The sequence below is a fragment of the Mesorhizobium sp. BR115XR7A genome, assembly GCF_020165315.1.
GTDB lineage: Bacteria > Pseudomonadota > Alphaproteobacteria > Rhizobiales > Rhizobiaceae > Mesorhizobium > Mesorhizobium australicum.
Genome location: NZ_JAIUHW010000017.1, coordinates 1 through 57,671, shown reverse-complemented (window position 1 = coordinate 57,671; position 57,671 = coordinate 1). Strand labels below are relative to the sequence as shown.

Below are 57,671 nucleotides of genomic sequence, written 5' to 3'. Positions count from 1 at the left end.
TCGACCAGCTCGCCCTCGACGATCGCCTCGCAAGGCTCGCAATATTCGTTGATGACGCCGTCGGTGCTCCAGGTCAGATTGTAGTTCAGCGCGTTGGACGGGTATTGCGGCAGCGCGCCGACGCGCATGCGCACGCTTTCCAGCGTGTCGAAGCGGCTGGCGAGATCATTGGCGACGATCGAGATGAAGCCGGGCGCCAACCCGCATTGCGGGATGAAGGCGCTCTTGGCGGTACGGGCCAGCTCCTTGACCCGCCTGGTCGAGACGACGTCCTCGGTGAGATCGAGATAATGCACGCCGGCGCTGGCCGCCGCCTCGGCGATGCGCGTGGTGAGGTGGAAGGGGGCGGCGCTTAGCACCGCGAGCTTGCCGGCGAGCGCGGCTTCAAGCGCACCGGGCGCCGCGATGTCGAGTTCCAGCGTCTCGACGCCGGCGGGGACTTCCGCCGCGGCGAGCTGCGCCGCCGAGCGGTCGAGGAGAGTGACCTGATAGTCGCCCGTCGCGGCAAGCATTTCGGCGATGGTCGAGCCGATCTTGCCGGCCCCGACGATAATGATTTTGTTCATGTTCAAATTCCCCTGCGATCTGCGTTTCCCAAAAACCATCGCAGCTTGCCTGTCGAAAGGAAGCGTGGAATTCTGCAAAGTGAACCCTATCTTTTACCGATCTGCCGAAGGGCTTCGTCGAAATGCTCAGTGATGCCGAACAAGTCCTGCTCTCGCTGCTGCGCGCCAACGCGCGCGCCTCGACGGCCGAACTGGCGCGGCGGCTCGGCGTGTCGCGCACGACGGTGCAAAGCCGGATCGAGCGGCTGGAGCAGCGCGGCATCATCACCGGCTATGGCGTCCGGCTGGCGCCGGACTATGAGCAGGGGCTGGTCAGGGCGCATGTGCTGCTCACCGTCACGCCGAAGCTCGCCGACAAGGTGGTGCGCAGCCTGCAGGCGCTGCCGCCGGTCAGGACGCTGCACTCCGTCAGCGGCAATTTCGACATGATCGTCATCGTCGACGCGCCATCGATCCGCGACCTCGACACGCTGCTCGACCAGATCGGCGCCATGGAGGGAGTCGAGCGGACATCGTCGTCGATTATTTTGTCGACACGGATCGACCGCTAACGTTACGGCGGCTTTCGCTAACTTCCGAAGTTAATCATCACCAAGGGAAAACTCACCACCACGGCTAGGCCCGGCCGGCGGTCCTCGAGCGCAATGGTCGCGCCGTGCAGCTCGGCGATGGCCCGGACGAGGCTCAGTCCGAGGCCGCTGCCGGGGGTCGAGCGGCTGTGGTCCAGCCGGTAGAGACGCTGAAACACTTTTTCGCGCTCGTCGGCGGGAATGCCGGGGCCATTGTCGGCGACGCCGGCAAGCACGCGGTCGTCCCGGCGCGTCACCGAGAGTTGGATGGATGTGCCGGGAGGGCAATGGCGCAGCGCGTTCTCGACCAGATTGGCGAACATCTGCGTCAACAGCTCACGGTCGCCATGAATGCGGTCCGTGGTCTTGTCCAGTTCCGCAGCCGACAGCACCTTGCCGTCGTCCTCGGCCACGCCGGCGTAGATCTCGGCGATGGTCCCGAGGATCTCGCCGAGATCGACATCGGTGAAGCGCGCCTTGCGCGCGCCGGCCTCGATCTGAGCGATGCGCAGCAGCGCGTCGAAGGTCTCGTTGATCTGGTGGCCCTCGGCGCGCGCGTCGGCCAGATCGTCGGAGACGTCCTGGCGCCGTGCGGCCTTGTCGGCGGCGCTCTCCAGGATCATCTGCAGGCGGTTGAGCGGCGTCTTCAAATCATGCGCGATGTCGGCGCTGACCTGCTTCATGCCTTCGACCAGCGCCGACAGCCGGTCGAGCGCCGCGTTGATCTGGCTGGAGACGATGTCGATGTCGTCGTCCTTGCCGGTCAGCGGGATGCGGGTGTCGAGGCGGCCATGCGAAACGTCGACCATCGTGGCGGCAATGCCGTCGAGACGGCGCTGGACGCGCGAGGCGAGCAGGGCGCCGCCGGCGACGGCCAGGCCGGTGATGATCAGCGTCGCCCAGCCGAAGCTCATCAGCATGATCGTTTCCAGCTCCTCGGTCTCGGAGAGGCTGAAGGCGATGGTCAAAGTGTTGGCGCCGACCGGACCGGAATAGGCCCGGTATTCGGTGTCCGGCGGCAGGCCCGGCATTTCGGCCCCGAACATCGAGAAACCGTCGGGAAGCCCCGCCGCGGTGAAGTTGCCCGCAATACGGTTGCCGGCGGCGTCGGTCAGCGAAAAGAGCTGCTCCTTCCCAGGGCTGCGCGCGGAGTGGTTTTCGACGGTCTCCACCAACTCCCTGAGATCCTTGTCGGCATAGGTCGCGGCGATGACGGCATAGGTCTCGCTGATGGTGTCGTCGAGCTGCTCGGCAAGGTCGGCGCTCATCATCTGGTAGACGATGGCGCCCGCCAGCACGAAGGCCAGCATGAACAGGAAGGCGAACGTCAGGGCAAGCCGGAACGGCGTGCTGCGCAGCAGGCGGGTCTGGGTCGCGGTCATCGGAAGGTCGCGATCACTGAGAGAGCGGCGCGTGCAGGCTGTAGCCGGTGTTGCGGATGGTGTGGATGAGCTGGGTACCGAACGGCTTGTCGACCTTGGTCCGCAAGCGGCTGATATGGGTCTCGACGACGCTGGTCTTGGGGTCGAAGTGGAAATCCCACACCCGCTCCAGCAGCATGGTGCGGGTGATGACGCGGCCCTCGCCGCGCATCAGCACCTCGAGCAGGCTGAACTCCCTCGGCTGCAGATCGATCGGCTGGCCCTGCCTGACGACGCGCCGCATGATCAGGTCCATTTCGAGGTCGGCGACCCGCAGAACGGTCTTCTGTTCCTGCGCGGCCGGCCGCCGGCCGAGCGCGTTGATGCGGGCAAGCAGCTCGGAAAAGGCGAAGGGCTTGACCAGATAGTCGTCGCCGCCGGCCTCGAGCCCCTCGACGCGGTCGTCGATGCCGCCGACGGAGGTGAGGAAGATCGCCGGCGTGCGCACGCCGGCGGCGCGGACAGCCTTGACCATAGACAGGCCGTCAAGGCCCGGGATCATCCGGTCGGCGACGATAACGTCGTAGCCGCTGCTGGTCGCGGCGAAAAGCCCGTCATGGCCATTGCGCAGGAGGTCGCAGACATGGCCGGCCTCGGTCAGGCCGCGCACGATATAGTCCGCCGTCCTGTGGTCGTCCTCGACGAGAAGTAGCCGCATCGCTGTTCCCTGGCTGCCGGTATCCGGGACAGGCTATCACCGGCCTGCTCCCGTTCCTAGGATGGTCGCCAACCGGCCACGCCTGCGGCACCCGCCTGCGGCTCACTCCGAATCCAGCAGCATGTCGTCCATCTCATCGGCATTATTCCTGAGCGTCATGTAGAGAACGAGCGCAATGATGCAGCCGAGGAAGATCAGGCTGGTGTAGGTGGTGCCGAGACCGAGGCCGCCATATTCGGCTGGCTGCGACAGCCAATCGCCGAAGGAGGCGCCCAGCGGTCGTGTCAGGATATAGGCCAGCCAGAACGCCAGGATGGCGTCCAGGTGGAGCAGGTAATAGGCGAGCGCGATGAGCGCGATGACGCCGCCGAACAGCAGGCCCGTGGTCAGATAGCCCATGTCGAAGGTCTCGGCGACGAGGTCGCCGGCCGCGGTGCCGAGCGAGAAGGTGAAGAGGATCGCCAGCCAGTAGAAGATCTCGCGCCTGGTCGTGAAGATGGTGTGGATCGAAAGCGTCCGTTCGCTCGCGTACCAGACCGCGAATGTCGCCGCGAGCACAACGGAAAAGGCGATCGTCGTGGTCTGCAGGCGCACGCCGAAATTGTCGACGAGGTTGTCCGTGATCAACGTGCCGACGACGCTGATCAGCACCACCGCCAGCCAGTAGGCCCACGGCACGTAGCGTTTGTGCGCGAACTGCAGAGCGAGGGCGACGACCAGCACGCCGGTCATGATCAGCGAGGTGACAGTCAAGCCGAGGCCGAGGTTGACGGCGAGATAGTCCGCCGCCGTCTCGCCCATGGTCACCGCCATCAGCTTGACCAGCCAGAAGTCGAGGGTGACGTCCGGCACCCTGTTTTGGCTCGGTGTGGGGTGTGTGTGGGGTGCGAGCATGGCTGATGTCCTCGATGCCGATGGTTGCGCCGGCGGCGGAAGCGATCCGGCATTCGGATGATAGGCAAGCGACTTCTCGCCAGCCTGTCCGGCGCCATACAAATTCGTAAGGATGGCGGCGGCGACCCAAAAGGCCTTTACGAATGGCTCGCGATGCGCTGATAGAGGATGAGCGCCTTGTATCCGCCATCAATGGCGTGCCCCAGTGGCCGAGCCTGCACTAGAGTGCCCAGGAAAACGCGAAAATGACCTACGCTTCCCTCAAGCCGGTTTCACAGGCTTTCGACCAGCGCAAGCGGCTGATATTCATCCGGGTCGCGGCGGTGCTGGCGGTGCTGCTGCTGTTCCTGACCAAACCGGCGCTCAGCGAAGGCTCGAACGGCCACGAAACGCTCGAATTCCTCGGCTTCTGCCTGGTGCTCGCCTGCGTCGCCGGCCGGCTGTGGAGCATCCTCTATGTCGGCGGCAAGAAGAATGAAGAGCTGGTCTCGACGGGACCATTCTCGATGAGCCAGAACCCGCTCTACTTCTTCTCGACGGTCGGCGCGGTCGGCATCGGCCTGCTCTACGGCTCAATGGTGGCCGCCGCCGCGCTTGGCGTCGCCAGCTTCCTGATCTTCCGTGTCACGGCGCGCAGGGAGGCCGAATATCTCCTGGGCAAGTTCGGTCCGGCCTACAGCGCCTACATCAAGGCGACGCCCCGGTTCTGGCCAAACCCGCTGCTCTACCACGACAATGACGAGCTGCGGTTCTCGACCCGGGCGCTGAGGCGCACCTTTTTCGACGGGCTCTATTTCCTCGCCATCTTCCCCGCCATCGAACTGATCGAGTATTTCAGGGAGACAGGCGTGCTGTTCCCGGCCTTCATCACGCTGTACTGAGCAGCTCGCCTCGGGAAATTTGCGCGGCTGATCGGCCATCGCGACTGTCGATGGTCATTCATGGGAATCGAAACTAGCTTCCCAGCGGATAAGGCATGTAGCCGACGAAGCCGGCTATCTTCCAGCTCGCGCCGACCTTTCGGCAGAAATACAGTGTCTGCCATTTCAGCCGGTCGACGCTGCCATCCGCCTTGGCGACGCTGCCGTCGAACTTCTTGTGCAGCACGGCGCGGTCGCCGTCGACATCGATGTCGCGCAGATTGGTAACGCGAAACAGCGCCTCGCGCAGCGGCTCGGCGAATTTGGTCGCCGCCGTTTCCTTGGCCTGGCGCAGCCACTCGTCGCGGTAAATCTCCAGCCGCGGGAATTGCAGCCGCCAGGCATCGGCATTGGCCAGGAAATGCGCATGCATGCCGAAGAAGCTTTCGGCGATGAAATCGTCCTCGACCATGGCCCAGTCCTGGCCGATGAAGGCGTCGATGTCGCGCCGCACCAGCATCTCCCACAGCGCGTGACGGTCGGCGTCGCCGGGAGGGAACGGGTTCTTGTCGAAGGTCATTGTCGGTTTCTCCGCTCTGGAAATGCGCCGGCCCCTATGGCGTCGAGCCCGTCCGGCAACGCGCACGATGCAAGCGCTTCTGTAATAAAGCAACACGGATTTCGAACAATGTTGCTTTCCAACAAGGGCCTCTATCGGGATTGCCGCGATCGCGGTAAACCTCGTCGCAAAGCGGGCGCCACCTCGGTGTCCGGCCATGTCATCGGAGGAGCCGTCCCTTGCCCAAGCAGACTTTCGGAACATCACACGTGCCGCTGTCGCCCGCCGTGCGGGCCGGCGATTTCGTCTTTGTCTCGGGCCAGGTTCCCGTCGGCGGCGACGGCATCGTGGTCAAGGGCGGCATCACGGAGCAGACCGAGCAGGTGCTCGCCAATGTGAAGGCCGCATTGGCGCTCGCCGGCTGCACGATGGACGATGTGGTCAAGACCACCGTCTGGCTCGAGGACGCGCGTGACTTCGGCGCCTTCAACGCTATCTATGCCAGGCGTTTTCCGAAAAATCCGCCGGCCCGCACCACGGTCGAATCGCGGCTGATGATCGACATCAAGATCGAAGTCGAGGCCGTCGCCTACAGACCGGCCTGAGACGGCAATTCGGGCAATCGGAGGTTCCAACAATGCAATTCGACCTCCTCGTGAAGGGCGGACGGCTGATCGACCCGGCGGCCGGCATCGATGCGCCGCGCGATGTCGCCATCGCCAATGGCCGCGTCGCCGCGATCGACGCCGACATCCCCGCGACCAGTGCCGCCCAGGTGGTCGACGCCACCGGTTGCATCGTCGCGCCCGGCCTGGTCGACCTGCACAGCCACGTCTATTGGGGCGGCACTTCCCTCGGTGTCGACGCCGACAGGCTCGCAGCCAAGAGCGGCACCACCACCTTCATCGACGCCGGCAGCGCGGGCGCGGGCAATTTCCTGGGCTTCCGCCGCCATGTCATGGAGCGTTCGAAGGTGCGCATCCTGGCCTATGTCAACATTTCCTTTGCCGGCATTTTCGGCTTCTCGCAAACGGTGTCGGTCGGCGAATGCAGCGATCTCCGTCTCTGCGAGCCGCGCGAGGTGGTGGCGGCGGTGCGCGAGCACGCCGACGTCGTCGTCGGCGTCAAGGTTCGCTCCGGCAAGCATGCCGGCGGCACAAGCGGCATCGCGCCGGTCGACCTGGCGCTGGAGGCCGCCGACAAGGCCGGCCTGCCGCTGATGGCGCATATAGACGAGCCACCGCCCGGCCGCTCCGAAGTGCTGCCGCGCCTGCGCCGGGGCGACATCCTCACCCACTGCTTCCGGCCCTTCCCCAATGCGCCGGTGTTCGCCTCCGGCACGGTGCGGCCCGACATGCGGCTGGCGCGCGAGCGCGGCGTCATCTTCGATCTCGGCCATGGCATGGGTTCGTTCGACTTCGAGGTCGCCCGCGCCATGCTGGCCGAAGGGCTGGCGCCCGACGTCATCTCGAGCGACGTACATCTCTACTGCGTCGACGGGCCGGCCTTCGACATGCTGGTCTGCATGTCGAAGCTGATGGCCCTCGGCATGCCGCTGGTCGAGGTTCTGCGTGCCGCGACGCAGGCGCCGGCGCGGGCGATCGCGCGGCCGGACCTCGGCACGCTGACGATCGGCACCGCCGGCGACGTGGCCGTGCTGCGGCAGCGGTCAGGCCGCTTCACCTTCGTCGACGCGGTCGGCGCCTCGCTGGTCGCCGACCAGCGGCTGGTGTCGGAAGGCATCGTCGTCGGCGGCATTTGGTGGCCGAACGAGGCGGCCGACGATGTCGGCGAGACCGATTGCTTCGTGGCGCATGTCGGGCATACGCATGTCGAGGTGGCAGCCAGGCATTTCGGACACCGGCAGGATTAACCCCGATCTCCCCCACGAGGAGGGAGATTGCCGACAGGCTTGTTCTTGTCTTGCAGCGGCCGCGCGTTGGCGACGGCTTCCCCCACTCCGTCTCGGCTTCGCCGAGCCACCTCTCCCCCCTCCGGAGGGAGAGGAAGGGAGCCAAGGCCGGTGAACTTGCGCCTTTCCTCTCCCCCGTCGATCGGGGGAGAGGTGTCGAGCGAAGCTCGACGGAGTGGGGGTCGACCTCTCACCGAAGCATGCTTCCGCCTCACCGCCCGGCGTTGCTGACCGCCCCATAAACCGGCGTCTCGATCCCTTCCATCCGTGCCTTGATCTGCAGCGCGACATATTTCGAATAGAAGCGCGACAGCGCGAGATTGCCGCCGTGGAACCACAGTGCTTCCTGCGCCGTCGGCTTCCACATGTTGCGCAATTCGCCTTGCCAGGGGCCGGGGTCGCCCTTGACGCCGGAGCCGAGGCCCCAGCAGGGGCCGACCTTGTCGGCGACCTCGCGCGAGACGAGAGCCGCCACATTCTCGTTCATCGACTGATAGCCGGTGCAGGCGACGATGGCGTCGGCCTCGAGCTCGCTGCCGTCCTCGAACAGGATGCCTTTCGCCGTCAGCGATTTTATCGCGACGCCGCTGCGGATGCCGACCTTGCCGTCGATGATCAGGTCCGAGGCGCCGACGTCGATGTAATAGCCGGAGCCGGTGCGATAGGCCTTCATCAAAAGGCCGGTTTCGTCGTCGCCGAAATCGAGCGCGAAGCCGGAGGCGGCGAGACGCTCGTAGAATTCGGCGTCGCGCGCGCGGATGACGTCGTAGAGCGCGCGCTGGCCCTTGGGCACCAGCGCGAACGGCGTCGAGGCGACGATCATGTCGGCCTTCTCGGTGGTGATGCCGCGTGCCAGCGCGTCCTCGGAGAATATCTCGAAGCCGACCTGCATCAGCGTGTCCGACTTGACCACCGTGGTCGGCGAGCGCTGGATCATGGTGACGTCGGCGCCGCTCTCCCAGAGATCGACGCAGACGTCGTGGCCGGAACTGGCCGCGCCGATGACGGCGACCTTCTTGCCGCGGAATTTCTCGCCGCTGGCATACTGGCTGGAATGCAGCAGCTCGCCCTTGAACTGGTCGGAACCCGGCAGATCGATCTTGCGCGGCGGACCGTAGGCGCCGGTGGCGAAGACGATGTGCTTCGGCTTCAGCGTGATGCGCTGCCCGACGCGGTCGACCACCACGGTCCATTCTTTCTCCGCCTCGTCGTAGCTGGCGCTGAGGCACCTGGTGGCGACCCAGTAATTCAGCTCCATGACGCGCGTGTACATTTCCAGCCAGTCGCCCATCTTGTCCTTGGGCGTGAAAACGGGCCAGTTGTCGGGGAACGGTATGTAGGGCAGATGGTCGTACCAGACCGGATCGTGCAGCACGAGCGTGCGGTAGCGGTTGCGCCAGGAATCGCCCGGCCGCGCGTTCTTCTCGATGACGATGGTCGGCACGCCGAGCTGCCGCAGCCGTGCGCCGAGCATGATGCCGCCCTGGCCGCCGCCGATGACCAGGCAATAGGGTTGCTCCGTTACGCCGAGCTCGCGCGCCTCACGCGCCCGCGCTTCCGACCAGGTCTCGCGTTCCGGGTCCGCCTTGTGGCGCACGCCCAGCGGCCGCGCCGCGCCCTTGCGCTCCTCGTGTCCCTTCAAGTCGGTCATCGCCGTGAACAGGGTACGGCAGCGGCCGTCGCGCAGCCTCATGATGCCTTGGCCCGTGGCCGCCGCTGTCTCGAAGGTGAACCAGGCCTCGATCGTGCCTTCATCCGAGGTTGCCTCGCCGGTGAGCTGCCACGCGCCAGGCTTCGTGGTCGCCAGCGTTGCTGTCAGCATGTCTGCGATGGCCTCGCGGCCTTCCATCGTCGTGACGTTCCAGGTGAAGGCCAGCAGGTCGCGCCAATAGCAATCGTCGACGAACAGGTTGCTTGCGGCCGACAGGTCGCCGGATTCAAGCGCCTGCGAAAACGAGCCAAGCCATGCGGCCGCCTGTTTGGATGGTGACTTTTCGAGCATTTCTTCCCTCTTGCATACGTCCGATCCGTGTATTGGGACGGTACCTGTCGAAGTCGGCGCTGCCCCTCATCCGCCTGCCGGCACCTTCTCCTCGTATAGTGGGGCTCCTCGTATAGTGACGGGCTCCTCGTATAGTGACGGGGAGAAGGGGCTAGTCTCCCAGCGGCTCCATTTCCTTGCCCGTGCGGTGGATCTGGGCGTTGTATTTGATGCGGCGCACGGTCTCGCGGGCCGGGCCGTCGAGCTTGTAGGCCGACGCCACCGCCAGGAGGTCGATCATCGCCAGGAAGGCGAAGCGCGAGGCCGTCGGCTTCAGCGTGTCGGGATATTCGGGCACGGCAACCGTCAGCCTGACGTCGCAGGCGCGGGCGAGCTCGGTATCGGGCGCCGTCACGGCGATCGCGTTGGCACGGTAGTGCTTGGCGAGTTCGACGGCCTCGATCACCTCGCGCGTGCGCCCGGTCGCCGAGATGGCGATCACCAGGTCGCCGGGCTTCAGCGTCGAGGCGGTCATGCGCATCAAATAGGGGTCGCACTGGGCGCTGATCGAGATGCCATAGCGAAACAGCCGGTACTGAGTTTCCTGCGCCAGCGCCGAAGAGCTGCCGCCGAGCCCGAACACGGTGACCTGGCGGGCCCGGGCGATCAGCTCGGCGGCCTTTTCCAGCTCACCCGGATCGAGCTGCCGCTCGGCTTCCTGCAGCGCCCGGCGCGCTTCGCCGAACACCGCGTTCCAGAACGGCAGGGCGGCGTCGCTCTCCCTGGCCGGCGACGTGTCCAGGTAGAGCGCGCCGACGACGAGGCTCTGCGCCAGCTTCAGCTTGAAGTCGCGCACGCCCTCGCAGCCGATGGCGCGGCAGAACCGGGTCACCGTCGGTTCGCTGACGCCGGCGCGCTGGGCCAGCGCCGCGTTGGAGGCATCGACGGCATATTTGACATTCTCGAGCACGACATCGGCGACGCGGCGTTCGGCCGGGCGCAATTCGCCGTAGGAATCCTTGACCAGCGAGATGATGTCGGGAATGCGCCGGACGGGTTCGCCCCCGGTTCCCTCTTCGTCCGCGATCGGATGGCTGGCAGCTTCGGTCATGAAGGCGGTGTTCCCTAGCCCGTTTTCGACCTGACCTCTTATCATGTTTGCACGCTGTCGTTCCATGCGCAGGACGGCGCTGCAACCGATGCGTGCCGCGAGGGCATTCGCGTGTGCGCCTGCCAAATCATGTAGGAAAGCAACACGAATTTCAAGGCAAAGAATACAACGTCAAAACAGATAGTTATTCCTAGTAGTCGGTTCTCGTCCCATGCTCGCCGTCGTCGACGCTTGACAGCAAAGTAGGATAGTTACACACTGATTTTTGACAGTCTGATGACCTTTGGGATCATCACGCAATCTCCGAGGGGCGGATGAACGCGGGCGAGATAACAACGCCGAAGCTTGGCGTGCAGGCAGCGACCAAGATCTATCACACGGCGTCCGGCGACCTCTTGGCGCTGGACCGCTGCAGCCTCGACGTCAGAGCCAATGAAATCGTCTCGATCGTCGGCCCGTCCGGTTGCGGCAAGACCACGCTTTTGTGGTCGATGTCGGGGCTGCACGGCCTGACAAGCGGCGCGATCAAGCTCGACGGCAAAGAGATTTCCGGGCCGCATCCCGATATCGGCATCGTCTTCCAGGAAGCCAACCTCCTGCCCTGGCGCAATCTCGACGCCAACATCCGCTTCCCCTTCGAGATCAAAGGCGAAAAACCGGACCGCACCTGGATCGCGCATCTGCTTAACCGCGTCGGCCTCGACGGTTTCGGCGGCAAGTTCCCGCGCGAGCTTTCGGGCGGCATGCAGCAGCGCGCGGCGATCGTGCGGGCGCTGGCGCTGAAACCCTCGGTGCTTTTGATGGACGAGCCGTTCGGCGCGCTCGACAGTTTTACCCGCGAGGAGATGAACCGGCTGGTCGAGGAGATCTGGCTCGACACCAAGACCACTATCGTCTTCATCACCCACTCGATCGAGGAAGCGATTTTCCTCTCCGACCGCGTCGTGGTGCTGAGCGCGCGGCCGGGCCGCGTCGCCAAGGAATACCGCGTGCCGTTCCCGCGGCCGCGCTCGCTGGAGATCATGGCGACGAAGGAGGTGTTCGACCTCACCAACCGCATCAAGATGGACATTGTCGGAGAGCGCACCAGACCGAAGGCGCCGGAACGCCCGAGCGCCGAGATCGTGAGGATCAGGCCGTGAGCGACGCCATTCCCGAATTTTCGAAGTCGAAATCAGGCGATGGGCAAGACGTCAGCCTGACCAACCTCTCGGCCTTCGCCAGCGGCCCCGGCATCAAATCGGGCAAGGAGGTGGCGGCCATCCTCGCCGTCGCCGTCATCATCATCGGCGGCATCGAACTGGCTCTGCGGCTGTTCCATGTGCCGCTCTATATCATGCCGCCGCCGAGCTCGATCGCCTATGCGCTGTTCGACGAGTTTCCGCTGATCGCGCCGCATCTCGGCTATACGCTGGTCGAGCTGGTGTCCGGCTTTGCCATCGGCGCCGCCGTCGGTCTGGTAATGGCCGCGGTCATCACCCAGTTCCCGTTCGCGGAAAAGATCGTCGCGCCGTATATATTGCTGCTGGTCACCACGCCGATGCTGGCGCTGGTGCCGCTGCTCATCTTGCGTTTCGGTTTCGGTTACACGCCGCGCATCATCGCGGTGGCGCTGGCCGCCGGGCCGATGGTGATGATCAATGCCGCCACCGGCTTTCGTCGCGTCGACAGCGCCAAGATCGCGCTGGCGCGGTCCTATGGCGCCAGCACCTTGCAGATATTCTGGAAGATCCGCGCGCCGATGGCGCTGCCGATGATCCTGGTCGGGCTGATGATCGGCGCCATCTTCGGCCTGCTCACCGCCGTCGGCGCCGAGATGGTCGGCGGTGGCTTCGGCCTCGGCAACCGGCTGACCACCTATTCGTCGATGATCCAGATGCCGCAATTCTTCGCCGTGGTGCTGATCCTGTCGATGCTCGGCATCCTGATCTACGTGCTGTTCTTCCTCATCGGCAAGAAATGGGCGAGCTGGGAGGCTTGACGCAGAAGCAATGACCACGCCCGGGAGGCGGGCGGCAAGGCAGACTGACATCAAACAAAAAAGGGGAATGCCATGACCAAAGACAATTTCATCCAGCAGGCGGGGATGAGCCGCCGCATCTTCCTGCAGGTCACCGGCGCCGGGCTGGTGACGGCGACCGCGCTCGGCGCCACCGGCCTCAGGGCGAGGGCCGAGGCCTATGGAAAATTCACCTGGATCTCGCCGCGCGGCACGCTCGAAGTGCTCGACGACTATCCCTATTGGGCGGCCAAGAAGGCCGGCTATTTCGACGGGCTCGACACCGACATGCAGCCGGGGCCGTCCGACGGCACGGCGACGGTGAAGTTCGTGGATGTCGGTCAGGCCGATATGGGCTTTCCCTCGCCCGGCGTGTTCTCCTTCGCCATCCAGAACGGCATGAAGCTGAAGTCGGTGTTCCACATGGGCGCGCGCGACACGTTCAGCATCGCCTTCCGCAAGGGCGAGGGCTCGAACGACCTGAAGAAGCTGGAAGGCAAGACCATCCTGCTTGGTTCCGCCGCCTGGCAGTCGATCACCGATCCGCTGCTTGCCGCGCAAGGCGTCGACATCAAGAAGGTCAAATATGTCGAGGCCGGCTGGCCGACCTGGGGCACCGCGCTTGCCGGCGGCCAGGGCGACGCGGCGCTGTCATGGGAAGGGCTGCGCGCCGAATGGATCGCCAAGGGTCTCGACTTCGAATACTGGCTCGGCGTGAAAAACTCGAAGCTGCCGGCCAACACCTTCGTCGTGCGCGCAGCCGATCTCGAGGATCCCGACAAGAAGGCGTTCCTGGAAAAATACCTGCGCGGCTGGGCGATGGGCCTTGAGTTCGGCTATCAAAATCCGCGCGCGGCGGTCGAAGCGGTGTTCGAGCAGTTCCCGACGCTGGCCAAGAACCTCGGACCGGAGCTCGGCACCACCTCGATCCTGCAGCAGATCAACGTCTTCCGCGGCGACATGGACAAGCGCGGCGGCTGGGGGTCGCACGACATGGCGAGCTGGCAGGGCTTCTTCGACGAGATCCACAAGATCGGCCAGATCACCAACCCGGTTAAGGCCGAGGATGTCTGCAGCAACGACCTGATCCCGGCCGCCAACGACTTCGACAAGGCCAAGGTCAAGGCCGACGCCGACGGGGTCAAATTGTCGGAGGGCTTTGCCGCGCTCAATGTCGAGAAGATCAAGGCGCACCTGTTCGATTCGGCGGTGAAGTAGAGGCGCGCAAGCGAAGGCCATGACGACGCCACTCCTCATTGCCCTGCCTTGGCTCCTTTCCTCTCCCTCCGGAGGGGGGAGAGGTGGCGCCGCGAAGCGGCGACGGAGTGGGGGAAGGCGGTCGCTAAACGCGCAGTCGCTGCGGGACAGGCACAATCTGGCGAAGTAACCTCAGGCGGGCGGCGAAGGTCGACCCCCACTCCGTCGAGCTTCGCTCGACACCTCTCCCCCGATCGACGGGGGAGAGGAAAGGGCCGGGCAACGAGCGGCGGCGCTGACCTGAGGTGATTGTCCGGATAAACACGCGGCAACCGGTCGCCGCGCACAATTCAATCCAGAACCTGGGAGATAACGGTGGCCGACAAGGTGAAAGTACTGGTGGTGGGTCTTGGCAATATGGGTGCGTCGCACGCCAGTGCCTATCATCGCTCGGAGGGGTTTGAGATCAGCGGCATCATGAGCCGCTCGATCAAGAGCAACACGAAAATCCCGGCCGAACTCGCCGGTTATCCGCTCTACGAGGATTTCGACCTGGCGCTGGGGGAGACCAGGCCGGACGCGGTCTCGATCAACAGCTGGCCGAACACCCATGCCGAATACGCGCTGAAGGCGATCGCGGCGAACTGCCACGTGTTCATGGAAAAGCCCTTGGCCACCAACATCGAGGACGCCGAAAAGGTGGTGGCGGCCGCGCGAGCGAAAAACCGCAAGCTGGTGCTCGGCTACATCCTGCGTGTCCACCCCTCGTGGATCAAGTTCATCGAGGTTGGCAAGACGCTCGGCAAGCCGCTGGTCATGCGGCTCAACCTCAACCAGCAAAGCAGCGGCAGCGCCTGGCACTGGCACAAGAACCTGATCGATTCGCTGATCCCGATCGTCGATTGCGGCGTGCATTATGTCGACGTCATGTGCCAGCTGACCGGCGCCAAGCCGGTGCGCGTGCATGGCATCGGCGCCAAACTATGGGCCGAAGCCGACAAGCAGAATTACGGCCACTTGCATGTCACCTTCGATGACGGCTCGGTCGGCTGGTACGAGGCCGGCTGGGGTCCGATGATGAGCGAGACGGCCTATTTCGTGAAGGATGTCGTCGGCCCGAAAGGCGCGGTCTCGATCGTCGCCGGCCAGCAGGCGAGCAGCGCGGCCGAGTTGGCCGAAGTGTCGAACTCCGCCGACATCGACCGCCACACCAAGACCGACGCGCTGAAGATCCATTATGCCGCCGTCGACGGCGACAAGAATTTCAAAAAGCCCGACGAGATCGTCAGCATGGAGGACGAGCCCGGCCACCAGGAACTGTGCGACCGCGAGCAGGCGTTCTTCCTGCGCGCCATAAGCGAGGACCTCGATCTGACCGAGCAGATGGACGCGGCGGTCAACAGCCTGCGCATCGTGCTCGCGGCCGAACAGAGCATAGAGCTGGGACGGACGGTCGAGCTGGTCTGATGCTATCCGGCTGTTGGCGCTGGAGGCGGCACCGGCAGCGCAGGAGTTTCATCCTTCTCCCCGTCACTATACGGGGAGAAGGTGCCGGCAGGCGGATGAGGGGCGGCGCCTACATTTGTAATTAGCCGGTAGCGACAGCTCGCGCATTCCTAAGCGCGATGTCGAGGCAACGCAAATTTGGGAGGAGAGACATGGTCACCGACAGTCTTTTGAAAACCTATGCCGAGTCCGATGCGCTTGGCCTCGCCGCGCTGGTCCGCGGCGGCCAGGTTTCGCCGGCGGAACTGGTCGAAGCGGCGATCACGCTGGTCGAGCGGTTGAATCCGTCGCTCAACGCGGTCGTCCATCGCCTCTATGACATGGCGCGCGCACAGGCCGCGACGGTCGACAGATCGGCACCCTTTGCCGGCGTACCATTCCTGCTCAAGGAACTGGCCTCGTCCTGGACGGGTGCGCCCAACACCAATTCCTGTTTCTACCTCAGAGATGTCGTCGCCGATTTCGACACCGAAGTCGTTCGCCGCATGAAGGCGGCGGGACTGGTGCTGGTCGGCAAGTCGAACGCGCCCGAAAACGGCTGGTCGATCACGACGGAACCAAAACTCTACGGCACGACGAAAAACCCGTGGAAGGAAGGCATCACGCCAGGCGGCTCGAGCGGCGGCGCGGCCTCGGCTGTCGCCTCGCGCATGGTGCCGATCGCGGAGGCCAGCGACGGCGCCGGCTCGATTCGCATCCCCGCCTCCTGCTGCGGGATCGTGGGCCTGAAACCGTCGCGCGGCCGCGTCAGCCTGGCCCCGTTCGGCGACTATTGGTATGGCGGTGCCTACTTCCTCTGCTGCTCGCGCACGGTGCGCGACACGGCGGCCTATCTCGATGCGGTGGCCGGTGCGCTGCCCGGCGAGCCCTATACGCCGCCGGTGCCGGATGCCTCCTGGCTCAGCCTGTCGGCGCGTGCGCCGAAAAACCTGCGCATCGGCTTCACCGTCACGCCGCCCAACGGCACCGCCATCGATCCGGAGGTGAAGGCGGCGGTGCTGGCGACCGTGGCCGCATTCGAGCGGTTGGGGCATGATGTCGAGGAGCACGACATGCCGCTCGATGCCAATGGCGTATGGGCAACCTACACCAACATGACCTGCGTCCAGACGGCGGCGACCTTCGACTCCCTGGAAACGGTGATCGGCCGGCCGGTGACGTCAGGCGATGTCGAGGCGGTGACCTGGGCGATCATCGAGCGCGGCCGCGCCACCAGCGGGGTCAGGCACATCTCCGATGTCGAGCAGCTCCGGCAGGTCGGCCGCGATATTGTCGGCGACCTCAGGGCCTATGATCTCTTCGTCACGCCCACGTTGACCCAACTGCCGCGCCCCTTCGGCTATTACGACATGTCGGAGACCGACATCGACCGCTACAACGCCAAATGGACGGATGCCGTCTTTGCCTTCCCCTTCAACATCTCCGGCCAGCCGGCGATCTCGCTGCCGCTCGGCTGGTCGCACGGCGGCGTGCCGGTCGGCGTGCAGCTGGTCGGCCGCTACGGCGACGAGGCGACGGTGCTGGCGGCGTCGGCACAGCTGGAACAGGAAATGCCATGGAGGGACAGGCGGCCGCCGGTGAGCGCTTAGGGGCCTGTACGGAGGTTTGATCGCTGGACGGCAAAACCTTTCCCGTCGTCATCCTGGGGCGTAGCAAGGAGCGCAGCGACGCCGCGCAGACCCCAGGATCCATGCCGCGACATCAAAGCGTTCCCGGCGGTCCAAAATTCTGCTCCGCTGCACCCCACGGAAAGGTTCACGGCATGGATCCTCGGGTCTCCGCGACGGAGCTTCGCTCCTGCTTCGCCCGTGGATGACGAAGGTGGAGGGACCTTAGCCAATTTCCGGAGGTGCAGATCTCAAGCCTCCACTACCCAATCACCTCCAGCCGCCGCGGCAGCCGGTTCATCGCGACCGGCCCATCCGGCGTGATCAGGAACTGGTCCTCGAGGTTGAAGCTGGCGAGGCCGTCGATATAGAGCGGGATCTCGAAGGCCAGCACCATGCCGGCCTCGATCACGACCTCGCTGCCGGCCGATATGAACGGCCATTGCTCGGAAAAGACCGACTGCCCGACGCCGTGGCCGAAGTGGCCGCGGCGGTAGGAGCGCAGGCCTTGGCGCGCCAGGCTGTCGGTGGCGACGCGGTGGACATGGGCAAGCGTGTTCCCGGGAACAAGCTCGGCCAGCCCATCGTCGAAGGCGCGCTCGGCAATGGTGTGCAGTTCGGCCTGATCAGCGGAAGGCGGGCCGAAGGTGAAGTTGCGCGACATGTCGGAGGCGTAGCCACCGACCGTACAGACCATGTCGCATTTCAGCGGATCGCCCGCCACGGCCTTGGCGTCGGCGCCCTTGGCCCGGGCGCCCAGCGTCACATATTCGGCCGTGATGACCGGGTGGGACAAGCCGGCCGCCGCCGTGGCGACGCCCTGCCGATAGAGCGCGACGAGATCGCTCTGGCGCATGCCGGCCATGGCATCGACCTGCAGCCGCTCCAGGCCGGCTTCCGACAGGATGATGCCTTGCCGCAGCAGGTCGATCTCGCGCTGCGACTTGACCGCGCGCAGCCGGTCCAGCACAAGCGAGCCGTCCACAACAGGGCAATCCGGCAGCAGCGCTTGGATGGCGGCAAAATCGGCGGCGGGAATGAAGTCGAGGTCGAGGCCGAGCGTCGCGCGCTCCAGCCCGAAATCGGCGAGGATTGCCTGCAGCTGTCGCACCGAGCCGGCGAGGTCGAAGGTGGCGGGACGCGCGAAATCCGGCGCGCGGCCGAGCGAAGCCAGGCCAGCCTCGATACGCTCCGCCAGGGGCAGCCCGGCAGCTCCTGTCTCGACCGGCGCGGCTTCGATCCAGATCGGGTGCGAGCGCACGACCATGTCGGGCGCGGCGGTCCGCAGTTGCGTGGCATTGAAGTCGGCGACCACGACGCCGATCGGCAGGTCCTGCCTGGCCGGGACGACGACGAAGCCGGCGCCGGCGCGCCGGAACAGTCCGGCCGGACCGATCGAAGCGCCGGTCGCATAATGGAAGGCCTCGGGCGCTGAGAGCACCAGCGCGGCGATGCCGGCGCGTTGCATCAACTGCGTGGCGCGCTGCCGGTCGACAAAACCCGTCATGTGTTTCTCCGCATGTCCGAAGCGACAACGGAGCATCGCAGGTGCGGACAATCAAGACGGTTGCTCGTATTGACGTACTGATACCTTGAGTGCGGAGCGGAGACGCCCACGACTTCGTCATCCTAGAGCGGAGCAAGGAGCGCAGCGACGCAGCGCAGACCTAGGATCCATGCCGGGACTCCGGAGCGTTGCCACGGTCCAGATTCTGCTCCGCTGCACCCGCCAGCACGGTCGCGACATGGATCCTCGGTCTCCGCGACGCCGCGCCGCGGCTGCTCCGCCCGTGGATGACGAAGGGATAGGATGTCGGCCACGGTTGCCGGCGAACCCGCTACTTGATCGATTCCAGCTTGGTCAGCGCGGCGGTGAAGCCGGCCAGCGACACCGGGATGGTGACCGGCTTGCGGGTGACGGACTCCATGCCGATGTTCAGATTGGTTCCCGACTTCATCGCCTTGACGAGGTCCGGCGGCAGCGGCGTGGCGGCATAGGCGCCGTTCTGGTCGCTGGTCTGGATGGCGATGGTCGTCTTCTGTCCCTGGTCGATCTGGTAGCTGGCGCCGGACGGCAGGAACAGGCCGTGCGGCAAGGCGAGCAGCATGGCGAGACTGCCATTGGCGTTGTCGCGGCGCACCGTCACGGTAAGCACGCGCTGTCCTGTCTTGGCCTCGGTCAGGTTCTGCGACACCTGGCATTGAAGTTCGGCGCTCGCCGAGCCGCTGGAGCAGTTGACCGCCCAGGGATTGGCGTCGGCCGGCTTTGACTGGGCCGGTTGGGGCTTGGCGGCTTCCTCGGCAAGTGCGGGTCCGGCGCTCGACAGGATGAGCCACAGGGCGCCAATACCTGCGGCCAAGCTCAAAGTATTAGCTATAGCTAAAACAACTCTCATGTTCTTTTAGGCCCCACCGGTATTTCCCACAGTAGGGCTTGATACAACACTCCAATCCAGCGTGAAAGCCAGGAATCCACCGAAGCAAGCCGGCAAATCTACTGTGTCCATATTACCACAGAGAAGCACTTTGGTAGGCCACAGCAGCAGTTTGATCACTAGGGACTCGCTATACAATAGATTTCCATTAAACATCGGCACGCGGGACGTGTAGTCCCAGAAGGACTCGCCAGGGATGGGAACTACCGAGAAGTCTCGGCAAGTTGGTGAGATGGCGGCGCGTGGGGAGGGGTTCCACATGCGCGCCGGTTATCGCCGTTCGAGCATTGCAAGGCAGCTCTGGAAGACGACGGCGCTTACGTCGCTGGCGCTGGCGCTCTCGGGCGTGGCCGCCTATGGCGACGATGCCGGGCTCTGGCAGCCGCAGGTCCGGGCCATCATCGGCGCCGACAACAATGGCGGCAACGCCGCGCTCGAAGGCTTCATCCCGATCAAGCAGAGCGCCGAATCGGTGCTGTTCCTGGATGTGCGGGCCAAGCACGATTTCAAGGACGCCTTCGGCCAGGATATCGGCCTCGGCATCCGCCGCATCGTCAACCCGGACCTGATGCTCGGCGGCTATGCCTATTTCAATGCCGAGAGCTACGGCGGCACCCAGTTCACCGGGGGCACGCTGGGCGTCGAGGCGATCACGCCGAATTTCGACGCGCATGTGAACGTCTTCGTGCCGATCAAGGGCGACTCGACCGACCACTCGACCAGCTCGACCCTGTCGATGGTCTCCAACCAGCTCATCGAGCAGATCTCGGTGCTCGACCATCGCGACTACGCGGCCTGGGGCATCGAGGGCGAGGTTGGGGCGAAGGTGCCGCTCAATCTGCCCGACAAGCATTCGCTGCGGCTGGACATTGGCGGCTACCATTTCGAGGATCCGCACGGTGATGACGGCGGCGTCACCGGCGCCAAGGCCGGCATCGAATATGAGATCGGCGATGTCTTCGGCACCGGAACGTCCCTGACCTTCACCGGCGAGGTGCGCAACGACAATCGCGACGACACCCAGTTCGCCGGCAGCGTGCGGCTGAACATCCCGTTCAATCCCGGCGGCGGCTCGGACAGCACCGCGGCCATCGGGGCGGATCCGGTCTATCCGGTCAGCGAAGGCTTGCGCAAGCGTGTCAACGAGCGGGTGCGCGGCGATATCGGCGTCCGCATCCAGAGCCAGGACAAGACCGGCGGCACGACGACCCGCGTCGCCATCAACGCCGCCACCAATGCCGCGTTCGGAAAGTTCTATTTCGCCGATGGCGGCCTGGCCGGCGCCGGCACGCAGGCCGACCCGACGACATTGGACGATGCCGTCACCAAGGCCGGCAACGGCGGCTTCGTCGTGGCGCTCGGCGGCAATGGCAATCTGACGACTGGCGGCGTGACGCTGGCCACGGGCCAGACGGTCATCGGCGGCGGCGAAAGCGTCACCGCAAAGCTTTTCGGCGGCGGCACGGCCACCTTCAACCTCGGCGGCAGCGACGGCACGATCCAGGGCACCAACGTCGCCAACCCGGTCATCACGCTGGGCAATGGCAACACGCTGAACGGCATCACCATCACCGGCGGCGGCGACGGCATTTTCGGCAACAACGCCACCAGCACGACGCTGACCAACGTCACGGTAACGAGCACCGGCGGCAATGGCGCCGACTTCGCCGGCAATTCGACCAATGTCAGCGCGTCCAATTTCACCGCCACCGGCAACGGCCTCGACGGCCTGCACATCGAAGGCGACGGCACCTACAATTTCACCGGCACGACGCTGCTGTCGGGCAACCAGGACGACGGCCTCGATATTACGGGCAAGGGCACCTACAGCTTCGCCATCCTCAATGCTCAGGACAACCAGGATGCCGGCATAACGGTGAAGGGCACCGCCGCCGGCGGCAGCTTCACCACCACCGGCGGCCAGGTGACGGGCAACAAGGCCCTGGGCGACGACGGCGTCGGCATCTTCATCGACCCGATCACCGCGCATGTGGTGCTGGATTCAATCTCGCAGACCGGCGGCACATCGGGCGTCGTGCTCGACCATGTCTCGGGCAGCTTCACGGTCAACGGCGCCACCACGATCTCGAACACGACGGGACCGGCGATCGCCATTTCCGATTCGCCAGCAACGATCCGCTTCGGCGACATCAACATCACGGGGCCGGGCGGCGACGGCATGTCGTTCAGCGGCGTCAACGCGGCGGTTGTGGCCGGCAACATCGTCATCTCCGGGCTCGGTCTCGGCCATGCTGGCCTCGACTTCTCCGGCAGCCAGACGACCTTCACGGCGCTCTCGGCCAACATCAGCGGATCGGGCGCCGGCTCGATCGGCATCGATCTCGCCGACACGACCGGCGGCGCTTCGATCATCATCACCAATGGCGGCACCATTTCGGGCGTCGACACGGGCGTGCGCCTGGGCATCGCCGGCTCGCTGGCCCACTCGGCCAATGCCCAATTCAGCTTCGGCGGCGGCTCGATCGCGGGCGTCACCGCCTCGCTCGACGCGCGTGGGCTGAACCAGACGCTCGGCCTCTATGCCTTCGGCTCGACGACGTTCAGCGGCCCGCAGCTGTTCGACGTCCAGAACGTGATCTTCGTCGGCGCGGCAGCCTCGGGTGCCGGCGACGGCTCCTCGCTTGCGGACCTGGCGTCGATCGGCACCGCCGACGGCATTACCGACGCCAACGCGATCTTCGTGCTGGTCAACGACGTCGGCAACACGCCGATCAATGCGTCGGGCGGCTTCTCGCTCAGCGACGACCAGACGCTGGCGTCCTTCGGCAATGGCCGCTCCTTCTCGCTCGGCGGCGTGCCGATCAACGTCACCGGGACCAACATCCAGCACGACCAGGTCGTTTCGGATCCCGGCACCGGGGCGGCGACGCTGACCAATTCGGGCGCCGGCGACGTCGTCACGCTGGGCAACGGCAACTCGCTGCTGGATTTCAACATTTCGGGCGGCAGCGGCGCGGCTATTGGTGGGACGGGCATTGCCGGTCTGACGGTCCAGGGTGTGTCGGTCGGCGGCGTTGCCACGGGCCTGTCGCTCGACAATTTCAGCGGTACCGGCACGTTCACCAATTTCGATATCGCCAGCGCCGGCGCGGGCGTCAGCATCACCGGCGGCACCACCGGGACCCTGACCTTTGACGCGGCGAGCTCGATCGCCGGCACGACAGGCGTGGCGTTCAACATCGATTCCTCGACGCCGAATCTCATCTATAACGGCACGATCAACCAGACCGCTGCCGCGAGCGCGGTCAAGATCAACGCCATGAACGGCGGCTTCGCCAGGTTCGCCGGCAAGATCACCGCCAGCACCGGCGCGGCCAACGCCATCGACCTGACCGGCAATGCCGGCGGCGCGATTGCTTTCGTCGGCGGTCTCGATCTGACAGCCGATGGCGGCTTTGCCTTCAGCGCCGTCAATGGCGGCAATCTGACGGTGTACGGGGCAAGCAATACCGTGGCGACCGGCCTGGGGCCGGACGAGAAGGGCATCCAGATCGCCGGCATGACGATCGGCCTGGCCGGAGTGAACTTCTCCAGCGTCACCGTGGATGGCTCGGGCGGCGGCGTTTCGACCGGCATCGCCATTTCCAACACCAGCGGCGGCAACGTCAACTTCGGTGGCGTCGACCTGTATCGCATCAGCGGCGTCGCCATCAGTCTCGACAATGTCGCCAGCGGCAGATACACCTTCCAGGGCACGACCAAGGTCGACACCGTGGTGGGTGGAGGCTCCGGCTTCCTGGTTCAGAACAGCGCCGCGACCGTCGGCGTCAGCAACCTCGTAACGACGAATATCGCCGGCGCCGATGTCAGCCTGACCAACAACACCGGCACGATCGACATTGGCGGCACCATTACCAATTCCGGCACGGGCGATGGCGTCGTCGTCTCCGGCGGCAGCGCGGCGATCACGATCGGCGCGACCATCAACAGCTCGGCGACAGCGCCCGGCACGGCCGTCAGGGTCGACGGCATCACCGGCGGCTCGGTCGCCTTCACTGGTCCGGTCACCTCAACCGGCGCGGGCAACCTGTTCGCCATCGGCTCGACCACCGCGCCGACGGGTGGCACGATCAGCTTCACCGACTCGGCGCTGACCGCCAGCGGCGGCGGTGGCGCGATCATCGCAGGCTTGGGCGCGGCCGCGACCTTCAACGCCACGTCCCCAATTTCGATCACCAACGCGGTCGGCAACGGCCTGTCGGTCTCCAATGTCGCCGGCAGCGCCACCTTCGGCGCGGTCACCGTGTCGGGTGCAACCGGCAATGGCATCGACATTTCAGGCAATTCCGGTTCGGTGACTTTCGGCACCACCAATGTGACGCTGGGCTCGGCGGCCAACACCGCCGGCATCAACTTCGGCGGCATCAACGCCGATGTCAGCTTCGGCACCACCAGTGTGACGATGGGCGCCGGCGCCAACCAGACGGCAATCGACTTCAGCGGCTCGTCGACGACGGCCGATTTCGGCGTGACCACCATCACCGGCACCGGCGAGGCCACCTCGCGCGGCATCGACCTGTCGTCGACGACAGGCAACAAGACCATCACCTTCCTGCGCGGCTCAAGCATCAGCAACGTCCATATCGGCGTCGACCTGTCGTCCAGCCTCACCACGGCGACCACCGCCAACGCCAACTTCACCTTCGGCGACGGTACTTCGGCCGACGGACTGCAGTCGTCGATCAGCGCGGCGGCCGGCGGCTACACCGTCAACACGGTCGGGCTCGACCCGACGCTCGGCAACTATGATTTCGACGACGTGTTCTTCACCGGCAGCGCCAATCTGCCCTCGGCGGTCGGCGCGGTGACGATGGTCTCGCAATCGGGCGGCGTCATCGCCGTCGGCACGTACGGCCTCAGCCAGTCGGTGACCACGATTTCGCTTGCCGACGCCGATCTCATGACCGGCACGCAGACCTTCGCCTTCGTCGGCACCGTCGATCTCAGCGCAACGCCGTTCACACTCGATTCCGGCCAGTCGATCACCGGCTTCGGCAACAGCAACACCATCGCCGTGTCCGGCACCTTCCAGCAGGTGAACGTGCAGGGCAATCTCGGCGCCACCGGCGGCAACGTTACCGGCGACGAGGGCGTCGTCACCGGCACCGCGGACGCCATGCATCTGCTCGGCAGCAATCAGGTGCGCAACACCGCCTTCGACTTCACTGGCGCCAGCGGCTCGGTCTTCCTGATCGACCAGGGTGCGGCCGGTTTCAGCAATGCCGGCGGCATCTTCATCGATGGCGTCACGGTCAGCAATGTCGCCGTTGGTCAGACGGCGTTCAAGGTCGATGGCCTCACCAGCAACGTCTCGATCACCAACAACAACATCAACGTCGCCGGGACGCTGCTCGACGCCGATGGCGGCAACGGCAACATCACGCTGACGCGCGGCAACCTGCCCAATGGCGGGCCGGCCGGCACGCTGACCGGCGGCGGCGTCTCGATCGTCAACCGCACCGGCGGCCTTGTCGATTTCACCGACAAGGCGACCATCGGCGGCAATGGCGTATCGCTGACCAACAACAGCGGCGCGGGAATCACCTTCGCCGATCTGGACGTTTCCACCAATGGAGCGACGGCCTTCACCGCCACCGGCGGCGGCACGATCACGGTCGACGCGGGAACGATCAATGCCACGGGCGCGCAAGCGGCGTCGCTCGACAACGTCACGGCCGACATTCATTTCACGTCCACCAGCGCGACGTTCAGCGCCGGCAACGGCATCGACCTGCAGAACCTGGCCGGCACGGCCGCTTTCGGCACCGGCACGCTGACCAACACCGGTGCGGGCACGTCGTTCAATGTCGGCTCGGCGACCGCCGCCAGCGGCGGCACTGCTGATATCTCCTATGGCGGCACGATCGCCACCAACGGCAGCGGCGCCGCCGTCTCGATCCAGAGCATGACCGGTGGCTCGGTGGCGCTGTCGGGCAATTTGACCGACAGCAATGCGGTGGCCGGCGGCAACATTTTCGTTGCCGGCAACGATTCCATCACCATCACCTTCTCGGGCACGACCAAGCAGATCAGCTCGGGCGCCGCCGATGGTGTCAATGTCGGCCTCCCCGGCGGTTGGCCTTCGGGCACGCCGACCCCCAACACGAACTCCGCCATCAACTTCACCAATGGCGGCCTCGACATAACGACGACAACAGGCGCGGGCTTCATAGCCACCGGGGACTTCGGCTCCTCGACCTTCACCGTCGCCGGCAGCGGCAACAAGATCACTTCCGGCGGCAACGGTCTCCTGGCGGTCGGCGCCGATGCCGGCGTCGGCGGTGTCACCTTCGACAGCATCTCGGCGGTATCCACGAGCGCCTTGGGCGGCGGCGCCGGCGTGTTCCTGTCAGGCATGACCCTGGCGGGCAATGTCAACATCGGCGGGCTGAAGGATACCGGCTATATCGGCGCCTCGCTGTCCGGCCTGTCCGGCCCCGGCGTGGTCAATTTCACCGGCACGAACGATCTCGACACTAGCCATGAAGGGTTCGAGATCAGCGGCCAGGTCGGCACCATAAACATCGCCAATGTCGCCGGATCCACCCTGACCATCGACGGCAGCGAGGTCGGCATTGCGTTTGCCGTCCTCCAGACCGGGACCGTCAATGTCGGCGGCAATGGCGGCGTCGCCAGCATCGGCGCGACGACGAGCACCACCGGGTCGGCCATAGCTCTCTCCGGCGGCAACGACCTTGTTAATGCGACGCTGAACTACAACGGTTCGATCAAGGTCGATACGGGCACGGTGCTGCAAGCCGCCGGCGGCGACTGGACCGAGTTGAACATGAGCGGTTCGGTCGTTTCGACCACGGACGCGGCGGCGGCGGGGACGGCGGCCTTCACCTTCACCGGCAACGCCAACGGCGCCTACAACATTTCAAGCACGATCAATCATGCCGGCAAGGGCATTGGCGTGCTGTTTGACGGATCGTCCGAGGGAACGGCCACCTTCTCCGGCACGTCCAAGATCTTCAACACCAGCAGCGGCGCCAACGGCGCCATCGTCAAGGCCCCCAGCATCGGCCCGGGCGAAGGCACGGGCACGCTCGCCTTCACCGGCGGCAATCTCAAGATCACCACCTCGAGCGGCGCCGGTTTCACCGCCAGCACCACCGGCCCGGGCACGGTCAGCGTCGGCGGCACCGGCAACACCATCACCACGACGACGGGCACCGCGCTCAACCTGGACGGCGCGACGGTCGGCCCGGATGGTGTCACCTTCGACAGCGTCTCTGCCAACGGGGCGGCGACCGGCATTGCGCTGAACAATGTTTCCGGCGGCACCGTCAGCCTTGGCGCCGCGAATTTGCTGGGCATCACCTCCCATGGCGTCGATATCTCCGGCACGCTCGGCTCGACGCTGAATTTCACCAGTCTCAACGTCGGGCTCGGCGCGGCGAACGCGATCGGTCTCGACCTCAACGGCGCCGCGCTCGGCACCAGCACCGTCACGGCTGGGGATTTCGACGTCGACGGCGGCAGCTTCACCGGCACGATCGGCATCGACATGGCCGACACGACCGGCACCGGCACGATCCAGCTCGGCGACACGACCAACAACAACCCAGCCGGCCAGACCTCGAAGATCGAGAATGTCGGCTATGGCGTCCAGTTCTCCAGCGCCACCAACGCCAAGCTGGTCTTCGGCGACGGGGCAGGTCCGGCCGAATCTTCGATCGCCACCACCGGCGGCCAGGTCATTCACGCCACCGACACCTTGCCGACAGCGGGCGACTACAATTTCAACGATGTCAATTTCACCGGCGACACCTCGAACCTGTCGGCGATCAGCGTCTACTATGTCACCGCCGACGCCAGCGCTCTCGGCGACGGCAGCCTGCTCAATCCAGGCACCTATGCGAACGCCCAGAATTCCACGGCCAATGTCATCGTGCTGATCGACAAGAACGGCACCGGCAGCCAGGAGACGATCGACCTGGGCGGCACCTCGTTCCAACTCGACGACGGACAGGTGCTGCTAGCCTTCAAGAGCGGCGATGCGGCCGTCGATGTCTCGCAGCTTGGTGTCGACACCAGCAGCGGCGCCTCGGCGGCATTCCATTTCACCACGGTGCAGAATTCGCCGATCATCTCGGCGCCGGGCGGCATCGATACGCTGCGGCCGATCCTGCGGAGCAACACCGCCACCTCGGTGGTCAATTTCGCGACGACCGGCACCGGCGTCCTCACCGGCGGCATCGAGAACCTGATCATCCGCAACACCGGCAGCGGCACCGGCGTCTCGGGCAGCGTGGCGACCGCCTCCAGCTTCTTCCTCAGGAACAACGACATCGCCGCCGGCGGCAGGGCGCTCGACTTTACCACCAGCGGCGCGCCGGCTGCCGACAGGCTCCTGCTTTCGATCGACGGCAACACGCTGCAGTCGACAGGGACCGCGCTTGCCGCCAATTTCCTCGGCCAGAGCGTCAGCGCCAATCAGAATACGATCGCGATCCGGTCGTTCGCCAACAATACGGTCATCGGCGGCACCGGCGGCGGCATTGCTTTTAACGGTGCCACTTTCGACTCGACGGGCGGCGGCGGCACCGTCAGCGCGGGCACCCTCACCGTCGGCACAACTGGTGCGCGCGTGCAGGGCGACGGCCTCAACCTGCTCAACACCAGCGGCACGCTCGATCTTGGCACCTTCAGCATTGCCAACAATGGCGGCACGGGCCTGCTGGTCAACGAAAAGGGTGGCACGACCTTCACGTTGAACAGCTCGGGCGGCTCGGTCGACACCACGAACGGCACTGCCATCAATCTCGACCCGCTGACGGTCCACATGACGCTCGGCAGCGTCATCGCCACCGGCGGCGCCAGCGGCATCATCTTCGACGGTGTTGCCGGCACCTTCGCCGTCACCGGCGCCACCAGCATCACCGGCACGACGAGCGCCGGCATCAACGCCATCAATACCAATACCGGCACGTTCAACTTCAACACGGTGACGGTCAACAACACGACCGGCGGCGGCATCGGCTGGGCCAGTGGCACGCTCAACGTCACCGGCCTCGCCAACATCGACACAACGAGCGGTGCCGGCATCACCCAGAGCGGCGGCACGACCGGCTTTGCCGGCGGCCTGACCGTCGATACCACCACCGGCGCCGGCATAGCCGCGACGGGCGGTACGATCAGTGTCGCCGGCTCGGGCAACACGATCACGACCGGGTCAGGAACCGCACTCGATCTCAGCGGTACGACCGTTGGTGCTGGCGGCGTGAATTTCTCCAGCGTCTCGGCCAATGGCGCCGCTACCGGCATCGCGCTGAACAACGTCTCCGGCGGCGCCATCGCACTTGGCACGGTCGACCTGCAGGGCATAACCTCGCGCGGCATCGATGTGTCCGGCACGCTCGGCGCGGCACTGTCTTTCACGGATCTGAGCATCGGCCTGAACAGCGGCTCGGCCGTTGCCTTCGACCTGAATAGCGCGATCATCAACGCGGCGATCACCGCCAATGATTTCGACGTCACCAATGCCGCCGTGAGCGCGGGCTCCTCGATCGGCGTCGACCTGCGCGGCGCGACCGGCGGATCGACGGTACGCCTCGGTGACGCCGCGGTCGGCGGCGCATTTTCCAGCATCGCCGGTACCAACACCGGCATATTCCTGAACAGCACGACGAACCTTGCCTTCACCTATGGCGACGGCGAATCGACGACCGACAAGGGTTCGACCATCAGCGCCAATGTCGGCATTGACGCCTCCAGCGCACCAACGCTCGGCACCTACAATGTCCAGGACGTGAACTTCCAGGCCAGCCCCGGCCTCGGCTTCGGCATCGGCAAGATCTATTTCGTCAGCGCCATCGCCACCGGCGACGGCAGCGGCAAGGACCAGAACAACCTGGCGACGCTGACTACGGCGGAAGCGGCGGCGCTTTCAACCGACATCATCGTGCTGGTCAACGATGGCGGCGTCATCACTGCAGCCGGCAGCAACGGCAACGACACGCTGGCGCTTGCCATAGGCGAGCAGGTGCGCGGTTTCGGCAACGGCAACATCAACCTGGCGCTGACCGTGCCGTCGACGATCCAGCTGGCCAGCAGTAGCATCTCGATCATCGACCAGACGCCCAATGGCGTCGCCACGCTGACGACCACCGATGGCAGCACCGCCATCACGCTTGCCACCAGCGGCAACATCATCGATGGCTTCACAATCGATGGCGATGATGGCCTTGGCCTCGCCTATGCCGCGATCGGCATCAGCGGCGCGACATCGGGCGCCACGATCAGCAACTTGACGATCAGGAACGTCACCGCCACCGATATCGACTTCGGCGCCGGCGCCACCGGCACGACGACGCTCACCAATCTTTCCCTCTTCTCCACGGGCGCGGCCGGCACCGCCATCAAGTTTGGTGCTGCCTCCGGAACGGTCACCGCCACCAAAGTCGTCACGTCGGGCGGCGGCGGCTTGTCCGTGGTCGGCGGCGATGCTGCGTTCAGCTTCGACAACATGAGCTCGGTCTCCAGCGCCGCCGGCACCGCTGTCAGCATCACCAACCGCTCCGGCGGCAGCTTCGGCTTTGCAGGCACGGTCACGTCGAGCTTTGGAGCCAGGGCCATTTTCATTTCGGGCGCGACTGGAGCAGACACAGTAAGCTTCACCGGTGCCGTCAACCACAACAACGCCACCGGCGCCGCCGTCGCGATCAACAATGGCGGCCAGGCCTCGACCGTCAGCTTCGCCAACCTCACCATCACGACGGGCAGCGGCAACACAGCCTTCACCGCAATCAATGGCGGCACGGTCAATGTCACCACCGGCTCGATCAGCACGACGGTCGCCCAGGCGATCAACCTCAACGGCATCGCCGCCGGCATCAATTTCACCTCGACCACATCAGGCGGTGGCGCCAACAATGTCAGCCTGGCGAATGTCACCGGCACGGTGAACCTGGGCACGGGCGCGCTGAGCGGTGCATCGGGCACGGCGTTCAACGTCAGCGGCGGCTCGGCCAATATCGACTACAATGGCTCCATCACGCACACCGCCAACGCCACCGCGATCGACGTCCAGAACCACACCGGCACCGGCGGCGGCGCCAGCACGATCTCATTCGACGGAGCCGTGTCGTCGAGCGGCTCGAGCGACGGCATCAACCTGGTGAGCAATGGCGGCACCAACGGCACCAATATCAATTTCACCAACACGCTGACCATCAACACATCGAGCAGCGGCACCACCGGCTTCAACGCAACCGGCGGCGGCACGGTTATTGCCTCCAATACCAGCAACGTAATCACGTCGGGCGCGGGCACCGCGCTCAATGTCGCCAACACGACCATTGGCGGGGCGGGCCTGACCTTCCGCAGCATTTCGTCCAACGGCGCCGCCAATGGCATCGTGCTCAACAATACGGGGACCAGCGGCGGGCTGACGGTGACGGGCGATGGCCTCGGCGCGAACAACGGCTCCGGCGGCATCATCCAGAATTCGACAGGCGACGGCATCAGCCTGACCTCGACCCAGGACGTCCATCTCGCCTATATGAACCTCACCAACAATCTGGGCGACGGCATCGGCGGCTCGGGCATCAACGGCTTCGTGCTGAACCGGCTAAACATTTCCGGCAACGGCAACGATGCGGCGACCGACGAATCCGGCATAAACATCACGCAGCTGACCGGAACCGCCTCGAACGGCGCTCATGCGACCTCGATCAGCAATTCCGTGATCAGCAACAACAACGAGTTCGAGATTCAAATCTCGAATGCGTCGGGCACGCTGACCAACCTGCAGCTTATCAACAACACGATCTCGGCCAACGGTCTGGCCATCAATGGCAATGCCAGCTCGCAGCATGGCAATCTCGTCAATTTCCTTGGCACGGGAACGTCGACGATGGGGCTGACGGTCACGGGCGGCAGCTTCACCGGCAATATCCTATCGGACCCAACGCATCAGATTACGGGAACTGGCGTTTTCGGCAATTCGGGCGGCACCGCCATGACGGTGAATGTCTCCGGGGCGACGTTCACGAACAACAATGCCGGCGTCGACGTCTCTACCGATCCCGTAGCGACGTCGCTGACCTTCGATATTGAGAACAATACGTTCATCGGCCAGCGTTCGACCGCGATCAATCATTTCGACAATGGCAATGGGCCCTTCAACCGGACAGTGAACGGCAAGATAAGCGGCAACATCATTGGCAACAACGCGGTAACCAATTCTGGATCGCTTGTCGGGAACGGCATCAGCATCCAGAACGAAGGCGCTATAAACGGCAAGTATCTGATCACCAACAATCAGATTTATCAGATCGCGACGGCTCCCGGGATCAGCGTCAATGTCGGTCTCACTGGCCTAGCCACAGGCGGCGGTGAAACCGATGTCACCATCACCAACAATATTTTCGATCATATGAACGGCAGCCGTGCCATCACCATCCAGGACAACCAGGATCTTGGCTTCGGGCCATTCCCGACCATCTGGGCCAATCTGAGTGGCAATTCCTTCTCGAACGTAGCGGGCCAGGCCGGCAATGGCCAATTCGTGCGCATAAAGCAGACTGGTGGGACGGTGAAAGTTACACAGGGTACACCCACGGCCGCCTCCATCGCGACGGAACTGGATGACGCCAACGGCATAAACGATCCGACGAAGTTCAGCATTTCTGGAACGGTGACATTCTCGGCGGCCGGACTGCCGCCGCTGCCGTCGACCAACCCTCTGCCGTGAGCGTAACGTTGTGTTCCTGTGAATTCGCGCTATGGCAGGGCAGTCTAAAAACCGACTTGCAAAGCGGTGAAAACAACTGTTCAATGCGGGCTGCAATATTTGTTTTCTGATTAGCAGACAAGTTTAAGTACCGGAGCGTAACCTGTGGGGAAGTATTCCTGCAGGGCGAGTGATTGCAATCTGGGATAACAGCGGGAGGGGACTTTGGCAGAACCATTTCTGTCTGAAATCAGAATCATGTCTTTCGTCTTTGCGCCTAAAGGTTGGGCGCTATGCAATGGGCAACTCCTGCCCATCAACCAGAACCAAGGGCTATTCTCGCTACTGGGCACGACATTCGGCGGCGATGGGCGTGTGAATTTCGCCTTGCCCGATTATCGCGGATGCGTCCCGATCCATGTCGGCAGCACTCATACGCTTGGCGAGCGCGGCGGCGAACAGGCTCATACACTTTCGATCGCGGAAATCCCGACCCACCTGCACGTCGCCAACGCGTCTGGTTCACAGGGCAACTCAACCAATCCGAATTTTGGCGGCACGGGCAATGTCCTGGCGCAGGATCCGGGAAATATCTACGGCCCCGCGGCCAACCTGGCCGCCTTGAACGCTGGAAGCGTCAGCAGCGTCGGCGGCGGCCAGGCGCATCTGAACATGCAGCCCTTCCTGACATTGAGCTTCTGCATCGCCCTGCAGGGCATTTTCCCGTCGCCGAATTGAGGGAGCGCGATCATGGCACAACCTTACATCGGTGAAATCAGAATGTTTGCCGGCAATTTCGCACCGGCGGGCTGGATGCTCTGCGAGGGACAGCTTCTGCCGATCTCGGAGAACGAAACGCTGTTCCAGCTGATCGGTACCACCTATGGCGGCGATGGCGAGAGCACGTTCGCCTTGCCCGATGCGCGTGGCCGACTCCCAATTCATCAGGGCAATGGCTTTGTCCTCGCCGAGACTGGCGGCGCCGAAGAGATTACCCTGACGATCTCCCAGATCCCCGCGCACACACACGCTTTTCTCGGAAATGCCGGCAACGGATCGCAAGCAGCACCACAAAACAATGTGCTTGCAAGCTCGACCTTAGTGAGGCTCTACGCGTCGGAGACGGCAGACGCCAACATGGCAGCACCGGCTATTTCGTCAGTGGGCGGCAGCCAGCCCCACAGCAACTTCCAGCCCTATCTCTGCATCAACTTCATCATCTCACTGTTCGGCATTTTTCCATCACCTACCTGAGAGGGACCGTCATGGCCGACCCGTTCGTTGCCGAAATCCGCATCTTTCCGTTCAATTTTGCCCCAAAGGGCTGGGCCTGGTGCGATGGACAGTTGCTGCCGCTGTCGCAGAACACGGCGCTGTTCTCGCTGCTTGGCACCACCTATGGCGGCGATGGCAGATCCAATTTCGCCTTGCCCGATTTGCAGGGCAGCGCGCCGATGCACCCCGGCCAGGGGCCAGGCCTGTCGTTGCATGACCTTGGCGAGAGCGGCGGATCGGAGACGATCACTCTGCTCCAGTCCGAGATTCCCTCGCACAACCATACGATGCGAGGCACGGTCGAAGATGGCACACAAGGGACACTGACGCCCAACATCACGTTGGCGACCTCCATAGGCGGAGCCGCGTTCCAGACGACAACCAACGCCGGTCTGGTCCCTTTGAACAGCAACGCACTGGCGCCGGCCGGCGCCAGTCAGCCGCACAACAACATGCAGCCCTATCTCACCTGCTACTTCAACATCGCGCTGCAGGGCGTGTTCCCTCCACGTCCCTGACGTGTCGATGAATCCTGTTAGCAAACCGGCCGGCTGGGTACGCGCGGCCGGCCTTGGCCTAATATTTCGCCCTATGACGGAAATCGATCTGCCGTTCCTGGCGCGGGTTTATGCCTCGACCCGTGCCGAGGAACTGACCCTCACCTTGTGGAACGAGGCGCAGAAGGCGGCGTTTCTGGACATGCAGTTCCAGGCGCAGCACGCGCACTACCAAAAATATTATCCCAACGCCGACTGGCTGGTGATGATGTATGAAGGCAGCGACATCGGCCGCCTCTATATCGAACGCTGGCCAAGCGAGCATCGCATCATCGACATCACCTTCCTGCCCGCCTTTCGCGGCAAAGGGTTCGGCAAGGCGCTGCTCGCCGACCTGATCGACGAGGCGGGCGCCGCCGGCAAGGCGGTGTCGATCCATGTAGAAAAGCACAACCCGGCCATGCGGCTCTATCTGCGGCTGGGCTTCACGGTCGCCGAGGACAAGGGCGTCTACGACCTGATGTTGCGACCGCCGTCGTAGCGGTTACGATGATGTGCCACGATACCACGACACGATGCTGAACCGCTCACCGCGCGTGACCGGGGTGACTTCGTGTGTCGTTTCCGAACGAAACGCGATCAGCGAGCCCGGCAATGCCTGCATGGCGATGCGCAGGTCCGGACCGCTATAGGGCCCGTGCAGGACCAGCGAGCCGCCCGCGTAGTTATCCGGCAAAGGATCGTCGGATTGCCTATTGAGAAAGATCACCGCCGAGATTTTTCGGAAGCGCGATTCGTCATGAATGAGCGGCGTGTTGCCGTCCTGGTGCGGCACGAAGAAATCGCCCTCCTGGTAGTGCAGGAACTGGGGTTTCTCAAACGCGCCGAGTACGACGCCAAAGTGCCGTTCCAGGGCCGCCTTCTGTTCAGCCAGCAAGCCGCTTACCCGCGCCTCGGTGGCTGCTGAAACCTCGGCGCGCCTGCTCCGGCGCACCCGCGGCCATGCCGGCTTCTGGTCGGAACGGCCGAGCAGGCCTGCATCCCGGCCGGCGGCGCCGCGAATTTCGGCGCACAGAGCGTCGCATGCCGCTTTGTCCAGCGCTTCCGGGACAATGAGATAGTCGACCATTTCAAGCCGGGCTCAGTTGAACACGGCCTCATAGTGATAGCCCGACGCATCGACCGAAACCGGCACGATGAAAATGTCGTCGGCAATTGTGTCACCGGTGAAGTGATAGATGGCCTGCGGTAGCCTTACGTCGCCTGGTCCCTTGAACAGCAATGTGAAGCCGCCGCCGTCTCGCGGGCTGGCCTCGATGCGCCGGACCTGGGTCAGCTCGAGCGAAAACCGCCTTCCACCGGCCGACACCGTGAAAACCGACCCCGCCGCCCGCTCGAAATCCGCTGCCGAAACCATCTTGTCCGCCTCAACCTGTTTTGAAGTCCGCGGCAATGTCGCCACTTCGCGGCAAGCTGTCTAGAGCCATCGGCGACCTCTGCCGCATTGCGCTGCAAACCATGGTACTGCTTTTGCGGCAGTGAAGAACGCTGTAGAGCATTTGCTTCATCTTGCGCATGATCATATCCAAATCGAGGATCAGTATGCAGGAACAGATCCCGGCTGGTGCTGGGTCACCCATGGGCGAGCCGCCGCGACCGGCGTGCGGGAGAGGAACGAAACGATGGCTGACAGCGGCGTGAAAACGGAAACGGCACCGGCGGGCGAAGCATTGCCGCTTTTCTACTCCAGGCCGGAGGCGCTCAATCCGGCGCGGCACGGCTCGCTGGGGTTGACCGCGCGCAGCGACTTTTCCTTCGCGCGCTCGGCGCACGCCATCCCGGTGGTGGCGTCGGAGATGCCGGCGGCGATGCGCTCCTATCCGATCGTCTTCATCGGCGCCGCCAAGGCGCCCGTCATCATCACCGGCGTTCGCCAGGACGAGAACCTGTTCGTCGATGCCGACGGCAAGTGGAACGCGCCGCACTACATCCCGGCCTATGTCCGCCGCTACCCTTTCATCCTGGCCGAGGATCCGACCTCGGCCGGCCGGCTGACGCTGTGCGTCGACCGGGCGAGCGACCGTGTCGTCGACCAGCTGATGGCGCCCTTCCGCGACGACAAGGTGCTGCCGTTCTTCGGCGGCAACGAACCGACCGAGGCGACCAGGCAGGCGCTCGCTTTCTGCAACCAGTTCCAGATCGATTTCAGGGCCACCCGCGAGATGGTCGACAAGATCGACGCGCACGGTCTGTTTTCGCCGCGCCAGAGCAAGGTGACGCTGGAAGGCGGCGAAGTGCTCAACCTCACCGACTTCCAGGTGATCGACGAAGCGGCCTTCAACAAATTGAGCGACGAGGCCTTCCTCGACCTCAGAAAGTCCGGCGCGCTCGGCCTGCTCTATTGCCACCTCGCCTCGACCAACAGCTGGACCTCGCTGGTGCACCAGGCGTCGCTTCGCAAGGCGGAGACCGCGAAGAGTGCCTGACGGCATTGCCCGACCTGCCGAGGGCGACGACATCCAAATTGGAACATTTCAGGCGTTGCCCGGTTGCTTCCTCAGGGAAGGAAGACGGCCATGGTGATCAGCCAGGAAGAACGTGTCGCGCATATCAGCAAGCGGGCCCGCGAACTCTGGGAACGGGAAGGCTTGATGCCCGACCGTGAGAAGGCCTGCTGGGACAAGGCGGTCGAGGAGTTCGAGTCCGGTCGGCTGACCGCCGGACGAAAGCAACCAGGCGCGGATGCCGCTGGCGACAGCGCGGGTACCAAACACTGACGCTCCGCTGCGTTTCATAGTATTCGAAAATCAGGCGTGGTTTCGCTGTGAATTTATTAGTACTGCACCGCGAGGCCGGTCATCATACCGTCCGGCAATGAAGTTCTCGCCCCAGCGTCCGCAAGCCTCTGTCGCGGCAACGGCCAGCCTCGCAGGGCTCTCCGGATGGACAACAAGGAAAAAGGCCACGTGGGCAGTGGTGAACGTCCAGAGCAGGGCGTCAGGTGCGACGCTTCGCAGACGCTCGATACAGGAAGCCAGGAAGGCGCGACGCTCGACCCTCGGAAAGTGCTGGTAAATCAGCAGAGATTTCCCCGATGCATAGAAGGCGGCTACCTCATCCAGGTAGATGTATTTGGACGAATTCTTGCGGCCCTTCGGTAGCGATGTCTCCAGACCGTTGTCCGGATCGAAGAAGACGAGATCGGTGTCCCGGAACACGACCAGGCAGCGTTCTACGAAGGGAGCCCGAGCCGAAAGCCCATCCGGCAACAGTTCGTTGAAGTAGGCCGCGCCGGGAATGGCGCCGCTGTCCTCGATGGTTTGAAGCCGGCGGCGATCCGGCTCGTCTGCGGCGTGCGCCAAGATATCGAACAATTCCGGGTCGAAGTGCCGAAACCGCTCCGGCTGTTGAAGATAGGCCAGTTTACCGCCGTCTGAACTCCCGTCAGATGGCGTCAGCATCCAGCATACACCGATGCCGTTTGCGCCGCCCCACGACAGCGCCCGCAGCAGTGAATACTTCCGATAATCGCTGACGTCCCCGACGTATTGATGCTTCACGCATGCCCCCGAATCCCATTCAGGCGAGCATGTCACAATACCCTAATTTGAGGTACTCCAAATTAGGGTTCTATTGAAGTGCTGGTCTCTGCACTGGCGCTTCAATTGTCCTCACTCGTTCAGACCTCTACCAGAGAATGATCGAGCTGCTTGTGCAGGCTCGCAAGGACGCGGGCATAACGCAGGTTGAACTCGGGAAACGACTCGGACAGCGACAGACCTTCGTGTCGAAGTTTGAACTAGGCGAACGCCGTCTCGACGTTGCGGAATTCGTGGCCGTCAGCAGAGCTATAGGTGCTGATCCGCACGCAATAATTAAGGCGTCTGAATGCAACGATATCTAGTCTCTAGCTGGGCTATGGAGCTCAAGAGGCTGTATCAACAGCCTAGTTACCATTGGCCGGGCTAAACTGTTCAGCCGGCAATATTAGTTGACTAGGTTGTCCTCAAACAGCGAATGCTGACTGGGTTCCGCCGTCACATGGCCCGGCGAGAATTCGACACCAGCTAGCTCACCGAGGTCACGGATTACCCGCATCATGTGATGCAGCGTGTTCCATTCTCGCCAATTAGAAGCGCTACCCGGTGCTGGGATGATGCCTTTCGCGAGGCAATAGATCCGGTCGTCCGCCGCCGAAAATGCCTGCCCCGCAAAGTGCTCGCTCTCTACGATCCGCTTGCAGACATCGGACATCACATCGGCATCTCTTCCCGTGTCAGCGCCGCGCACCACAAGCGTATTGGTAGGAGTTGTATAGCGGAGCTGTCGGTGTGCCCGCCCGCCGCCTTTCTTACGGGGAAAAGCCATCTTCCCATGGTCAGCACCGAAATCGCCGTAGCCTAGCCGGTCAGGCGGTATGCTGCATTCCTTCAACGAGGCATGGAAGACTTCCCATTCGTAACGTGGAATGAGTTCCGTCTTGCCTGGTGCGGCTGGGTTCTTCTTGGGGAAATTGGAGCCCTGAAACACAACGCGTTGCCAAAGACCCACCTCACCAACGCGATCAAGTACACCACTCACCGAACCGGTTGCTATTTTCGGATCAAGGGGGGCACCCGTGAAATCAACGAAAATAACGCAGTCTGATGGTTCCAAACCCACGGTCTTCAACGCATCGGTAATCAGCTTTCCGTCCGCTTCTTCGTAACCGACGAGCACTGCAAGTTTTGTTGGACCATCACACCAAAGGTTCCGGAACAGCGGGTTAGCCAAGTCCGTCAATCTAGCCACCGGCACCATATCTGCGTTCCACCGCCACACCGTACGGAAGAGACGCAGGAGGCCCACGTCGCCAAGGTCCCGCGCGATGAAGTGAGTATCCAAGAATGCCCGTTTGAACGGCCAATGCTTTCCGACTCGGTTGCCGGTTTCATGAGCAATTTCATCCACCGTGGGTGTTCGTTCCAGTGCAGGGTCAAACTCGGTCAGAGACGGTACGACGAAGCGAGGCTCAACGAACAGCTGAGCATCATGAGGCAGCTTACCTGCGGCGGTGTATTCACCCTGCTTGAAACGCAGGCCGGGGTAGTATGGAAGCATTTAATTACCTTCCTTTGGTTCCTGCAATCAGTATGTTACGCACCTGCCCCAATCCAATCTTCTGGGAGAAGAGCGAATAATCATTTCGTTCTTTTCTGATTCGTCCAAACACAATCGCAGGATGGACACCGATTTCTGCAGCAAATCGCTCAATTACGTCTGGTGATTGGGCAATACGAGCGGCAGACCTACGCCACCTCTCCTCAGGAATGAGGATATTTGACGCGAACGCATCGGCTTCCGTTTCCTGATCATCAAGCGATTCCGCTTCCGTCTGATCAAAGAAACCCACGGCCAAACCTGTGCGATAGTGCAAGATGGCATGGGCTATCTCATGCAAAAGCGTGAACCAGAAATTATCCAGTGCGTCTCGCCGCAGCGTCACGCCGATGACCGGGATTCCATCGACCACGAACGCCGCGCCGTCTATAGCCAAGCCGGCAATCTGGCGCTCGGCCACTAGAACAATACCGTGCTCTCGAAGCATGTCACATGCACGTTTCGGCCCGTCAGCAAACACACTTTGGCGAGCGAGGTCAGGAAGCCATGTAACGTCAAGCGGTATAAACCGTGGTTTGCTCGTATCAATGGTTTCCAGCGCCCGGTTTGTGACCCTAGCCCGCCACGCATGGAGAAGGATGTCCCCACTGTGGTCCTTGACGTTTAGGCCTGTACGCAGGAGTGACGGGCTGCCGAATGTGATCCTGTTCTCCGCTATAAATCGGCGCAGTTCTTCCTTGTCCGCACTCTCAGAAAACCAACCATTCTCCTGACCGTGCTTCAATATTTTCCTTATGTCTTCCTTGGAGACATCATCGATGACTAGATCCAGCCCGCGAAGCTCTCTGATTTCGGAGATCTCTGCTCGGAGATTTACACCCAGAAGAGCGGCGACTCGCTCATAGTTCTTGAGGCTTATGGTTCTGTATCGGTCGGCCTCATATCGCTGAACCTGTTGTTCCTTGACGCCAAGTCGCCAAGCCAAGTCTCGCTGCGACATCCCTTTCGCGATGCGTGCAACAATCATTGTCAAGCCGGGATCACTGCCCGCCCGTTTCTGAAGTGGACGATGATCGCCGCTATCCTTGGCACTTTCATATGCCCCGATAACCTCGACCAGTTCCGTGCGTTCGGCCTTCATGGCTCGCGCCACTTGGACAACGACCTCAGGTGGCAGGCCCTTCACCATCGGCTCGAGCGCACGCTCAGAACTCAACGCGGCATCTAGCACGGCGACGTTGTTCCGCGCTTCTCGTAGGTCCCGCTCGTTGAGAATCATGCCTAAGGCCATTGCCTTACATACCACAACATAATTGTTGTGGTATAGGCCGTATTGAAACTATTGCTCAGAAGCTGCGGCCTAATCTGCTTCGTGCCCGCTTCATGGGGCTCAGGTCCGCTGCCGGCGAGCAACACTTATCTCGGTTCATTTCCAGACCGCTCCTGTCTGGAGCGTCATGCACTTCGGCGACGCCGCGAGTTCACGCTGCGTCGCATCCGTGGAATTGGTAACCCGAGTGTAACCGAGATCTATTGAGGCGCATCGTTGGCGCCGGATTTCAACCGTCCGAAACGCGAAAAAGCCGCGGAAAACCGCGGCTTTTCGATGCTTGATCCCCCTGAAGGAAAACTGGAGCGGGTGAAGCGATTCGAACGCTCGACCCCAACCTTGGCAAGGTTGTGCTCTACCCCTGAGCTACACCCGCTCACACGGCGTCTTGGCCGCAAGCCGGGCCTATATGGCTGAAGACCGCGGCGATTGCAACAGGGAAATAGCAGGCTTTTTGCAACCTTCCGAGCGATGCCGGCAAACCGCCCGCGACGCGCCGATTTCATCGCCGCTGGCGCGGCGGTCTTGTGTCGGCCGCCTCATTGGCCGTAAACGGCAAGGCCGAGAAACCAACGAAGAAGAGACCCATGCCGAAGACCGAAGCTGACCTGATGGCCTTTCTTGCCGAACTCGGCATCGCGGTTTCGACGATACGCCACCCCCCGCTCTATACGGTTGCCGATTCGCAGGCGCTGCGCGGCGAAATCGCCGGCGGGCACACCAAGAACCTGTTCCTGAAGGACAAGAAGGACAATTTCTTCCTGGTCACCGTCGGCGAGGATGCGGTCGTCGATCTCAAGCAGATACATCAGCTGATCGGCGCCGCCAGCCGGGTTTCGTTCGGCAAGCCGGAAATGCTGATGGAGCTTCTGGGGGTCACGCCGGGGGCGGTCACGGTGTTCGGCATCGTCAACGACAGTGAAAACCGGGTCAAACTGGTGCTCGACAAGGATCTGATGGACCATTCCGTCATCAATGCGCATCCCCTGACCAACGAGGCGACGACATCGATCGCGGCCGCCGATCTCATCAGATTCGTCGAGGCAACCGGGCATGATGCTGCTATCTTGAAAGTCTCGGCATGATCGCCACATGGGTGGCAAAGCCGATTTCCAATTGAGACAGGGCGCCGGGCCACGGGCCGGCCGCGCGACCGAAAGGGTGACGAGATGAGCGACAACAATCCGTTTGGCGGATCATTCGGAAACAAGGGCGGCCAGTATGCCACCACGGTGCAGTATGGCGGAACCGAGCCCAAAGCCGGATTCGGCGAGACGTCCGCGCCCCCAGCTGCCGGCCCCACCGCCGGCCCCACCACCGGCGATGTCATCAAGGACACGACGACCGCGGCCTTTGCCGCCGACGTCATCCAGGAATCGCGCCGCCAGCCGGTGCTGGTCGACTTCTGGGCGCCGTGGTGCGGACCTTGCAAGCAGCTCACTCCGCAGCTGGAAAAGGCGGTCAAGGCCGCCGGTGGCAAGGTCAAGCTGGTCAAGATGAACATCGACGACCATCCCTCGATCGCCGGCCAGCTCGGCATCCAGTCGATACCGGCGGTCATCGCCTTCAAGGACGGCCAGCCGGTCGACGGCTTCATGGGCGCCGTTCCCGAGAGCCAGATCAACGAATTCATCACCAAGGTCGGCGGCAAGGGCAATGGCGCGCCGCCGGTGGCCGAGGCCCTGGCCGCGGCGGCGGAGGCGCGCGACGCCGGCGACATGCAGACCGCGGCCGACATCTACGATAGCATCCTGGCGCAGGCGCCGGAAACGGTCGAGGCGATTGGCGGGCTGGGCGACCTGCTGTTCGAGGCCGGCGATACCGAGGGTGCCGAGGCGCTCCTGGCAACGGCGCCGGAGGCCAAGAAGGACGCACCGCCGCTGGCTGCCCTGCGCGCCAAGATCGCGCTGGCCGCGCAGGCGGCGGCGCTGGGCAATCCGGCCGAGTTCGAGCGGCGGCTTGCGGAAAACCCCAAGGACCATCAGGCCCGTTTCGACCTGGCGATGATCCAGAACGCCATGGGCGATCGCACGGCGGCCGCCGACAATCTGCTGGCCATCATCAAGGCCGACCGGAGCTGGAACGAGGATGGCGCCAGGACGCAGTTGCTGCAGCTGTTCGAGGCCTGGGGCATGACCGACGAGGCGACGCTTGCCGCGCGCCGCAAATTGTCGGCATTGCTGTTTTCCTGAGCCGGTTACGGTTGTTTTGTCGCAAGGGCTTGTGGCGCCAGGCCTGTGCGCCAGATAGGACAGGGCAGGATTGACGCTTCGCAAGGGAAGCGATCGGAGGAACGAGGTGCAAGCGGGAAACGCGCATTACCGGCTCGCCAAGGATCTGCCATCGACGATCCCGCTCTTTCCGCTCGAAGGCGCGCTGCTGCTGCCGGGCGGCCGCATGCCGCTCAACATCTTCGAGCCGCGCTACCTGCAGATGGTGGACGAGGCCGTCGCCGGCTCGCGGCTCGTCGGCGTCATCCAGCCCGGCCTCAATGGCGCATTGCGCGAGGATGGCGAGCCGGAGCTTTGCAACGTCGGCTGCATCGGTCGCATCATCGCCTTTTCCGAGACCGGCGACGGCCGCTACCTGATCTCGCTGCAAGGCGTGTGCCGGTTCCGCGTCGCCCACGAGCTGACGGTCAAGACGCCGTTCCGCCAGGCGAAGCCGGCGCCCTTCCTCGCCGATCTGGACGAGGAGCAGGCGGCTGATGAAATCGACCGGCCGGCGCTGCTCAGAGCCTTTCGCGCCTATCTGCAGGCCAATGACCTGGAAGCCGACTGGGAAAGCGTCAGCCGCGCCGAAAACGCCATGCTGGTCAACGCGCTGTCGATGATGGCGCCCTATGGACCGGCCGAGAAGCAGGCATTGCTCGAGGCCGCGGACCTGAAAACCAGGGCCGAAACGCTGATTGCCATCACCGAGATGACGCTGGCGCGCGAGAATGAGGATTTTGGCTCGAGCCTGCAGTAGGAATGCGACGATATCCAGCCGGCCTGCAATGACGGCCTGACCGATCTCGACAGATCCTGACATGCTGGCTGACATCCAGGGCGTGAAACCGGAAGAGGACCCAATGACGGATGGGCGCGACGGAAAGAAGGCCAATGTTGACCCGAAGCTGCTCGAACTCCTGGCCTGCCCGCTGACCAAGGGGCCGCTGGCCTGGGACCCCGAGCGCGGCGAGCTGGTTTCGCGGGTCGCCAAGCTCGCTTATCCGGTGCGCGACGGCATCCCGATCATGCTGCCCTCGGAAGCGCGGGTGCTCTCGGCCGAGGATGTGCTGTCGCCGCCACGGCCAGGTGGGCCGAATTGAGGTGGCGCGGAGCCATCCGCTCCGCTTCAACCATATACGTGTACAAACCAAGGGACATCAGGTCTTCGCGACGTCGCCTCAGCTCGGCCTGGCCAGTGCCTTGTCGATCTGCGGCAGCAGAAGCTCCCTGGCGGACTCTGGCGTCAGCGGGCCGACATGCTTGTAGGCTATCTTGCCATCCTTGCCGATGACGAAGGTTTCCGGCACGCCATAGACACCCCAGTCGATCGCCGTGCGGCCGGCTTCGTCGACGCCGATTGCCTGGAACGGATTGCCAAGGTCGCCGAGGAAGCGGCGGGCGTTTTCCGGCCGGTCCTTGTAATTCAGCGCCGCCATCGCGAACCTTTTGTCCTGCGCCAGCGCCAGCAGCACTGGGTGCTCTTCCCGACATGGTGCGCACCAGGACGCAAACACGTTGACCAGCGTGACCTTGCCGGCGAAGGCTTTCGAATCGAGCCCGGGCAGATTGCTGCCCTCCAGGGGCGGCAAGTTGGTTTGTGGTGCCGGCAGGCCGATGAGCGCCGACGGCACTTCCGAGACATCGCGTCCCGACAAGAGCTGCGACAGGAACAGTCCGGCCAGTCCGAGGAAGACCAGCAGCGGCAAAAATACGAACAGGCGGCGACGGGCCGGCGTTTCCGTCCCTGTGCTCATGACTTGGCTGCCTTGTCGGAACGGCGGCGCACGCCGGCCGCCTCGAGTTCGGCGAGTTCGCGCTTGCGCGCCCGCTGGTCGATGAGGATCCAGCCGATCAGCCCGGCCAGTGCCACGGCGGTGATCGTGTAGGCCGCCGCGACGTAGAGCGCATGCGCGCTCATGCGCGCCGCTCCATCGCCGCGTCTCGTTCCAGCCGGGTCTTTCCGCCTCGTTCGATCATGTCTTCCCTTAGCCGCGCGCCGGCGGCTTCGCAATCGGCCGCCACGCCGCAGCCTTCAGACCTCTGGCGCCTCAATCGGTGCCGTGGCGCAGCGCCAGCGCCGCTGCGGTCGGCCCCAGCACACCAAGAAACAGCGTCAGCGCGGCAAGAATGAGGAAGGGCTGCAGGAATGGATCGGGATTGGCCGTCGCGCCATAGCTCGCCGAAACGCCGAAGATCAGCACCGGTATGGTCAGCGGCAGCACCAGCACCGAGATCAAGAGGCCGCCACGCGGCAGCGCCACCGCCACCGCGGCGCCCACGGCACCGATGAAGGTGATTGCCGGCGTGCCGACCAGCAGCGTCAGCGCCGTGGCGCCTATGGCCAACGGTTCCATGTTCATGAACAGGCCGAGCAGGGGGGCCGCGACCACCAGCGGCAGGACGCTGCCCGCCCAATGCGCGACGCACTTCACCAGCACCGTCAGCGCCAGCATATGCCGGTCGTTGCCGAGCACCAGAAGATCGAGCGAACCGTCCTCGCGATCGGCCTGGAACAGCCGGTCGAGGCCGAGCAGGCAGGCAAGCAGCGCGCCGATCCACAGGATCGCCGGACCGATGCGGGCCAACAGCCTGAGGTCCGGCCCAACGCCGAAAGGGATGGTGGCGATGACGGCGAGGAAGAAGATGACGCCCGTCAGCGCGCCGCCGCCGGCGCGGATCGAGAGGCGGATGTCGCGCAGGAAGAGGGACCACATTACGATGTGGTCCCCTGTTGAAGAAGGGGGGCGCCGTAGGGTGCAGTCATCAAAAGGCCTCCCCCATTGCCAACTCTTTCGCCCCTTCCAATCCCAGCGGCAGATGCGTCGCCGCCACGATCATCCCGCCTTCCTCGCAATGCCGGCGCACCAGCCCTGCAAACCGCGCTTCCGAAGCCTTGTCCAGCCCTGCCGTCGGCTCATCGAGCAGCCACAGCGGCCGATGGCTGACCAAGAGTTTCGCGATCGCCGCGCGGCGTCTTTGCCCGGTGGAGAGATAGCCGAACGGCAAATGGCCGATGCCGCCGAGCCCGACCGTTTCCAGCGCCTCCTCCACATCGAGCCGGCCTTCGCCATGGAACTCCCGCCAGAAGCGCAAATTCTCGGTCACGCTCAGCGCCGTCTTCATCGCGTTCTGGTGGCCGAGATAGTGGCAGGCCGAGCCGATCGAGGGGAACTCGTCGCCGCCGCCCTCGAGCAGCAGACGGCCTTCGGTTTTCGGCAGCAGCCCGGCCACGACCCTGAGCAAGGTCGATTTGCCCGAGCCGTTCGGCCCGGTGACGACCAGGGCCTGGCCCTGATCGAGGACAAAGCCGATGCCGGAGAAAACCGGCTCGCCGCCGCGTTCGCCGCCCAGATTTTCGGCGATAAGCCGCATCCCTCGCCTGCCCTGAAATCAATGTTTCGCGAGCGCTGCCGCATCGCACAAATTTGCTCAGCAACTGTCTAGAACTATTCCAGAAAATTCTCTATATGCGGGGCATCCGTGCCAGCGGTCGGCGCGGGAACAGAATTAGCGCCGAACCAGCGCACGCGCCGCCTTGAACGGCTCGGGTTGCTTGGGAACGGACAGCGGAAATGGCCGTACCCGCACCTTTGCGCGTGATTGCATGCCATCGGCGTCCGTTCCCTTTCAGGCTGAACAGACAAGGACGGATCGCACGTGTCAAAATCCCTCGACAGTTTCAATTGCCGCCGCACGCTGAAAGCGGGCGACGCCGAGTATGTCTATTTCGACCTCGTCGAGGCTGAGAAGAACGGCCTCACCGGCATTGCCCAGCTGCCCTATTCGATGAAGGTGCTGCTGGAAAACCTGCTGCGCAACGAGGACGGCCGCTCCGTCACCAAGGAGAGCATCCAGGCGGTGGCCGGCTGGCTGACCGACAAGGGCACCGCCGGCGTCGAAATCGCCTATCGCCCGGCCCGCGTGCTGATGCAGGATTTCACCGGCGTCCCGGCTGTGGTCGACCTCGCCGCCATGCGCGACGCCATGGCGTCGCTCGGCGGCGATCCGCAGAAGATCAACCCGCTGGTGCCGGTCGACCTTGTCATCGACCATTCCGTCATCGTCGACGAGTTCGGCACGCCGATGGCCTTCGCCCGCAATGTCGAGCTCGAATATGAGCGCAACGAAGAGCGCTACAAGTTCCTGAAATGGGGCCAGCAGGCGTTCCGCAATTTCCGCGTCGTGCCGCCCGGCACCGGCATCTGCCATCAGGTCAATCTCGAATATCTCGGCCAGGTGGTGTGGACCAACACCGAGGACGGCGAAACCACCGCCTATCCCGACACCTGCGTAGGCACAGATTCGCACACCACCATGATCAACGGCCTTGGCGTGCTCGGCTGGGGCGTCGGCGGCATCGAGGCCGAGGCGGCCATGCTCGGCCAGCCGGTTTCCATGCTGCTGCCGGAAGTCATCGGCTTCCGCCTCACCGGCAAGCTCAAGGAGGGCGTCACCGCCACCGACCTCGTGCTGACCGTCACCCAGATGCTGCGCAAGAAGGGCGTCGTCGGCAAGTTCGTCGAGTTCTTCGGCCCCGGCCTGTCCAACATGACGCTGGCCGACCGCGCCACGATCGGCAACATGGCGCCCGAATACGGCGCCACCTGCGGTTTCTTCCCGGTCGATTCCGAAACCATCCGCTATCTCACAATGTCGGGCCGCAGCGAGGACCGCATCGCCCTGGTCGAGGCCTATTCCAAGGCGCAAGGCATGTGGCGCGAGGCCGGCTCCGCCGACCCGGTCTTCACCGACCTGCTCGAACTGGAGCTGGACAGTGTCGTGCCGTCGATGGCCGGCCCCAAGCGCCCCGAGGGCCGTGTCGCGCTGGAAGGCATTCCCGCCGGCTTCGCCAAGGCGATGGACGCCGAATACAAGAAGGCGGCGGAAATCTCCAAACGTTATGCCGTCGAAGGCACCGACCATGACCTCGGCCATGGCGACGTCGTCATCGCCGCCATCACCTCCTGCACCAACACCTCGAACCCATCAGTGCTGATCGGCGCGGGCTTGCTTGCCCGCAACGCCAACCGCCTTGGCCTGAAGCAGAAGCCGTGGGTAAAGACCTCGCTGGCCCCCGGCAGCCAGGTGGTGGCGGAATATCTGGAAAAGTCGGGCCTGCAGAAGGAGCTCGACCAGATCGGCTTCAACCTGGTCGGCTTCGGCTGCACCACCTGCATCGGCAATTCCGGCCCGTTGCCGGCGCCGATCTCAAAAACCATCAACGACAAGGGCCTGATTGCCGCCGCGGTGCTCTCCGGCAACCGCAACTTCGAAGGCCGCGTCTCGCCCGACGTGCAGGCGAACTACCTGGCGTCGCCGCCGCTGGTCGTGGCGCATGCGCTGGCCGGCACCGTGACCAAGGACCTGACCACGGAGCCGCTCGGCGACGACAGGAACGGCAATCCGGTCTATCTCAAGGATATCTGGCCGAGCTCGGCCGAGATCCAGGAGTTCATCGAGAAGAACGTCACCCGCGAGCTGTTCGCCCGCAAATATGCCGACGTCTTCAAGGGCGACGAGTACTGGCAGAACGTCAAGGCGCCGGAAGGCCAGACCTATGCCTGGGACAACAATTCGACCTATGTGCAGAACCCGCCCTACTTCGCCGGCATGACCACGGGTTTCGGCAAGATCGGCGACATCAAGGGCGCCCGGGTGCTCGGCCTGTTCGGCGACAAGATCACCACCGACCACATCTCGCCGGCGGGTTCGATCAAGGCCGCCTCGCCGGCCGGCAAATACCTCACCGACCATGGCGTCGGCGTCGCCGACTTCAACCAGTACGGCACGCGGCGCGGCAACCATGAGGTGATGATGCGCGGCACCTTCGCCAACATCCGCATCCGCAACCACATGCTGGGCGAGAACGGCCGCGAGGGCGGCTACACCATCCATTATCCCAGCAAGGAAGAGGAATCGATCTACGACGCGGCGATGCAGTACAAGAAGGAAGGCGTGCCGCTGGTCATCTTCGCCGGCGTCGAATACGGCAACGGCTCGTCGCGCGACTGGGCGGCAAAGGGCACCAACCTGCTCGGTGTCCGCGCCGTCATCGCCCAGTCCTTCGAGCGCATCCATCGTTCGAACCTGGTCGGCATGGGCGTCATCCCCTTCGTCTTCGAGGAAGGCACCTCATGGGCTTCCCTCAACCTCAAGGGCGACGAGCTGGTCGAGATCGACGGATTGAGGGCCATCAAGCCGCGCCAGACGATGACCGCCAAGATCACCTATGGCGACGGCACGGTGAAGAACGTGCCGATCATCTGCCGCATCGATACGCTGGATGAGCTCGACTACTTCAAGAACGGCGGCATCTTGCAGTACGTGCTGCGCGATCTGGCGGCCTAGAAAACAGTGAGTAGCGAGTGGGATGCAGGGGACGCCCCTGCTCACTACTCGCTACTCCCCTGCCGCGGCACAGCAGACCAGCATGCCGCACAGTCCTGCCGCGATGAAGGCAAGGTCGTCGAAGCATTGAACGGCCCGTACCAAAGTCCAGGGCCGGTGCGTTCGCAATAGAGATCGATGGCGGTGAGGAGAACCTGCCGCATGGCGATGATGCCGCCGCTCAATCGAACCACGCCTTGAAATGCAGCGGCTGCTCCTATTGCGGCCTTACCTCACGATTGCAGCGGTAAAATTTCACCGCAACGTGACTTCCCGTTGACTTCCCGTTCTGCCACATATTTCGGCAAAGCAGAACAAAGCCGGCATCACCGGCGGGAATTGGAATGGTCATGGCCTCGCGACGATCATTGTGGCTGGCAGCCTTCGCGCTGGCCTTCTCGGCTTTTGCCGGCGCTGGGCATGCCAGCGAGCCCGAAAGGGCCCAGGCCGAAAAATCCGACAGGCCGCTCGGCGTGGTCGAACTGTTCACCAGCCAGGGCTGCAGTTCCTGCCCGCCGGCGGACGCGTTCTTCGCCGAACTCGCCACAAGGCAAGACCTTGTCGCGCTCGCTTATCACGTCGATTACTGGGACTATCTCGGCTGGAAGGACACGCTGAGCCACAAGGAAAACACCGAGCGGCAATATGACTATATGCGCTATTTCAGCAGCCGTTCGGTCTATACGCCGCAGGCCGTCCTGAACGGCCGCATGCATGTCAACGGCGCCAATCGCGGTGAGGTCGACGGCGCGCTTGCCCGCATGGCCCGTGCCGGCGAAGGCATGCGTGTGCCCATCAAGGTCAGCCGCACCGGCGACCGTGTGATCATCGACGCGGGTGACGCCGGCACCGGCCCGAACGACGCCCATGTCGTCATCGTCTATTTCGACGCGCCGCAGACGGTCAAGATCGGCCAGGGCGAGAACTCCGGCCGCAAGATGACCTATTGGAACGCGGTCACCGGGATCCAGACCGCCGGCATGTGGCATGGCAAGGCGCAGCGCTACGAATTTCCGCTGAGCGAGATCACCAAGAAAGGCGGCTGCGCCGTGCTTTTGCAGTCGGTCGGCAAGGATGGCCTGCCAGGCCCCATCCTGGGTGCGGCTTTCATCCACAAACCGGGATCCGAGGCCTCCCTCGATCGTAAGCTGTAAGGTCACGGGTTCGGCGCAATTCCAGACGGAAACCGCTACATATCCCGCTCGAATGCTTTCAGTGTCCGGTCAGGCGATCGGCGAAGGCCGCAAGGCGCGAGGTCCGGTCCAGGCCGTTTGCTTCACGCCGGTCGGCGATGCGATAGAGCTGGTACATTGTGTGCACGCCGAGCCAGCGCAGTGGTTCCGGTTCCCATTTCTTGACCGTGCGGTTGACCCAGGGCAGCCGGGTCAGCTCGGTGTCGTGGCCGAGCACGAGATCGCGCAAGGTGCGGCCTGACAGGTTGGAACTGGAAACCCCGAGCCCGACATAGCCGCCGGCCCAGCCGATGCCGCTTTCCCGGTCGAAGCCTGAAGTAGTGCACCAGTCGCGCGGTACGCCAAGCGTCCCGCACCAGGCATGGTCGAGACGCACGCCCTTGGTCTGCGGCAACAGCCTGGTCAGCACCTCATGCAACTGGTCGATGGTCGCCTGCTGGGTCCGGCCGCGCACATCGGTGCGCGAACCGAAGCGGTAAGGCACGCCACGGCCGCCCATGGCGATGCGGCCCTCGCGCGTGCGCTGCGCGTAGCAATAGGTGTGAGCGGCATCGCCCAGCACCTCGTAACCGTTCCAGCCGATCTGGTCCCACAGTTCTTGCGGCAGCTTCTCGGTCACCACGATGGCGCTGTTCAGCGGCAGCCAGAGACGCTCGTAGCCGGGAATGCCAGCCGTGAAGCCTTCGGTGGCGCGGACGATCTTCCCTGCCCGCACGATGCCTCTGCTGGTGGTGACCTTGCCCTTCTCGATCGCCAGCACCTGCGTCTGCTCGTAGATCGGCACGCCAAGCCGCTCGACAGCCGCCGCCAGGCCTTGCACCAGCTTGGCCGGCTGGACACGCGCGACGTTGCGCACGACGAAGGCGCCCAGCACCTTGTCGATGGCGATGCGCTGGCGCGCCTCCCGCGCGTCGAGGAAGGCGAGCCGCTCCGGCGGCATCTCCCAGCGCAGCAGCTCCTCGTATTCGGCCCTAGCACGCTGCAATTGTGCCGCGTTGGTGGCGACTGTGATGTTGTCGACGCGGCGGATATCGGCGTCGATGCCTTCGGCTTCCGTCACCGCGATGACCTCATCGACCGTGCCGAACATGGCGCGCTGCATATCGATCACCGCGCCGCGCGAGGAGGTCTTTGCGTATTTCTCACGCGACCAGCTGAAGCCGCCCGACAGCCAGCCGCCATTGCGGCCCGACGCGCCGAAGCCCGCGAACTCCTTCTCGACCATGGCGATGCGCAGCGCAGGTTGCGCCTTCTTCAAATAATAGGCGGTCCACAGGCCGGTGTAGCCGGCGCCGACGATGCACACATCGGCCTCGATGTCGCCGGGCAAGGACGGCCGATAGGCCGGCACGCCGCCGATATCGGCATACCAGAACGACACGTCGCCATTGTGCTTGGCTTGCATTTTTGAAATCCGTTCCGAAATCAGGTGAGCGTCAGGTCAGCCTTGTCGTCGTCGGCGAGCAGCTTCACGTCGGCGCCGGCGAACAGCACCTCGACCTCGTCCCCGATGGCGAAACTGTCTGCTTCCAGCGTCGAGCGCACGATGGCTTTCGAGCCGTCGGCCAGGTCGACCTCGTATTTTGAGCCGGAGCCGAGATAGATGGCTTCGCCAATACGGCCCGTGAGCCGGTTGCGGCCGTCGCCGCCCACACCAGGGCGGGCGAGCGCCAGCTTTTCGGGGCGCAGCAGCATGACCGGCGTGCCGCCATTGGCGAGACGCTTGGCCGTCGTCACCATCTGGCCTGATATCTCGATCGCCGTCTCCTGGCCAGAGGTGGCGGCGGCCCCGCGCAGCACGGTGGAATCGCCGATGAACTTGCCGACGAACAGCGTCGCCGGCTCGTCATACAGCTCGCGCCCGGTACCGATCTGTTCGATCCGGCCCCGGTTGAACACGGCGATGCGATCCGACAGCACCAGCGCCTCTTCCTGGTCGTGCGTCACATAGACGAAGGTGGTGCCGAGTTCGCGGTGGATGCGCTTGATCTCGAGCTGCAGCCATTCGCGCAGTTTCTTGTCGAGCGCGCCGAGCGGCTCGTCCATCAACAGCAGCGGCGGATCGAAGACGATGGCGCGGGCCAGCGCCACGCGCTGCTGCTGGCCGCCCGAAAGCTCGCTGGGGAAGCGATGGCCGAAATCCGCCATCTTGACCATGTCGAGCGCCTGGCGCACCCGGCGTTCGCGCTCGGCTCCCGCCACGCCGCGCAAGGCGAGCGGATAGGCGACGTTGCGGCTCACCGTCATATGGGGAAACAGCGCGTAATGCTGGAAGACGACGCCGATGTTGCGCTTGTGCGCCGGCACGCCGACGACGCTCTTGCCGCCCACTTCCAGCGCGCCGGAACTGGCCTCGGTGAAGCCGGCGACGACGTTGAGCGTCGTCGTCTTGCCGGAGCCGCTTGGTCCGAGCAGCGTCATGAACTCGCCGGCCTCGATGTGCAGCGACACGCCGTCCAGCGCCTTGAAGCTGCCATAGGCCTTGCTGATCGACCTGAGATCGATCGCCGCGCCCCTGCTCTCTTGCCCCGAGGTCATTGGCGTCCTTTCCGCTCGCGGCCAAGAAGAAGCATGCCGCCGCCGATCAGGATCGTGGTGGCAAACAACAGGATCGTGCCGACGGCCGCGACCGTCGGGTCGGCGTCGCGCGTGATGGAAGCGAAGATCTGCACCGGCAATGTCTTGAGGTAGGGATTGGTGATGAACAGCGACACGACGATCTCATCGAAGGAGGTGGCGAAGGCGAACAGCAGGCCCGACAGCACGCCGGGTGCAATCAGCGGCAGCGTCACCGTGCGGAAGGTAGTGAGCGCGTTGGCGCCGAGGCTCGCCGCGGCTGTCTCGAGCCGCCTGTCGAACACTTCGAGATTGGCCGAGACGGCAATCAGCACGAAAGGCAGCGCAAGGATGGTGTGGGCGAGCACGAAGCCGAGCAGCGTGCCGACAAGCCGCGTATCGAGATAGACCGCGTAGATGCCGATGGCCAGCACCACGCCCGGCACCACCATCGGCGTCAACATCAGCATGCGCAGCAGGTTTGCCGGCCGCGCCTTCATGCGGTCGAGGCCGAAGGCGGCAAGCGTGCCGAGCACGGTTGCCAGCACGGCAACGATCGAGGCGACCTTCAGCGAATTGAGGAAGCTGCTCGACCAGTCCGGGCTGGTGGCGAAATTCTGGTACCATTGCCAGGAAAAGCCCTGCGGCGGAAACGCCAGCGACTTGTTCTCGTTGAACGACATCGGCACCACGACCAGCGTCGGGGCCACCAGCCATATGGCCACCAGCAGGCAGACAAGGCCGAGGATGACGCGGGTGAGCGGCTTCATCTCCATCAGCGCCGCTCCGCTTCCCGGTACCGGGACCGCATGACGGGCGCGGCGAGCGCCAGCAGCACGAAGGTCGTGACCAGCAGCACCACGCCCATGGCGCCGCCACGGCCCCATTGCAGCAGGCTGAGCACCTGTGTCTGCACCAGGGTGGACAGCATGGTCGAACGCGGACCGCCGAGCAAAGCCGGCGTGATGTAGAAGCCGAGCGCCAGGATGAAGACGATGATCGCCCCGGCATAGACGCCCGGCAGCGACAGCGGCAGGTAGATGGTGAAGAAGGCGCGGGACGGCCGCGCGCCAAGGCTTTGCGCCGCGCGCATCAGCCTGAGATCGATGCCTTTCATGACCGAATAGAGCGGCAGGATCATGAACGGCAAAAGCACCTGCGCCATGCCGATGACCACGCCCGTCTGGGTGCGGATCAGCCTGACGCCACCAAGCCCGAGCGACCGCAGGACCGAGTTGATGACGCCTGAATCCTGGAGCAGGATCACCCAGGACAAGGTGCGCACCACGCCGCTCACCCAAAACGGGATCAGCACACACAAGAGCAGCACCAGCCGAACGCGCGGCCCGACCGCGGTCATCAGATAGGCGTAGGGATAAGCGCAAACCACGCACACCAGCGTGACCCACGCCGAAATGACGAAGGTCCGCTGGAGCACGACAAGGTTGATCGGCGCACTGAAGAACCAGACATAGTTCTGCGCTCCCCACTCCGGTTCCGACAGGCTGCGCAGCACGATGGTCAGCAGCGGATAGCCGATCACCGCGAAAAGCAGGACCAGGGCCGGCAACGCGAGCGCGAACGGCCGCCATGCCCTGCGCCTTTCGGCGGCCGGAATGGTTGGCTCGGACGCGCTCACGGCCCTTGCTTCCCGTCAGCCGGTCAGTTGCCGGCCATCAGCGCCGACCACTTCTCCTGCGCCACCGCAAAGTTCGGGACCCAGAACTTGAAGTTCTGCTTGTAGCCCTGCTTCTGGCGTTCAGGCGTATTGGTCAGGTAGGCGGCAACAGAAGCGTCGACCTTGGGCTGCGCGTCGTTGTTGATCGGCGTGTAGGAGGTCTTCTCCGCCAATATCTCCTGGGCATGCTTGCCGAGATAGGCATTGAGCAGCGCGTAGGACGCATCCGTATCCTTGACGCCGACCGGAATCGTCATCTGGTCCATCACCACCAGCCAATCCTGCCAGGCGGGCGCGTACTTGGCACCGTTCTTGACCGCCGTCATGGCGCGGCCCGTCCACATCATCAGCATGTCGGCCTCGCCGGATTCGGCGAGCTGCTGCGATTCGGCACCCGTCTTCCAGAAGATCGTGTCGGGGCCGAGCTTGCGGACCACATCGATGGCCTTGTCGATATCGGCCACCGTCATCGCCTTCGGATCGCCGCCGGCAACCTTGAAAGCCTGTTCCAGCAGGCCACCGGTCGGGCTGCCGGAGCCGTCGATGCCACGCACGCCGGGGAATTTTTGGGTATCGAAGAAGTCGGCCCAGCTCTTGGGCGGATTGTCCCCGTACTTTTCCTTGTTGTACATCAGCACAACACCGTAGTTCATCGCCGGCACCGAGCATTCGCCGACCTGGCCTTCCGGGATTTTCGAGACGTCGAGCTTCGTCAGATCGAGCTTCTGGAACAGCTTGCCGCAATAGACATAGGGCGGCAGGTCGTCGGTATCGACGACGTCCCAGGTCACATTGCCGGACTCGACCTGCGCCTGCAGTTTGGCGATCTCCGTCGGGCCGTCATTGAGCAGCTTGACGCCGGACTTGTCGACGAACTCCTTGAGTGCCGCCGCCTGGCCGTCCTGATAGATGCCGCCATAGGAAACGAGGGTCAGCGTCTTGCCCTTCAGCGAGCCTTCGGCGACCTCTCCCGCCACCGGCTTGGATTGCGCGAGCGCGGCGGTGGCCGCCATAAGCACGGCGACGGCCGCCGCATGTCCAAATTTCAGTTTCATGATCATCTCTCCCATTTGCAGAACTCGCATTGTTTTCATTCACCCGGATGCGAGCGGTTTCCGGGCCTGTATCGATCGAGTTCGAGCGCGCCGGCGGTCGGCGGCGCAATGATCCAGAGCACCTCGGCCGGCGTGTCGCCGACATTGACGGTCCGGTGCGGCACCGAGGTTGCGTATTCGACGCTGTCGCCCTCGCGCATCAGATGGCGCTCGTCGGCAAGCGTCAGTTCGACGGTGCCTTTGAGCACCATGAACATTTCGTGCTCGCCGCCATGCACATAGGTCTCGTCGCCGGTCGAGCCGCCAACCTCGAAATGGCCGGCATAGACTTCGAATTGATGGATCGGCCGCCGCGACAGGAGCATCTTGCGGCCTTGGAGGCCAACCGGAACGACCGGCCGCTCCTCGCGCCTCAGCACCTTGTGCAGGGGACGCGCATTGTCCTCGAACAGATCGTTGATGCCGAGGTCGAGAGCGGCGGCGATCTTGAGCAGCGTGCCGGTGTTGGCGCCGCACAGATTGCGCTCGAGCTGGCTGATGAAGCTCGCCGTGGTGCCCGTCATGTCGGCAAGCTGGCGCAGCGAGACGCGCCGCGCCATGCGCAATGCCTTGATACGAGGGCCGACGCCGCCGGCCTCCGGCACGTCCGCGCCGCCATTCAACTGTTTTACTGGGGAGCCCGATGCGTGTGGCATTGTCGTCTCCGTTCTCACTTAACACCCTATTAAGTGGAACGGAAAATGGCAAGCACGGTCGGCAGAATTGAATGGCCACGCGGGATTGGCCGCTTTCGGCCCTACGCCGATGCCGTCGGCGCGCAGTCCCGGGTGCAAGGCCCAAAAACGAAAAAACCGACGTCAGCTTGCTTCTGACGTCGGTCATTTAGGTTTTGGGATCGTCGCACCTGGCTTTTCCGAGGAAAAGGCCGAGGTTGGTTCGATCCGACGCAGACCCGTGGGCGGGGGGCTTGGGGTTTACGAGCCGGTGCCGGACCGAACCGTCTCAGGCAACGCCGGTAAATTCGTCGGACATTGGGGCAGGAGCGCGGATAAAAAAAGGCGGAAATGTGGCGAAGCATCACCAATTCCAACACGCGTTTCACAAACGTGACTGGACGCAACGGAAACGGCGCGCCGCTGCCTTCGCTTCTCAGCTCTTGCAATTGCGATGCGAAGGGGCCAACTTTGGTTGGCAAAGATTCATTTTGAAGGATCGAGGCAGGCATGACCGATGACGGCGGCGGGATGGGGGATGGAGACGCATCCGCAATATTGATCCCGCTGCACGAGGCGCGCAGCGCACGCCTCGACCAGCCGGTCCGCTTCGACCGGCGCGAACTGGACCAGATCCTCAGGCTTTACGGACGCATGGTCGCGGCCAATGAATGGCGCGACTACGCCATCGATCACCTCACCGACCGCGCTGTCTTTTCCGTCTTCCGACGCGCCAGCGAAGTGCCGCTGTTCCAGATCGTCAAGGATCCCAAACTGGCGCGCAAGCAAGGCGCCTTCGCCGTCATCGCGGCGGGCGGGCGCATCCTCAAACGCGGCCAGGAGCTTGGCCGCGTGCTCGGGGTCTTCGACAGCAAGCTGAAGCTGGTATAGGGGTAAATGCGAATTGAAGAATTGAGGAACGAAGGACAAGGGGGGCTTACGTCAGGCGCCGAGTGTCAAATTCCTCAATTCTTCAGTTCCCCCTGCCGGAACTTCCGCTCCGGCAGCGAATCCGGATCAGGTGGCAGCGATGCCCCGCCGTTGAGCGACAGCTGCATGAATACCGTGTCCAACCAGCGCCCGTGCTTGTAGCCGGAGCCTTCGAGGCGGCCGGAATGACGGAAGCCGAGCTTCTCGTGCAACCTGACCGAGGCGCTGTCGGCGCGGCCATCGCCGATCACCGCGACGATCTGGCGAAAGCCCGCCGCCTCGACCGCCGCGACCAGGCTTTGCATCAGCTTCAGGCCGACACCCTGGCCCTTGGCGTCAGGCGCGACATAGACCGAATCCTCGACGATGAAGCGATAGGCCGGGCGCGGCCGGAAGGCGCCGGCATAGGCATAGCCAAGCACGGCGCCTGCCTTTTCCGCCACCAGATAGGGAAAGCCGCCGGCCGCGAGTGCGGCGAATCGCGTCCCCATCTCGGTGCGGCTAGGCGGCTCCAGTTCGTAGCTCGCCGTGCCGTTGGCAACCGCGTCGGCGTAGATTTCGGTTATGGCGTCGAGGTCGGCCGGGGTCGCCGGCCTGATCGCGATATTGCTCATTCTTTATGCAAGCCTCTTTGGTGCTTTCGATAACAGCAGAGGCCCGCTTAAAAGAAAAGGGCGGCCGTTGGGCCGCCCTCAGACTGCTGACAAACCCCGTCAATTTTGGCGGGTTTTGTTTTTATGGTTTGAATGGGCTGGTTATTTCGGTGTCG

Annotated in this window: 49 protein-coding genes and 1 tRNA gene (1 of these 50 running past the window's edge); 24 read left to right on the top strand and 26 right to left on the bottom strand. The window is 63.9% G+C overall.

Going from position 1 to position 57,671, the window contains the following annotated elements:
- A protein-coding gene (locus LB557_RS28130; protein ID WP_411970583.1) for a saccharopine dehydrogenase C-terminal domain-containing protein crosses the window boundary here: on the bottom strand, positions 1 to 644 show its 5' portion. The gene continues 538 nt to the left of window position 1, outside the view; 644 of the gene's 1,182 nt are visible here — the first part of the coding sequence; it begins with the start codon at positions 642 to 644; the stop codon falls past the left edge of the window.
- A gap of 44 nt (positions 645 to 688) precedes the next feature.
- Here LB557_RS28130 and LB557_RS28125 point away from each other — a divergent pair, with 44 nt between their 5' ends.
- A complete protein-coding gene (locus LB557_RS28125; RefSeq protein ID WP_224644296.1) occupies positions 689 to 1,117 on the top strand; it encodes an Lrp/AsnC family transcriptional regulator in 429 nt (142 codons plus the stop codon).
- Between the two features lie 17 nt (positions 1,118 to 1,134).
- Here LB557_RS28125 and LB557_RS28120 read toward each other — a convergent pair whose 3' ends face one another.
- The 3 genes from LB557_RS28120 to LB557_RS28110 all read right to left on the bottom strand — a co-directional run bounded on the left by LB557_RS28120 (position 1,135) and on the right by LB557_RS28110 (position 4,108).
- Complete coding sequence (locus LB557_RS28120; RefSeq protein WP_224644295.1) at positions 1,135 to 2,517, bottom strand: sensor histidine kinase; 1,383 nt, start codon at positions 2,515 to 2,517, stop codon at positions 1,135 to 1,137.
- Between the two features lie 13 nt (positions 2,518 to 2,530).
- Positions 2,531 to 3,214, bottom strand: a complete 684-nt coding sequence (locus LB557_RS28115; RefSeq protein ID WP_224644294.1) for a winged helix-turn-helix domain-containing protein — start codon at positions 3,212 to 3,214, stop codon at positions 2,531 to 2,533.
- A 102-nt stretch (positions 3,215 to 3,316) separates the two neighbouring features.
- Positions 3,317 to 4,108, bottom strand: a complete 792-nt coding sequence (locus tag LB557_RS28110; RefSeq protein ID WP_224644293.1) for a hypothetical protein — start codon at positions 4,106 to 4,108, stop codon at positions 3,317 to 3,319.
- Positions 4,109 to 4,353: 245 nt separating this feature from the next.
- Between LB557_RS28110 and LB557_RS28105 the strand changes: the two genes are divergently transcribed.
- On the top strand, positions 4,354 to 4,989 hold the full coding sequence (locus tag LB557_RS28105) for a methyltransferase family protein (protein ID WP_140876134.1): 636 nt from the start codon (positions 4,354 to 4,356) through the stop codon (positions 4,987 to 4,989).
- Between the two features lie 73 nt (positions 4,990 to 5,062).
- Here LB557_RS28105 and LB557_RS28100 read toward each other — a convergent pair whose 3' ends face one another.
- Positions 5,063 to 5,548 (bottom strand): hypothetical protein, encoded by a 486-nt coding sequence (locus tag LB557_RS28100; protein WP_140660382.1) that lies wholly within the window; start codon positions 5,546 to 5,548, stop codon positions 5,063 to 5,065.
- 218 nt (positions 5,549 to 5,766) lie between these two features.
- Here LB557_RS28100 and LB557_RS28095 point away from each other — a divergent pair, with 218 nt between their 5' ends.
- Positions 5,767 to 6,132, top strand: a complete 366-nt coding sequence (locus LB557_RS28095; RefSeq protein WP_224644292.1) for a RidA family protein — start codon at positions 5,767 to 5,769, stop codon at positions 6,130 to 6,132.
- A gap of 32 nt (positions 6,133 to 6,164) precedes the next feature.
- Positions 6,165 to 7,400 (top strand): amidohydrolase/deacetylase family metallohydrolase, encoded by a 1,236-nt coding sequence (locus LB557_RS28090; RefSeq protein ID WP_224644291.1) that lies wholly within the window; start codon positions 6,165 to 6,167, stop codon positions 7,398 to 7,400.
- Positions 7,401 to 7,650: 250 nt separating this feature from the next.
- On the opposite strand, the gene LB557_RS28085 is transcribed toward LB557_RS28090, so the two are convergent.
- On the bottom strand, positions 7,651 to 9,441 hold the full coding sequence (locus LB557_RS28085) for an NAD(P)/FAD-dependent oxidoreductase (RefSeq protein ID WP_140712143.1): 1,791 nt from the start codon (positions 9,439 to 9,441) through the stop codon (positions 7,651 to 7,653).
- A 151-nt stretch (positions 9,442 to 9,592) separates the two neighbouring features.
- Entirely contained in the window at positions 9,593 to 10,531 is a 939-nt protein-coding gene (locus tag LB557_RS28080) for a MurR/RpiR family transcriptional regulator (RefSeq protein ID WP_224644163.1), read from the bottom strand.
- Positions 10,532 to 10,845: 314 nt separating this feature from the next.
- Here LB557_RS28080 and LB557_RS28075 point away from each other — a divergent pair, with 314 nt between their 5' ends.
- The 5 genes from LB557_RS28075 to LB557_RS28055 all read left to right on the top strand — a co-directional run bounded on the left by LB557_RS28075 (position 10,846) and on the right by LB557_RS28055 (position 16,822).
- Positions 10,846 to 11,673, top strand: a complete 828-nt coding sequence (locus tag LB557_RS28075; protein WP_015314834.1) for an ABC transporter ATP-binding protein — start codon at positions 10,846 to 10,848, stop codon at positions 11,671 to 11,673.
- Positions 11,670 to 12,512 carry an ABC transporter permease gene (locus LB557_RS28070; RefSeq protein WP_224644164.1) on the top strand — a complete coding sequence of 281 codons (843 nt, stop codon included), beginning with the start codon at positions 11,670 to 11,672 and terminating at the stop codon, positions 12,510 to 12,512. The genes LB557_RS28075 and LB557_RS28070 overlap by 4 nt, the downstream gene beginning before the upstream one ends.
- Before the next feature lie 72 nt (positions 12,513 to 12,584).
- Positions 12,585 to 13,748, top strand: coding sequence for an ABC transporter substrate-binding protein (locus LB557_RS28065; RefSeq protein ID WP_224644165.1), 1,164 nt, complete (start codon positions 12,585 to 12,587; stop codon positions 13,746 to 13,748).
- Positions 13,749 to 14,102: 354 nt separating this feature from the next.
- Complete coding sequence (locus LB557_RS28060) at positions 14,103 to 15,194, top strand: Gfo/Idh/MocA family protein (protein WP_224644166.1); 1,092 nt, start codon at positions 14,103 to 14,105, stop codon at positions 15,192 to 15,194.
- A gap of 191 nt (positions 15,195 to 15,385) precedes the next feature.
- Positions 15,386 to 16,822 (top strand): amidase, encoded by a 1,437-nt coding sequence (locus LB557_RS28055; RefSeq protein ID WP_224644167.1) that lies wholly within the window; start codon positions 15,386 to 15,388, stop codon positions 16,820 to 16,822.
- A gap of 280 nt (positions 16,823 to 17,102) precedes the next feature.
- On the opposite strand, the gene LB557_RS28050 is transcribed toward LB557_RS28055, so the two are convergent.
- Both LB557_RS28050 and LB557_RS28045 read right to left on the bottom strand, forming a co-directional pair.
- Positions 17,103 to 18,347, bottom strand: a complete 1,245-nt coding sequence (locus LB557_RS28050) for a M24 family metallopeptidase (protein WP_224644169.1) — start codon at positions 18,345 to 18,347, stop codon at positions 17,103 to 17,105.
- A gap of 331 nt (positions 18,348 to 18,678) precedes the next feature.
- Complete coding sequence (locus tag LB557_RS28045) at positions 18,679 to 19,200, bottom strand: invasion associated locus B family protein (RefSeq protein WP_224713138.1); 522 nt, start codon at positions 19,198 to 19,200, stop codon at positions 18,679 to 18,681.
- Between the two features lie 334 nt (positions 19,201 to 19,534).
- Between LB557_RS28045 and LB557_RS28040 the strand changes: the two genes are divergently transcribed.
- The 5 genes from LB557_RS28040 to LB557_RS28020 all read left to right on the top strand — a co-directional run bounded on the left by LB557_RS28040 (position 19,535) and on the right by LB557_RS28020 (position 34,288).
- On the top strand, positions 19,535 to 31,996 hold the full coding sequence (locus LB557_RS28040; protein ID WP_224713137.1) for a hypothetical protein: 12,462 nt from the start codon (positions 19,535 to 19,537) through the stop codon (positions 31,994 to 31,996).
- 204 nt (positions 31,997 to 32,200) lie between these two features.
- A complete protein-coding gene (locus LB557_RS28035; RefSeq protein ID WP_015314842.1) occupies positions 32,201 to 32,713 on the top strand; it encodes a phage tail protein in 513 nt (170 codons plus the stop codon).
- A 12-nt stretch (positions 32,714 to 32,725) separates the two neighbouring features.
- Positions 32,726 to 33,229, top strand: a complete 504-nt coding sequence (locus LB557_RS28030) for a phage tail protein (RefSeq protein WP_015314843.1) — start codon at positions 32,726 to 32,728, stop codon at positions 33,227 to 33,229.
- Positions 33,230 to 33,240: 11 nt separating this feature from the next.
- Positions 33,241 to 33,768: a phage tail protein gene (locus tag LB557_RS28025; protein WP_015314844.1), complete on the top strand. Its 528-nt coding sequence runs from the start codon at positions 33,241 to 33,243 to the stop codon at positions 33,766 to 33,768.
- Positions 33,769 to 33,775: 7 nt separating this feature from the next.
- The gene (locus tag LB557_RS28020; RefSeq protein WP_224713136.1) at positions 33,776 to 34,288 is read left to right on the top strand and encodes a GNAT family N-acetyltransferase; all 513 of its coding nucleotides are present in this window, start codon (positions 33,776 to 33,778) and stop codon (positions 34,286 to 34,288) included.
- 3 nt (positions 34,289 to 34,291) lie between these two features.
- Here LB557_RS28020 and LB557_RS28015 read toward each other — a convergent pair whose 3' ends face one another.
- Positions 34,292 to 34,876, bottom strand: a complete 585-nt coding sequence (locus LB557_RS28015) for a 2OG-Fe(II) oxygenase (protein WP_140618220.1) — start codon at positions 34,874 to 34,876, stop codon at positions 34,292 to 34,294.
- Positions 34,877 to 34,888: 12 nt separating this feature from the next.
- Entirely contained in the window at positions 34,889 to 35,164 is a 276-nt protein-coding gene (locus LB557_RS28010) for a DUF6916 family protein (protein WP_015314847.1), read from the bottom strand.
- A 265-nt stretch (positions 35,165 to 35,429) separates the two neighbouring features.
- Here LB557_RS28010 and LB557_RS28005 point away from each other — a divergent pair, with 265 nt between their 5' ends.
- Together LB557_RS28005 and LB557_RS28000 are read left to right on the top strand one after the other, a co-directional pair.
- Positions 35,430 to 36,233: a SapC family protein gene (locus LB557_RS28005; RefSeq protein ID WP_015314848.1), complete on the top strand. Its 804-nt coding sequence runs from the start codon at positions 35,430 to 35,432 to the stop codon at positions 36,231 to 36,233.
- A gap of 90 nt (positions 36,234 to 36,323) precedes the next feature.
- Positions 36,324 to 36,524 carry a DUF2934 domain-containing protein gene (locus tag LB557_RS28000; protein WP_140618224.1) on the top strand — a complete coding sequence of 67 codons (201 nt, stop codon included), beginning with the start codon at positions 36,324 to 36,326 and terminating at the stop codon, positions 36,522 to 36,524.
- A 30-nt stretch (positions 36,525 to 36,554) separates the two neighbouring features.
- Here the strand turns inward: LB557_RS28000 and LB557_RS27995 are convergent, their stop codons facing one another.
- Entirely contained in the window at positions 36,555 to 37,307 is a 753-nt protein-coding gene (locus tag LB557_RS27995; RefSeq protein WP_224643986.1) for a hypothetical protein, read from the bottom strand.
- A gap of 137 nt (positions 37,308 to 37,444) precedes the next feature.
- On the opposite strand from LB557_RS27995, the gene LB557_RS27990 reads away from it, so the two are divergent.
- Positions 37,445 to 37,651: a helix-turn-helix domain-containing protein gene (locus LB557_RS27990; RefSeq protein ID WP_224643987.1), complete on the top strand. Its 207-nt coding sequence runs from the start codon at positions 37,445 to 37,447 to the stop codon at positions 37,649 to 37,651.
- A gap of 83 nt (positions 37,652 to 37,734) precedes the next feature.
- Here the strand turns inward: LB557_RS27990 and LB557_RS27985 are convergent, their stop codons facing one another.
- The 3 genes from LB557_RS27985 to LB557_RS27975 form a co-directional block, all read right to left on the bottom strand.
- Complete coding sequence (locus LB557_RS27985; RefSeq protein WP_224643988.1) at positions 37,735 to 38,847, bottom strand: beta family protein; 1,113 nt, start codon at positions 38,845 to 38,847, stop codon at positions 37,735 to 37,737.
- A 4-nt stretch (positions 38,848 to 38,851) separates the two neighbouring features.
- Complete coding sequence (locus tag LB557_RS27980; protein ID WP_224643989.1) at positions 38,852 to 40,126, bottom strand: ImmA/IrrE family metallo-endopeptidase; 1,275 nt, start codon at positions 40,124 to 40,126, stop codon at positions 38,852 to 38,854.
- Positions 40,127 to 40,478: 352 nt separating this feature from the next.
- Positions 40,479 to 40,553: transfer RNA gene (locus LB557_RS27975), tRNA-Gly, on the bottom strand.
- 211 nt (positions 40,554 to 40,764) lie between these two features.
- Between LB557_RS27975 and LB557_RS27970 the strand changes: the two genes are divergently transcribed.
- The 4 genes from LB557_RS27970 (at position 40,765) to LB557_RS27955 (ending at position 43,490) form a co-directional block, all read left to right on the top strand.
- Positions 40,765 to 41,262: a prolyl-tRNA synthetase associated domain-containing protein gene (locus LB557_RS27970; protein WP_140660399.1), complete on the top strand. Its 498-nt coding sequence runs from the start codon at positions 40,765 to 40,767 to the stop codon at positions 41,260 to 41,262.
- Positions 41,263 to 41,346: 84 nt separating this feature from the next.
- The gene (trxA, locus tag LB557_RS27965) at positions 41,347 to 42,369 is read left to right on the top strand and encodes a thioredoxin (RefSeq protein WP_140793251.1); all 1,023 of its coding nucleotides are present in this window, start codon (positions 41,347 to 41,349) and stop codon (positions 42,367 to 42,369) included.
- Between the two features lie 106 nt (positions 42,370 to 42,475).
- Entirely contained in the window at positions 42,476 to 43,147 is a 672-nt protein-coding gene (locus LB557_RS27960; RefSeq protein WP_015314920.1) for an LON peptidase substrate-binding domain-containing protein, read from the top strand.
- Positions 43,148 to 43,250: 103 nt separating this feature from the next.
- Positions 43,251 to 43,490, top strand: coding sequence for a Trm112 family protein (locus tag LB557_RS27955; protein WP_015314921.1), 240 nt, complete (start codon positions 43,251 to 43,253; stop codon positions 43,488 to 43,490).
- Between the two features lie 78 nt (positions 43,491 to 43,568).
- Here the strand turns inward: LB557_RS27955 and LB557_RS27950 are convergent, their stop codons facing one another.
- The 4 genes from LB557_RS27950 to ccmA form a co-directional block, all read right to left on the bottom strand.
- On the bottom strand, positions 43,569 to 44,144 hold the full coding sequence (locus tag LB557_RS27950) for a DsbE family thiol:disulfide interchange protein (protein ID WP_015314922.1): 576 nt from the start codon (positions 44,142 to 44,144) through the stop codon (positions 43,569 to 43,571).
- Positions 44,141 to 44,308, bottom strand: coding sequence for a heme exporter protein CcmD (gene ccmD, locus LB557_RS27945; RefSeq protein WP_015314923.1), 168 nt, complete (start codon positions 44,306 to 44,308; stop codon positions 44,141 to 44,143). The genes LB557_RS27950 and ccmD overlap by 4 nt, the downstream gene beginning before the upstream one ends.
- A gap of 130 nt (positions 44,309 to 44,438) precedes the next feature.
- Positions 44,439 to 45,104 (bottom strand): heme exporter protein CcmB, encoded by a 666-nt coding sequence (ccmB, locus tag LB557_RS27940; protein ID WP_140660401.1) that lies wholly within the window; start codon positions 45,102 to 45,104, stop codon positions 44,439 to 44,441.
- 49 nt (positions 45,105 to 45,153) lie between these two features.
- Positions 45,154 to 45,762 carry a heme ABC exporter ATP-binding protein CcmA gene (ccmA, locus tag LB557_RS27935; RefSeq protein ID WP_140660402.1) on the bottom strand — a complete coding sequence of 203 codons (609 nt, stop codon included), beginning with the start codon at positions 45,760 to 45,762 and terminating at the stop codon, positions 45,154 to 45,156.
- A gap of 285 nt (positions 45,763 to 46,047) precedes the next feature.
- On the opposite strand from ccmA, the gene acnA reads away from it, so the two are divergent.
- Positions 46,048 to 48,738 carry an aconitate hydratase AcnA gene (gene acnA, locus LB557_RS27930; RefSeq protein ID WP_224643990.1) on the top strand — a complete coding sequence of 897 codons (2,691 nt, stop codon included), beginning with the start codon at positions 46,048 to 46,050 and terminating at the stop codon, positions 48,736 to 48,738.
- 383 nt (positions 48,739 to 49,121) lie between these two features.
- Positions 49,122 to 49,931 carry a DUF1223 domain-containing protein gene (locus LB557_RS27925; protein ID WP_140822911.1) on the top strand — a complete coding sequence of 270 codons (810 nt, stop codon included), beginning with the start codon at positions 49,122 to 49,124 and terminating at the stop codon, positions 49,929 to 49,931.
- A gap of 58 nt (positions 49,932 to 49,989) precedes the next feature.
- Here LB557_RS27925 and LB557_RS27920 read toward each other — a convergent pair whose 3' ends face one another.
- The 6 genes from LB557_RS27920 to LB557_RS27895 are packed head-to-tail and all read right to left on the bottom strand — an operon-like array spanning position 49,990 to position 55,954.
- Positions 49,990 to 51,375: an NAD(P)/FAD-dependent oxidoreductase gene (locus tag LB557_RS27920; protein WP_224643991.1), complete on the bottom strand. Its 1,386-nt coding sequence runs from the start codon at positions 51,373 to 51,375 to the stop codon at positions 49,990 to 49,992.
- A gap of 20 nt (positions 51,376 to 51,395) precedes the next feature.
- Positions 51,396 to 52,508 carry an ABC transporter ATP-binding protein gene (locus LB557_RS27915; protein ID WP_015314929.1) on the bottom strand — a complete coding sequence of 371 codons (1,113 nt, stop codon included), beginning with the start codon at positions 52,506 to 52,508 and terminating at the stop codon, positions 51,396 to 51,398.
- Complete coding sequence (locus LB557_RS27910) at positions 52,505 to 53,302, bottom strand: ABC transporter permease (RefSeq protein WP_140712185.1); 798 nt, start codon at positions 53,300 to 53,302, stop codon at positions 52,505 to 52,507. Before LB557_RS27910 ends, LB557_RS27915 begins: the two co-directional genes overlap by 4 nt.
- Positions 53,302 to 54,165, bottom strand: a complete 864-nt coding sequence (locus tag LB557_RS27905; protein WP_140712187.1) for an ABC transporter permease — start codon at positions 54,163 to 54,165, stop codon at positions 53,302 to 53,304. The genes LB557_RS27910 and LB557_RS27905 overlap by 1 nt, the downstream gene beginning before the upstream one ends.
- A gap of 23 nt (positions 54,166 to 54,188) precedes the next feature.
- A complete protein-coding gene (locus LB557_RS27900) occupies positions 54,189 to 55,259 on the bottom strand; it encodes an extracellular solute-binding protein (protein WP_015314932.1) in 1,071 nt (356 codons plus the stop codon).
- A gap of 35 nt (positions 55,260 to 55,294) precedes the next feature.
- Positions 55,295 to 55,954, bottom strand: a complete 660-nt coding sequence (locus LB557_RS27895; protein ID WP_224643992.1) for a helix-turn-helix domain-containing protein — start codon at positions 55,952 to 55,954, stop codon at positions 55,295 to 55,297.
- Between the two features lie 528 nt (positions 55,955 to 56,482).
- Here LB557_RS27895 and LB557_RS27890 point away from each other — a divergent pair.
- Complete coding sequence (locus LB557_RS27890) at positions 56,483 to 56,863, top strand: DUF2794 domain-containing protein (RefSeq protein ID WP_023782086.1); 381 nt, start codon at positions 56,483 to 56,485, stop codon at positions 56,861 to 56,863.
- 74 nt (positions 56,864 to 56,937) lie between these two features.
- On the opposite strand, the gene LB557_RS27885 is transcribed toward LB557_RS27890, so the two are convergent.
- Complete coding sequence (locus tag LB557_RS27885) at positions 56,938 to 57,516, bottom strand: GNAT family N-acetyltransferase (protein WP_015314935.1); 579 nt, start codon at positions 57,514 to 57,516, stop codon at positions 56,938 to 56,940.
- Positions 57,517 to 57,671: the final 155 nt, after the last annotated feature.

Coding starts and splice junctions, on each gene's coding strand:
- LB557_RS27895 (WP_224643992.1), bottom strand. CDS start 55,954: ATGCCACACGCATCGGGCTCCCCAGTAAAACAGTTGAATGGCGGCGCG.
- LB557_RS28050 (WP_224644169.1), bottom strand. CDS start 18,347: ATGACGGGTTTTGTCGACCGGCAGCGCGCCACGCAGTTGATGCAACGC.
- LB557_RS28085 (WP_140712143.1), bottom strand. CDS start 9,441: ATGCTCGAAAAGTCACCATCCAAACAGGCGGCCGCATGGCTTGGCTCG.
- LB557_RS28100 (WP_140660382.1), bottom strand. CDS start 5,548: ATGACCTTCGACAAGAACCCGTTCCCTCCCGGCGACGCCGACCGTCAC.
- LB557_RS28090 (WP_224644291.1), top strand. CDS start 6,165: ATGCAATTCGACCTCCTCGTGAAGGGCGGACGGCTGATCGACCCGGCG.
- LB557_RS27885 (WP_015314935.1), bottom strand. CDS start 57,516: ATGAGCAATATCGCGATCAGGCCGGCGACCCCGGCCGACCTCGACGCC.
- LB557_RS28105 (WP_140876134.1), top strand. CDS start 4,354: ATGACCTACGCTTCCCTCAAGCCGGTTTCACAGGCTTTCGACCAGCGC.
- LB557_RS28055 (WP_224644167.1), top strand. CDS start 15,386: ATGGTCACCGACAGTCTTTTGAAAACCTATGCCGAGTCCGATGCGCTT.
- LB557_RS27890 (WP_023782086.1), top strand. CDS start 56,483: ATGACCGATGACGGCGGCGGGATGGGGGATGGAGACGCATCCGCAATA.
- LB557_RS28110 (WP_224644293.1), bottom strand. CDS start 4,108: ATGCTCGCACCCCACACACACCCCACACCGAGCCAAAACAGGGTGCCG.
- LB557_RS28065 (WP_224644165.1), top strand. CDS start 12,585: ATGACCAAAGACAATTTCATCCAGCAGGCGGGGATGAGCCGCCGCATC.
- ccmB (WP_140660401.1), bottom strand. CDS start 45,104: ATGTGGTCCCTCTTCCTGCGCGACATCCGCCTCTCGATCCGCGCCGGC.
- LB557_RS27950 (WP_015314922.1), bottom strand. CDS start 44,144: ATGAGCACAGGGACGGAAACGCCGGCCCGTCGCCGCCTGTTCGTATTT.
- LB557_RS28115 (WP_224644294.1), bottom strand. CDS start 3,214: ATGCGGCTACTTCTCGTCGAGGACGACCACAGGACGGCGGACTATATC.
- LB557_RS27915 (WP_015314929.1), bottom strand. CDS start 52,508: ATGACCTCGGGGCAAGAGAGCAGGGGCGCGGCGATCGATCTCAGGTCG.
- LB557_RS28125 (WP_224644296.1), top strand. CDS start 689: ATGCTCAGTGATGCCGAACAAGTCCTGCTCTCGCTGCTGCGCGCCAAC.
- LB557_RS28040 (WP_224713137.1), top strand. CDS start 19,535: ATGCGCGCCGGTTATCGCCGTTCGAGCATTGCAAGGCAGCTCTGGAAG.
- LB557_RS27980 (WP_224643989.1), bottom strand. CDS start 40,126: ATGATTCTCAACGAGCGGGACCTACGAGAAGCGCGGAACAACGTCGCC.
- LB557_RS28080 (WP_224644163.1), bottom strand. CDS start 10,531: ATGACCGAAGCTGCCAGCCATCCGATCGCGGACGAAGAGGGAACCGGG.
- LB557_RS28120 (WP_224644295.1), bottom strand. CDS start 2,517: ATGACCGCGACCCAGACCCGCCTGCTGCGCAGCACGCCGTTCCGGCTT.
- LB557_RS28005 (WP_015314848.1), top strand. CDS start 35,430: ATGGCTGACAGCGGCGTGAAAACGGAAACGGCACCGGCGGGCGAAGCA.
- LB557_RS27990 (WP_224643987.1), top strand. CDS start 37,445: ATGATCGAGCTGCTTGTGCAGGCTCGCAAGGACGCGGGCATAACGCAG.
- ccmA (WP_140660402.1), bottom strand. CDS start 45,762: ATGCGGCTTATCGCCGAAAATCTGGGCGGCGAACGCGGCGGCGAGCCG.
- LB557_RS28020 (WP_224713136.1), top strand. CDS start 33,776: ATGAATCCTGTTAGCAAACCGGCCGGCTGGGTACGCGCGGCCGGCCTT.
- LB557_RS28010 (WP_015314847.1), bottom strand. CDS start 35,164: ATGGTTTCGGCAGCGGATTTCGAGCGGGCGGCGGGGTCGGTTTTCACG.
- LB557_RS28000 (WP_140618224.1), top strand. CDS start 36,324: ATGGTGATCAGCCAGGAAGAACGTGTCGCGCATATCAGCAAGCGGGCC.
- LB557_RS28015 (WP_140618220.1), bottom strand. CDS start 34,876: ATGGTCGACTATCTCATTGTCCCGGAAGCGCTGGACAAAGCGGCATGC.
- LB557_RS28025 (WP_015314844.1), top strand. CDS start 33,241: ATGGCCGACCCGTTCGTTGCCGAAATCCGCATCTTTCCGTTCAATTTT.
- ccmD (WP_015314923.1), bottom strand. CDS start 44,308: ATGAGCGCGCATGCGCTCTACGTCGCGGCGGCCTACACGATCACCGCC.
- LB557_RS27985 (WP_224643988.1), bottom strand. CDS start 38,847: ATGCTTCCATACTACCCCGGCCTGCGTTTCAAGCAGGGTGAATACACC.
- LB557_RS27920 (WP_224643991.1), bottom strand. CDS start 51,375: ATGCAAGCCAAGCACAATGGCGACGTGTCGTTCTGGTATGCCGATATC.
- LB557_RS27970 (WP_140660399.1), top strand. CDS start 40,765: ATGCCGAAGACCGAAGCTGACCTGATGGCCTTTCTTGCCGAACTCGGC.
- trxA (WP_140793251.1), top strand. CDS start 41,347: ATGAGCGACAACAATCCGTTTGGCGGATCATTCGGAAACAAGGGCGGC.
- LB557_RS27900 (WP_015314932.1), bottom strand. CDS start 55,259: ATGAAACTGAAATTTGGACATGCGGCGGCCGTCGCCGTGCTTATGGCG.
- LB557_RS28030 (WP_015314843.1), top strand. CDS start 32,726: ATGGCACAACCTTACATCGGTGAAATCAGAATGTTTGCCGGCAATTTC.
- LB557_RS27910 (WP_140712185.1), bottom strand. CDS start 53,302: ATGGAGATGAAGCCGCTCACCCGCGTCATCCTCGGCCTTGTCTGCCTG.
- LB557_RS27955 (WP_015314921.1), top strand. CDS start 43,251: ATGACGGATGGGCGCGACGGAAAGAAGGCCAATGTTGACCCGAAGCTG.
- LB557_RS28075 (WP_015314834.1), top strand. CDS start 10,846: ATGAACGCGGGCGAGATAACAACGCCGAAGCTTGGCGTGCAGGCAGCG.
- LB557_RS27925 (WP_140822911.1), top strand. CDS start 49,122: ATGGTCATGGCCTCGCGACGATCATTGTGGCTGGCAGCCTTCGCGCTG.